This is a genomic window from Chryseobacterium luquanense, assembly GCF_026460945.1.
Classification (GTDB): Bacteria; Bacteroidota; Bacteroidia; order Flavobacteriales; family Weeksellaceae; genus Chryseobacterium; species Chryseobacterium luquanense.
In genome coordinates this window covers 173014-229438 of sequence record NZ_JAOVZV010000010.1, presented here as the reverse complement: position 1 = coordinate 229438, position 56425 = coordinate 173014, and the positions used below count along the sequence as shown (strand labels likewise).

Sequence of the window (56425 nt, the reverse complement as noted above, 5' to 3'; positions counted from 1 at the left end):
GGTTCAGCAAATATTTTTAACCAAAACTTGGGCGATTGGGACCTATCTTCAGTAATCAATGGGTTACAAATGCTGAGTGGAACAAACTTAAATTGCAACAATTGGGATAAAACACTTTTTGGCTGGGCTAACAACCCAAATTCACCGTCAAATTTCACCTTGGGAAATGTTGCTACGGCAACTTATTCCCATCCTCTAGCTGTTACAGCAAGAAATAAACTCATTACTATTAAAGGATGGACATTTAGTGGTGATATTTATGATCCAACCTGTGAATCTGTTTTATCTACATCCGAAACCATTCTTAAAAGTAAAATTTCAATCTACCCCAATCCTGCGACAGATTTTATTTATTTAAAAAATCTTGAGCAATCTGCAGATTATATCATTCTCGACTTCAGTGGAAAAATTGTTTTGCAAGGAAGTTTAAAAAACAAAGAAATCAATATTAAAAACCTAAGCAGAGGCAATTATATTTTACAAGTAAAAGCTAAAGATTGGATAGAAAATTTCAAATTCATCAAGAAATAAAAACAAAAGCCTCACGAATTGTGAGGCTTTGCTATTTGTAAAAGATGATAAGTCGATTATTTAATGAAATAAAATTCACCACTAACAATTCACCACCAACTTTTTTTTAGTTATCGTATTGATTAGGATGTTTCGCTTTAATATCATCCACGGTTCCTAAAACCTTATCTTTTAAAGTATCCTGATAAATCTGAAGTTTCTCTGCAATTTCTTCGTTTCCGCTTCCTAAAATTTTTGCAGCTAAAATTCCTGCATTCAAAGCACCGTTTAGAGCAACAGTCGCAACGGGAATTCCACCCGGCATTTGTAAAATTGACAAAACAGAATCCCATCCGTCAATAGAATTACTCGACAAAATAGGAACTCCGATTACAGGTAAAGTTGTACAACTTGCAACCATTCCCGGAAGATGCGCTGCTCCACCCGCTCCTGCAACAATTACTTTCAAACCTCTTTCTTTGGCAGTTTTTGCGTAATCAAACATTCTTTCAGGCGTTCTGTGAGCAGAAACCACCGTCAACTCATACGGAATATCCAAAGATTTCAAAAAGTTTGCTGCCAATTCCATAATCGGTAAGTCGCTCTGACTTCCCATGATAATTCCTACCATTTCTTTCAATTTATTAGATTTCAAAGATAATAATTTTAAAAGTGAATTGTAAATCGTCAATTTGCTGCGCTGCAAATTTTTGAATTTAATTTAATATCATAGAATTTACGTTGGAGTTGCGAAGCAAAGTTGACTATTCACATCAGAAAATCTTATCTTTACAATTCCATTTCTCTATACTTTGAAAAATTACAAACTTACTTTAGCCATTTTTACCGTTGCCATTGTTTGGGGAACTACATTTTTAGCCATTCGTGTTGCCGTGGAAACAATTCCGGCTTGGTTTGTGGCGGGAATCCGTCAGTTTTTGGCAGCAATGATTATGCTGATCATACTTTTGTACAGAAACGAATTCAAATGGATTGGCTGGAAAAACCTGGGTTATCAACTTATATTTTCTTCATTAATGCTGATTGTCGCAAATGGAATGACAACTGTTGCCGAAGAAGAGGTAACAAGCAGTTTAACTTCCTTAATTAGTGCCTGTTCCCCTATCGTCGTTTTCCTTGGAAGTGTTGCAATCGGATTACAAAAATTCAGTATAAGAGCTTTTTTAGGAGTTTTATTGTGTTTCAGCGGAATTCTTTTTATTTTTTGGGACGGTTTAGCTGATATGGCAAATCCTGATTATCGAATGGGAATTATTTTTCTGTTCATTGCAATCGCAGGTTGGGCTTCAGGAACGATTTTCACAAAAAAGATGAATATTCAAAGTAAAAACATTTCTTTAAATCTTTTCTATCAATTTATTTTTGCAGGTATTGTACAGCTTTGTTTTGCATTACTGTTTTCTGAATCTTATAACTTTGAAAACTGGAGCGTAAAAAGTATTTCAGCGATGCTTTATCTGGCTGTATTTGGTTCTGTAGCAGCTTTCTTTGCATTTCATTATGCTTTAACGAGAGTTTCTCCGGTTCAGGTTTCTATTTTAGCTTACATTAATACGATCATTTCGATATTTTTGAGTTGGTTAATTTTAGGTGAAAAAATATCAGCAAAATTTATCATTGCCGCAGTATTGATTATTGCAGGAGTTTTTATTATTAATTATAACCCTGAACTTTTTAAAAGGAAAAAGATTGAGGAAGAAGCTATTTAATAATTATATACTAAATTACAACTATCATGAAAAAAACACTCATCATCTCCATATCAGCTATCGTTTTAATAATTATATCGTTTACGATTTATTGGAATCTTCCTATAGAAATCACAAGAAAAGCCGACATCAAATCCGGCAATAAAATCGTTGAAAACATCGAAAACTACAGAAAAAACAGTTACAAACTTCCTGAAGTAAATGATTGGCAGACATTGGAAAAATTGGGATTACAAAAAGATCATCCCGAAAAACCAGTTTACACAAAAGATGAAAGCGGAAATTATGAATTGGTTTATAATGACGGCTTAGGTGGTCCTTATTTATTATGGAATTCAACGGAGAAAAAATGGACGATTGATTTGCCGAAAATTGTTTCTAAATAAAAAAAGACTGCCCAAAAGCAGTCTTCCTCATATATTTTAAAAGCATTAAGCAATCACTCTCACCATCGCTTTTACCTGAATCAACTTCTCCATCAGCTCTTCTCTAGAATCTGCTAAAACATTGATATGTCCCATTTTTCTTCCGGGTTTCGTTTCTGTTTTTCCATAAAGATGAATATACGTTTCTGGTAATTTCAAAACCTCTTCCATTCCTTCATAAATTACTTTTCCTGAAAAACCTTCTGCACCTACCAAATTCAGCATTCCGCTGTAAATAATAGCATCAGTATCTGCCAAAGGAAGATTTTTCACCACACGATACATTTGTTCAAACTGTGAATTGGCGTTTCCTTCCTGGCTTTGATGACCGGAATTATGTAATCTTGGAGCTGTTTCGTTTACCCAAACTTTTCCTTCTTTATCTAAGAACAGCTCAATTGCAAACAATCCCGGGGAGTTTACTGCCGCAAGAAATTTATCTGTAATAGAATAAATCTGATTTTCAATATCTTCACTCAAATGAACCGGACAAATATTGAAATCAAGTAAATTTAATTTCGGGTCTGCAACCATTTCCGTTACAGGGAAAGTCTGTGTTTCTCCGTTTTCATTTTTAGCAACAATTACAGAAAGTTCTTTATCGATATCAACCAATTTTTCCAAAACTGAATCTTGAATCCAAAGGTTTTTCATGTCTTCGTTGGTACGAATCACCTGAACTCCTTTTCCGTCATAACCGCCTGTATTCATTTTCTGAACGAAAGGGAGCGGCATTTTTATTTCGTCTGAACTTCCATCCATAATTTCAAATTCAGGACTTGGAATATTATTTTCTTCATAAAATTTCTTCTGAAGAATTTTTTGTTGAATAATTTTAATAATCTGAGAATTCGGAACTACTTTCACGCCTTGATTTTCAAGTTCAGCCAAAGCATCTGCATTAACATGCTCAATTTCAATCGTCACAACATCTTTTCCCTGACCAAAATTTAAGACGGTTTCAAAATCATTAAAACTTCCTTGTGTAAAATATGAAATATTATGACAAGGCGCATCTGAAGCCGGATCTAAAGTGTAAAATTCATCATCGTATTTCAAGGCTTCCTGAATCAGCATTCGTCCCAACTGACCGCCTCCTAAAATTCCTATTTTCATTCTATTAGTAGATTTATTTTTAAAATTTATTTAATCTTATCAAGCATAAGATAGCCAAGGAAAGTATAATTTTCCTGGTTTTCCTGTTCTGATTTTTTTATTTTTAGCGAATATTTTCCCTTCATTGATTCCGGTAAAATCTCAGTAACACTGAAAATATCATCAATATCAACACCATATTTTTCATCAATATGACTTCCCGCTCCTTTAAAACCCATCGTCTGATAAAACTCTGTAGCTTTTGATTTTTTTACAACTTCACCCAAAGTTTTTCCAACCATTAAATGCTGTTCATGAAATTCTTTAAAATGTTCAGCTTTGTAACCTCCAAGATTTACAAAAAATAACTTTTCTTCGCTATCGGAAGGTTGCTTTGATTCAACAGAAATTTCATATCCGTCTGCAAATTTCACTTCCTGATACGCATCAATATGAATTTTACCTTTTGCTTCCGGCCAGAAATCTTTTAATGCAGGAACAAGATCTTTTAGGTTTTCTGCAATTCCGAAAAACACATCGTGCTGTTCAATATTTCTGCCTTTCGGAGTCGCTCCGAGAATAATGTAAAACAGTTTTAAAGAAGTTTCCATGGTGCAAAAATACGGCAAAAAATAATCTTGAGTTAATGTTTGCCCGAAAACCGCAATAGTTTTATATTTGTAGCATGTCGGAGATTATTATTCTTTTTCTTGGCGCTATCTCGGCCGGACTTCTAGGTTCACTTACCGGTTTGGGAGGAGGAGTTATCATTATCCCTTTATTGACGCTTGGTTTCGGCGTTCCTATGCATTATGCAATTGGTGCGTCGCTAATTTCGGTAATCGGAACTTCTTCCGGAGCAGCCGTAGCTTTCGTGAAAGAAGGATTTACCAACATGAGAATAGGAATGTTCTTAGAAATTGCAACGACTTCTGGCGCAATTGCCGGAGCATTGGTTTCAGGAATGCTCAATCCGAACACGATTGGAATTATCTTCGCAAGTATTCTTTTGCTGACTGTCATTTTAAATTTAAAAGGAAAACCTGATCATCAGGAAGTTTTAATTAAAGGAAGTTTAGAAGATAAATTAAAACTTTACGGAACTTTCCCAGACAAAGGCGTCGTGAAAAGCTATGCTGCAAGAAATACAGTTCCAGGATTTTTTATGATGATGTTTGCGGGCGCAATGTCCGGACTTTTGGGAATCGGTTCAGGTGCATTGAAAGTTTTGGCAATGGACAACATGATGCGACTGCCTTTTAAAGTTTCTACAACGACCAGTAATTTTATGATTGGGGTAACTGCGGTTGCAAGTTCCTTGATTTATTTTCAAAGAGGTGAAATTATTCCTGTAATTGTAGCACCTGTTTTAGTAGGTGTTGTTGTGGGAAGTTTTATCGGTTCTAAAACTTTAATGGTTTCAAAAACCAAGAAACTCAAGACATTTTTCGCAATCGTGATTACGATTCTTTCAATTTATATGATGTATAACGGTATTAGCAGCAACTTCAAATGAGAAAAAATTTCACAGATGTTGATCTGAACCGTTCGGTAGGAAATCTTCTTCGCTTAGGCGTTATTTTATCGGTTATCACTTCATTGATTGGTTTTGTAAAACTTTTCTTGGAAGGTTTTGAAATGCCAAAAAAATACAGACTTCTTGACATGGGAACCTCTTCTGAAAAAGTTTGGAGTCATTTTTGGGAAACGCTTTGCAAAGGAGAAGGAATGGCAATCATCCAACTCGGAATTCTGATGTTGATTTTCACACCTTTGATGAGAATTATCTTTGCTTTGATCGGTTATCTGAAAGAGAAAGATTACGTTTATGTGATTATTTCTTCGATCGTTTTAGCAATTATGGCGGTGAGTTTCTTTACGGGTTATGCTCATTGATTATAATTGATAATCAATGATTGATAAATGATTTAAGCTTCATAAAACTCCAACGGCAATTGATCAGGATCTTGTGTAAAGAAAAACTCTTTTCCGGTAAACTCATCGATACGGATTTCTTCACAGTTTAAACCTTTTTCAATTAATTCAATTCTTTTTTCATTAACGTTTTCTACAGAGAAAGCCAAATGTCTTAAACCACAAGATTCAGGTCTTGAAGGTCGTTTTGGTGGATTTGGAAATGAAAATAATTCAATTACATAATGTTCTCCGATTGCTAAATCTAATTTGTAAGACCGTCGTTCTTCACGATAGACTTCACGGATAATATTTAGTTCTAAAATTTCGGTGTAAAACTTTTTCGAAACTTTGTAATCTGAACAGATAATGGCTATATGATGGATTTTCATTGTAAGGATTATTCTTTTATGCAATTTTCTTTTCTTCTTGTATCAATCAAGTACTGAATTTTCCAAAGATTGTTTTGTTTAACCAATTGAAAACTATTCGCTCCACAATGTGAAAATTTACCTTTAAAATAAAATTCATACGGAGTAAAAACACTGGCAAGATTTCCGTCAATCTGAATGGAAACAAAATTTATTCTTTCGTCTAAATCATTTTTAGAAGAGTTTGATACAGATGTGAGAAAATTTTTCAGATCATCGGTTTTAACGGTTCCATCTTTTGAAATAGTTTGTAGAATTGCATTTTCTGAAAATGCAGAGTTCAACATTTTAGCATCCGCATTTTTCATTCCTGTAAAAAGATTATTAATAGTTTCTTTTACCTGATTTTCTTCTAAATTCTGACCAAAGCATAGACAATTCAGAAATAAAATGAGAACTAAAAACACTTTTTTCATTTGTTGAGGTATTGAAGTTTAAAATTAATGAATTTCAAGCTTGAATTTTATATTAATAATTTAATTTAAAAAATATTTTCATCTAAATAAAGACAAAATATCTTAATTTTATCTCTTTATTGAACGTATATGCCGATCATTTACTATATTTTAATTTCTTTATTATTCATTTTCACCGCTTTACCTAAAATCCCAAGTCAACACTGGATTTTCAGAGTTCCGGATTTTGGTAAAATTCAGGTAACTTACATCAGTTTATTCACATTTATTTTCGGATTTTTTATAAAAGATTCTGTTGATTACTTTTGGTATTTTCAAGGTTTTTTACTGGCACTATTTGTTTATCACGGAATTATTTTGATTAAATACACGCCACTTTATCCGGTAAAAAAACATAAAAGAAATTCTCATTCTTCGAAAAAAATTCATTTTATTTCGGCAAATGTTTATCAGTTTAATAAAGAGTTTGACCGGTTTATTGATTTAATTAACCGAAATAAGCCAGAAATGTTTTTAACGATGGAAAGCGACAGTCATTGGGAAAAAGCATTGCAGGTTTTAGAAAAGGATTATCCGTATCATCATAAAGTGACTCTCGAAAACACTTATGGAATGCATTTTTATTCAAAAATAAAAATCGAAGATTCAAAAACTCATTATTTCGTAGCCGATGACATTCCATCGATTGAAGCGCACATGAAGACCGATGACGGTTTTGAGTTTGTATTTTTCGGAGTTCATCCACCACCTCCAAGTCCGACTGAAGAAGAGACTTCAAAAGAGCGGGACGGAGACTTATTAAGTACGGGAAAAAGAGTAATTGAAATTGAAAAACCGGTGATTGTTGTTGGAGATTTCAATAACGTCGCATGGTCGAAATCTTCTATTTTATTCAGAAAAACAAGTGAATTGATTGATCCTAGAATCGGTCGTGCTTTTGTGTCAACATTTCATGCAAAATATAGATTATTCAGGTTTCCGATCGATTTGATGTTTCACAGTGAAGATGTTTTTATTGAGGAATTAAAAACGCTTGAAAACTTTGGTTCAGACCATCTTCCGGTTTATTGTGAGTTTTTTATCGATCACAAAAATGACGAACAGGAAGAACGTATTGAAACAGCCGATTCTGAAGAAAAACAGGAAGCCGAGGAAATGATTCAAGAAGGAAAAAAAGAAGATGGGGAACGTGACGCTGTTGTGACTGAAAGCTAATAAAAAACTTAAAAATTGCTTTTTACTACGATGTAAATTTATTTACTTAGATCGACCTTTTTTTGTAATTTAACTTTATTGTATTCCACCCATCATTTCTCTGAACAAACCTTTAATATGATCAATTTCATTCTGATACATTGTCTGTTTTCTACACCCAAAGTACAAGGTATTTTCTAGTTTCTTTTCGCCTTCCCAAATCAGTTTTACATCACCGTTTTCAATTTCATTTTTGCATAAAAAATCAGGAACCACAGCTAATCCGGTTCCGCCTTTAAGACAACGGATGATTGAATTGAGGTTAGGAACAATATAATTGGGTCTGAAATTCGGCTTATGCCCAAAATTCAACAGCCAAAATTGAAAAAGATGTTCCATATCTCCGGTTGTTCCGTACCATTTTTCCTGTTTCAGCCAACTTTCGATTTCCTTAAAATCTTTGGTTTTTAAAACTTCTTTAAAACCGTCTGTATCAACATTTTTTCCGCCTACTAAAATAATTTGTTCAGAAGAAAATGCTTCGTGCAGAATGTTGGGAGAAGTTCCTTTTTTTGGAGTAATGATTAAATCTAAAATTCCTTTATCTAGTTGATCGAGCATTTCAGGATATTCGCCAAAATCGATAATTAAATTAAAATCTAACGTTGAAACATATTGCTCTAAAGTGGTTTGAAATGTTTCAAAACACATTCCCACACTGATTGTCGGGGTGGTTTTTTCAGTAGATTTTTGAAAGTTTTTTTCTACATCTTCCAGTTTAGATAAAGCCTCAGAAACTGCATTAAATAAAACTTTCCCTCTTTCCGTCGGGATCATTTTACGCCCCGTTCTGTCAAATAATTTATAACCAACATAAGCTTCTAACGAACCTAAATGCAAACTCACACCAGGTTGCGAAATAAACAGAGAATCTGCAGCTCCGGTTAAAGTCCCGGTTTTATAAATCGCTTTAAAAGTTCGGTACCATTCTAAATTAACCATAATTTTTAATTATAAAATGAATTATAAATTGTCGATTTCGCTTCGCAAGTTAGGACTAAGTTTTTAAAAATAGACAATTTTAGTATCATAATTATAATACAAAACTATAATTTATATTATTTTTATTATAAAAAGCTCAGCCATAACTTTGCATCATAAAATTTAAACATTTACTAAAAATGAAAAAAGTATTAGTCATTAATGGTGGACAAAATTTCGGACATTCAGGAGGAAAATATAATCAGACGATTGCAGAAAACACGTTAGAAGCCTTAAAAGAATTTGAAAATGTTGAAGTAAAAATTTCGAATATCAGCGAAGGGTATGATAAAAATGAAGAAGTAGAGAAATTTGTTTGGGCAGATTTTATTATCTATCACACCCCAATCTGGTGGTTTCAATTACCGAATGGTTTCAAAAAATACATTGATGAAGTTTTCACAGCAGGCCATGCAAAAGGAATTTACATGAGTGACGGAAGATCTTCTGATAACCCAAAAATTAACTACGGAACTGGTGGAATGCTGGGCGGAAGAAAATACATGCTCACCACAAGCTGGAATGCGCCCGAAACAGCATTCACACTTCCTGGAGAATTTTTCAGTGAAACAAGTGTTGATAAAGGACCGTTATTCGGTTTTCACAGAATGAATGCTTTCGTTTCTTTAGAAAAAATGGATAGTTTCCACTTTCATGATGTAGAAAAGAATGCAAACATTGAGCGTGACATGAAATTATACAGAGAACACGTTAAAACCGTTTTCGAGAAAGAATTAAAACCACAATTAGTCTAATGAAAATCTATCTCACAGCAATCATTAAGGCAAAAGAAGAATACAGAACCGAAGTTTTAGAAGTCCTTCAGAATATGGTAACAGAAACCAGAAAAGAAGAAGCCAACGAGCTGTACGCACTTCATCAGGGAATTGAAGATAAAAATCATTTCATTTTCTATGAAATATGGAAAAGTGAAGAAGGTTTGAAACAACATAACGAGCAACCGTATATAAAAGCTTTTGGAAATTTGGTTGATGAAAAGTTGCAGCAAAAACCGCAGATTTATTTAACTGAAATTATTTAAACATGAAAAAATTATCATTATTAATTCTTTCCGTTTTTACAATAGGATTTGTTAATTCTCAAACCAAAAAATCAAAGAATATGAAAAATAAAATTCTTTTCGTGGTAACAAGTCACGACAAAAAAGGTGATACAGGAGAAAATACAGGATACTATCTTGGCGAAGTTTCACATCCATGGGAAGTCCTTCACAAAGCCGGTTATGAAATTGATTTTGTAAGTCCAAAAGGAGGAACTCCGCCTGTCGACGGATTTGATTTGAAAGATCCTGTCAACAAAGAATTTTGGGAAAACAAAGAATACAAAACAAAAATAGATCATTCCTTAAAACCATCAGAGGTAAAACCTGAAGATTATTCTACAATTTTTTACGCAGGCGGTCATGGTGCGATGTGGGATTTTGCAGACAATACAGAATTGGCAAAAATTGCTTCTATCATCTATGAAAATGGAGGAATTGTCGCAGGAGTTTGTCATGGACCTGCTGGTTTGGTCAATATCAAACTGAATAACGGAAAATATCTGGTTGAAGGAAAGAAGATCAATGCTTTCACGAATGAAGAAGAATTTGAGGTGAAATTAACTGATGTAGTTCCTTTTCTTTTAGAAGATAAATTGAAAGAAAGAGGTGCGAAATTTGAGAAATCCGGACTTTGGCAGAATCATGTTGTGACAGACCAAAGAGTGATAACAGGACAAAATCCGCAATCTGCAAAAAGCGTCGGCGAAGCAATTTTGAGTGAATTAAAAAAATAACTTCACACTTTTTTAATTCAAATTGGTGTAAATATTTCATTACATCAATTAAAAATCAAGACATGAAACTACTTCCAACTTTACTATTCACAATATTTCTGATGTGTAATTTTTCAGCACAGAAAAAAGAAATTTGCAGATACACAAAAACTCCCACAGGTTATCTGATGGTACTTCGTGAAAATGATGATGTTCTGGCTCAGATTGAGAATCTTGCAAAGACCGAGAATATTCCGTCAGCGAGCTTTACAGGAATTGGTTTTGCGAGAGAAGTAACTTTTGGATTTTATGATTTTCAAGCTAAAAAATTTAATCCCAAAACTTTTAAAAAAGTAGAGATGGGAAGTCTCACCGGATCTATTGCATGGAATGAAAAAGGTCCGTCAATCCACGTTCACGGAGTTGCAACTGATGAGAAATTTGATGCGTACGGTGGTCATCTTCTCTCGCTTCACGTCGGAACGGGATCGATGGAAATCTATGTCAACGTAAATGATAAAAAATTAGAAAGAAAAATAGAACAACCTTTGAATGCTAACGTGCTTCAACTGAATTGTCAACAATAATAATTTAAACAAAAATAGCTTCTCAAATTCTGGGAAGCTATTTTTGTTAAAGGCAAAATTGAATTACTTTGCTATTGGTAAATGCGTACTGATTGCAATTCTGTTCCACATATTAATCGAAACGGCTGCCATGATAATATCGGCAATCTGAGTTTCATTAAAAAGTGCTTTCGCTTTTTGGTACGTTTCTTCAGAAAGTCCTTTTTGGCTGATTAATGTTACCTCTTCTGCAACCATCAAAATCACCTGTTCTTCTTCTGTGAACAATTCTTTTGCATCTCTCCATGCATTCAAAAGAAAAATTCTTTGCGGAGTTTCTCCGTATTTTAAAGCATCTTTGGTGTGCATATCTAGACAGAATGCACATGCATTAATCTGAGAAGCTCTGATTTTAATTAATTCTTTCTGAATCGGAGTTAAAAAACTGTTTTGAAGGGCGGCCTCCATTCCAATTCCTGCTTTGTAAGCGGCAGCGTGCGTCGTTGCCATGTTGAATCTTACGCTCATACTATTGATGATTTTTAGTTAATGTATCTATTGAAAAAAAATATTCTTTCTGTGTTACCAATAAAAAAGCCGCGGCACTTCCCACCCAAACCGAAAAATCCAGAGGAGCTTTTACTCCCAATGCAATCGTCATTGATAAGGCGAAAATCAGCAATAAAAACCCTGTTCCGTATGCTGCAATCTTGGTTTTGAAACCGAAAATCAACATCAATGGGAAAAATAATTCCAAAAAAGTAGCGGCATAAGCTGAAAATGTGCTTAGAATTTCAGGAAGGAAAAAGGTTAACTGTTTTGTATATTTTTCAAAATTCTCCCAGTTTCCCCAGGCGGAATTTTCTTCCCAAAAACCAAATCGGTCTGCGACTGCAGATAGCATCGTCACTGCGATTGCGAATCTCAAAAACAATTGTGGAAATAAAACTTTTCGGTCTGTCATGCTGTTGGCTTTTTATTACATGACAAAGTTGCGACATAGAAACCGCAAAAATCTTAAACTGGTTTAAGAACGTAATTTTGCTCTGATTTCACTTAAATATTCTGGAGTAAAACCTAAAAATGAAGCCAATAAATATTGCGGAATCCTCTGTATAAACCAAGGATAAAGCGTACTGAAATGAATGTAATATTCTTCTTTATTCATTTCATAAAGATAACGGATTCGCTTTTCAGCCGCAGAATAAGCACGTTGATAAATCAATCTGAAATAACGTTCCATGATGGGATGTTTTTCAAGCAAAAGTTCCTGAGACTGAAAATCAATCATCATAACCGTCGCTTTTTCAACTGCCTGAATATTAAACTTAGATTTTTCTCTTTGTTCAAATGCAAAATTGTCTGCCAACCACCAGTTTTCTATGGCAAATTCGGTAGTCTGTTCTACTCCTTTTTCATTGATAAAAAACTTTCTTAAGCATCCTTTTAAAACAAAATATTTAAATTTACAAAAATCACCTTCCTGCATTAAATTCTCTTTTTTCCTCACCTCCAAAACCTGAAAGAAAGAAAATATTGAAGTAAATTCTTCTTCACTTACAGTAATAAATTTATCTAAATGCGCCTTAAAAGTTTCCATTTTTGAAATTGAATACTCAAACTTAACTTTATTTTTTTAGTTTTACAATGATAAAAATCGAATCATGGAAATTGTTGCTAAAATTCTCATTGCCGTTGTAGCTTTAGAACATCTTTATATCCTGTGGATGGAAATGTTCGCGTGGGAAACCAAAGGTAAAGAAGTTTTCAAAGCAGCTTTGCCACCTGAAATGTTCAAACCGACAAAAGGTTTGGCAGCCAATCAGGGATTGTACAATGGTTTTCTTGCAGCGGGATTGATCTGGTCATTCTTGATTGAAAATCCTAAATGGCAAACGAATATTGCTTTATTTTTTCTGACTTGTGTTGCAATCGCCGGAATTTACGGTGCCATTTCTGCGACGAAAAAAATATTTTTTGTCCAAGCGTTGCCTGCTATTTTGGCAATTGTTGCTGTTTTGTTAAAATAAAATTTCCCGTTTTTCAAGTCAACATAAAGTTTGTCATTCCGTAGGAATCTAAGCAAAGTCTTTTTGCTATGTTGAGATTCCTACGGAATGACAAACCTCGTATTAAAGACTAGAAAACCCCAACAATTTCTCCTTCATTTTTTCGGCCTTAAACTCTCCTTCATGATAATAAACCAATTTTTGATTTTCATCTAAAATAATCCACAACGGATAAACAGGCTGGTTTTTATTTTTAAATAAAGCCAAAGCCAACTCATGAATTCCAGAATTTCCGTTAGGTAAATAATTAAATTCTTTACCCTGAAAATTGATTTTTCCTTTTGTCTTTTCAGCTTCAAAGTTGATAAAATGAAAATTTTCGTTGATCATTTCAACTAATTCTTGATCCTTGTTTAATTTAAATGATTCGATTTTACAGACTGAGCACCAATCTGTATACAAATGAATAATGATTGGTTTTTTATTTTCTTTCTGTAGTTTTTCAAAATCTGAAAAAGTGTCTGTTTTTATCTGCGAATGATAAAAACCAGACACTAAAAATAACATTAAAAAAAACATTAAACTTTTCATTTCAAATTATATTTCACACCCAAAAAACCTCTGATTCTCTGCATCGGAGCATAACCATACGTTGTATCGAACGTATAATGATTCGGATTATTAATCGGGTCATTTACATTATTATCAAACGGATCAAACGGTCGCATCAACGGATCTTTCGGAGTAAAATTGAATAAATTTTTCACCCCGCAATACACTTCAAAACCTGAATCAAAACTCTTTGAAATCTGAATATTCGCCAAAGAATATAACGGGGAATATTCCGGTCGGTAATCATTCGGTAAAACCGGCAATCGCATCGGCCCGTAAAACTGCCCGGTAAAATCGATGGCAAGATTATCCTTAAATTTATAGGTTAAACTGTAAGTCCCACTCCATTTCGGGGCATGAAGTTGTCGGGACTTTCCGGTTTCTCCATCAAATTTTTGATAAACATCTAAATAAGTAACTCCCAAATTTACACTCAACGGAAAACTGAAACTGAAATCAACATTCATCGAAGCACCTCTCGAAATTCCGTAACCATTTAAGTTATCATAAATAATTTTCTGAGGATCGGTATCAAAATCACCAACAATTTTATTGCTGAAATAGGTGTAAAATGCAGAGGCATCCACATTAATTAATTTATCTCCTACAGGAATTTTCCAGACATAATTTAAATTTCCATTGATGGATTTTTCCGGTTTTAAATTCGACTGAATCACCACTTCACGTGAACCTGTCAACGCTGCATGATCTTCAGTAAATAAATTCACCACCCTGAAACCTGTTCCAAAATTGAATCTGAAAGTATGATAAGGGTTAGGAGAAAATTTCCATGCAAAACGAGGAGAATGCACAGAATGATGGACTTTATCATAATCAAAACGGTAACCCAGCAACACGGTATTTTTTTCATTAATCTCCCACTGATCCTGAATAAACGCTCCAAAAATCGGTGATTTCATCGGCTGATTGGTGACTTTATCCGAAGCCAACGTTCCGGGAGTATTGTCATCATAGAATGTTTTTTTGAAAGTCAAACCTAAAATCAAATCATGATTTCCAAGCTTTTTATCCCAATACGTTTGTGCAAAAGCCACTTTCTGCAACGCTTCGTAAGGCGTATTTCCGTAAAATGAATTCTGGTCGTGATAATTGTAAGAAAACTGTGTGAAAATCTGCTCTTTCACCGGCAACTGATACATCCCGAACGCTTCTACTCTATTTGTATAAATACTTTCTCCATAGACTTCGTCGCTTCCACGATGCGATTTATTCCACTGCATTTCACCACCAAAACGATCTTCATATAAATATCTTAAGGCAAAACTTGCCATTCGGTTTTCTTTTCGTTTAAAATTCCATTTATTAAAAACTGAAATTCTGTTTTGAAGCGCAGCATCGGTGAAATTATCTTTATTCTGATCTATTTTTTCATTAAAACTAAAATAATTTAAACTTAATAAAGAAGCCGCATTTTTACCGGCATTAAATTTTGTAGAAAGATCTAAATTATTTTCTGCCCAGCTTGTCGTCATCAGATTAACGCTTAATTTTGGTGCAGTCAATACATTTTTTGTGATAATATTAATCACTCCGCCCATCGCTTCAGAACCATACAATGACGAAGCTGGCCCTTTTACCACTTCTATTCTTTCAATGATGCTGTTTGGGATTCCGCTTAAACCATAAACGGTGGAAAGTGAGCTGACAATCGGCATTCCGTCAATCAAAATCATTGTGTAAGGACCTTCTAAACCATTGATGTGAATATCTCCCGTGTTACAAACCGAACAATTCAACTGTGGCTGAACTCCGTTGACCATCGCAATCGCTTCAAAAACACTTGGCGTAGGATTTTTCTGAAAAAATTTCTGACTGTAAATTTCCACCGCAACCGGACTTTTAGATTTGCTTACAGGTTTTATCGTTCCCGTGATCACCACATCGTCAATTAATTTCACTCTTTCCTTTTTTACAGGAATTTTTATTGAGTCAGATTTTTTATTTAAATCTAAACTGTCCGTTTCCTGAGAGAAACAGAAACCCGAAAAAAATATGGCAGAAAATAATATTCGCTTCATGAAATTAAAATTGTTAGACAAAACTAACATTTATTTTTAGAACAGCAAAACTTAAATAAAAATTTGTTTTTAATTTGAATTCATTAAAAAATATTAAATTTGAGAGTCAACATATAAAGTACAATGAGATATCATCATTCGGGAAATATTCCCCAAAAAAGACATACGATTTTTAAATCACCGGAAGATAGGTTCTATTATGAGCAACTATTTGGTACAGAAGGATTTCACGGCATTTCTTCTTTACTATATCATGTTCATCGACCGACGCAGATTAAATCAATTGGCGAAGCAAAAGACGTGACGCCCAAGATTGCGGTTGACAAAAACGTGACGCCGAGAATGTTTAAAGGGATGAATGTGACGCCTGAAGATGACTTTTTGGACAGCCGAAAGTTTCTTTTGGTAAACAATGATCTTAAAATGGGATTGGCAAAACCGAGAAAATCAATGGATTATTTCTATAAAAATGCCGAATGTGACGAACTTCTTTTTGTGCACGAAGGAAGCGGAACTTTAAAAACATTTGTAGGAAATCTTGAATTTTCTGTTGGCGATTATCTTATTATTCCGAGAGGTACAATTTATCAGGTAGAATTACAATCTGAAAACACCGTATTTTTTGTGGTGGAAAGTCATTCTCCAATTTACACTCCGAAGCGTTACAGAAATGAATTCGGGCAGCTTTTGGAACATTCTCCGTTCTGCGAAAGAGATATTATCGCACCCACTTTTGTCGAACCAAAAGATGAAAAGGGAGAGTTTTTAATTAAAGTAAAGAAAGAAAATCAGATCACCGATTTCATCTACGCAACACATCCGTTTGATGTTGTAGGCTGGGACGGTTATTTTTATCCTTATAAATTTAATATCAAAAACTTCGAACCGATTACCGGAAGAATTCACCAACCGCCACCAATTCACCAAACTTTTGAAGCACACAATTTTGTAGTTTGTTCGTTCTGCGCAAGAATGTATGATTATCATCCGTTGGCAATTCCTGCTCCGTACAATCACTCAAATATTGATTCTGATGAAGTCTTATTTTACACAGAAGGCGATTTTATGAGTAGAAATCATATTGACTTAATGGATTTCACCCTTCACCCAGGAGGAATTGTTCACGGACCACATCCTGGAGCGATGGAAAGAAGTATCGGTAAAAAATTCACTGAGGAATATGCGGTAATGGTCGACCCGTTCCGTCCTTTGAAAATCACTGAAGAAGCAATGAAAGTGGAAGATACGTCTTATAAAACTTCTTGGCTGGATAGTGAGGATCATAGTTTGGAGGACAGGTCACAGGAATAATTTTGCTTTTAGCAACTAGCTTCTGGCTTTTAGCTTTAAATTTTTTATAAAAGATATTGAGGATTGAATGTGAGAATTCAATCCTTTTCTTTTTTACATATTTGGTAAAACATGACAAATATCTCCAGTAAACAATTTAAACACTTAGACTAAATCTAAACAATAAGAGTTATCTTTAGAATATAAAAGTAAACTAAAAAAAAGTTCAATATGTATAACTACATCAGTGCAGAAGAAGCTATTTATACCATTAAAAGCGGGAACCGTGTGTTTTTTCATGGAAGCGCATGTACTCCGAACCATTTGATTGACGAATTAGCAAGACAATCTCACCGTCTGGATAATGTTGAGATGGTTTCGATTACTCAGCAAGGAAATGTGGAAATTGCAAAGCCTGAATACAAGGATAAATTTTTTGTCAATTCTCTCTTTGTTTCAACGCCGGTGCGTGATGCTGTGAATTCTGAACGTGGAGATTTTGTTCCGGTTTTTTTAAGTGAAATTCCTATTTTATTTAGGAAAAATATTTTGCCGCTGGATGTTGCTTTAATTACAGTTTCGCCTCCTGACAAACATGGTTTCTGTACATTGGGAACTTCAGTTGACGTTGCAAGAGCCGCTGTTGATACTGCTAAAATTATTGTAGCCGTTGTCAATCCTTTAATGCCGAGAACTCATGGCGACGGAATGCTTCATATCAGCAAAATTCATAAATTAGTCTGGAATGAAGAAGAACTTCCAACGGTAGATTACGGTGCAAAAGTAGGTCCGGATGAAATGCTGGTCGGGAAAAATGTAGCAGAATTAATTGATGATAAATCTACTTTGCAGATGGGTATCGGAACGATTCCTGATGCGGTTTTAAAGTGTTTAGGAAATCATAAAGACTTAGGCGTTCACACCGAAATGCTGAGTGACGGAGTAATTGATTTGATTCAAAATGATGTCATCAACAATAAATATAAAGGCTACAACGATAATAAAACAATCACGAGTTTCTGCTTCGGAACAAGAAAATTATACGATTATGTAGATGATAATACCGTTTTCTCTTTTGATGACGTAAGCAACGTTAACTTCCCGATCAACATTATGAGAAACAAAAAAATGGTCGCAATCAATTCAGCCATTGAAATTGATTTAACCGGACAGGTCTGCGCAGATTCTATCGGAACCATGCAGTACAGCGGTATTGGTGGACAGATGGACTTTATGAGAGGAGCCGCCTTAAGCGAAGACGGAAAACCCATTATTGCCATTACTTCAAGAACGAAAAGAGGCGTTTCCAGAATTGTCCCTTTCCTGAAACAAGGAGCGGGAGTTGTCACAACGAGAGGTCATATTCATTGGGTAGTTACGGAATACGGGAGTGTTTATTTATATGGGAAAAATCTTAGACAGCGAGCTCAGGAACTCATCAGCATTGCGCATCCTGATGATAGAGAGATGTTGGAGAGAGCAGCTTTTGAAAGGTTTAAGCATTAATTTTAAATAAATTTCACGCAGATTTTGCTGATTGATCAGATTTTAAATTTGTAAAATCTATATTAAAAATATTTTTAAAGCCATATATTTTGTATGGCTTTTCTGTTTGTAAAACAATCGCTAATTTTTTAGTAAAACTTTAACTAGCAGCCGTTTGTTTTCTATTTTAACAATATCACGAAATTTTGTAATTTGCAACTTAAATAAAAGTAAAAAATAGAAAATATGTCAACATTAACATTTGCCGAAAAAATTGCTCAGGCAGAGAACTTTTTGCCGATTAACGGTACAGATTATATCGAGTTTTATGTGGGTAACGCAAAGCAGGCGGCTCATTATTATAAGACAGCGTTCGGTTTTCAGTCGGTTGCCTATGCAGGTCCTGAAACAGGTGTGAGAGATCGTGCATCATACGTTCTTCAGCAGGGAAAAATCAGATTGATTCTGACTACAGGTTTAAAATCTGATTCTCCTGTAAGCGAGCATGTAAAAAAACACGGTGATGGTGTTAAAATTTTGGCACTTTGGGTAGATGATGCTTATTCAGCTTTCGAAGAAACAACTAAAAGAGGTGGAAAACCATATTTAGAGCCTACTACTTTAACAGACGAGTACGGTGAAGTGAGAATGTCCGGAATTTATACTTACGGAGAAACGGTTCACATGTTTATCGAAAGAAAAAATTATACAGGACCTTTCATGCCTGGCTATAAAAAATGGGAAAGCGATTATAAGCCTGAAGAAGCAGGATTATTGTATGTTGACCACTGTGTTGGAAACGTAGACTGGGACAGAATGATTCCAACTGTTGAATGGTACGAAAAAGTAATGGGCTTTGTAAATATCCTTTCTTTTGACGACAAGCAAATCAACACAGAATATTCTGCTTTGATGTCTAAAGTAATGTCAAACGGAAACGGTTTTGCAAAATTCCCAATCAACGAGCCTGCAGAAGGTAAAAAGAAATCTCAGGTTGAAGAATATCTTGATTTCTATGAAGGTGAAGGTGTTCAGCACATTGCAGTTGCTACAAAAGACATTATTCACACCGTTACAGAATTGAAAAAAAGAGGCGTAGAATTCCTTTCTGCTCCGCCGGAAGCTTATTACGAATTGGTTCCCGAAAGAGTGGGCCATATCGATGAAGATCTTAAAAAACTTCAGAGTTTAGGAATTCTAATTGACCATGACGAAGAAGGTTATTTACTTCAAATCTTTACAAAACCGGTAGAAGACCGTCCTACTTTATTTTTCGAAATCATTGAAAGACATGGTGCACAAAGTTTCGGAGCTGGTAATTTCAAAGCTTTATTTGAAGCTCTAGAAAGAGAACAGGAAAAAAGAGGAAATCTTTAATTTAAAATAAATTACGAGATAAAATTTGAATCTTTAAACCATTGGTAGAATTCATTAGTTAAAATTTTTCAAGAAAATATCTGAAAATTGATTGAGCGAAGTGCTTATTTTTAGATTTATATAAACCTTGAAAAACACCTAAACTAAAATATCTTAATGTCTAAAAATTAATTCATTTTATTTATCTAAAAATTAACAATATAGTTTTTGTCAGGACAAAAATCCTGACAAAACTTTTTATACACACAGGATTATGATTAAATTTTTCAGCGGGTTATTACTTATCGGAACCGTTTTTTTTGCCAACGCTCAATACGGAACATTGAATGCTATTCTTACCAAATTGGAAGAAAGAAAAGGTATCAATCAAAATTTGAGCAATGTAAATATTGATGATAAAAAATTTATTGTCTTAAAAGATTTTCAGGATCACACTGAAAGAAATTTTATCGTTATAAAAGGTAAAAAAGCAACTTATGTTGAAATCTTCGACGATAAAGCGACGGGCGAAAGTACTTCTAACGTATTTTCAGGAGACATTGTGAGAAGCAGAAAAAACATTATTTCGCTAAGAGCCGATATGCTTGAAAATAAAAAAGTTCCGATTCCTGTAACAAAAACACTTTTGCTGACAAGACTTGATGATATTTTATACCTCATCGATATCAACAGCAAAGACCGCTGGATTGATGAAGCATCTTTTTCAAAATTGAAATCTTCATCAAAAAAATAGCTTTGTTTAAGCAGAAGTATCACTGAAATTTTCACAGATAAACACTAATAATTTGTGAAAATTTGCGAGTTCAGTTGTAAAATTCGTGTCAAAAAAAATCAAATTAAAAATAAAAATTATGAAATCATTTGTAGAATATAATTCAAATTCAGACTTTTCCATTCATAATATTCCGTTTGGAGTAGCGGTTTTCAATAAAGAATTTATCGCTTGCTGTACAAGAATCGGGGATCAGATCATTGATTTGGCAACATTATATGATTTGGGATTTTTTGAAGGAATAAAAGGTCTTGAAGACAATGTTTTTGAAGCATACACTTTGAACGAATTTATAGAACTTGAAAAACCGGTTACGAATGCAGTTCGTTTAAAACTTCAGGAATTACTTTTGGAAGGATCTATCTTGTCTAAAGATGAAAAAACCATTGAAGAAGCGTTCTACGATCTGGATCAAGTGAAAATGATGATGCCTGTTCACATTCCGAATTACACCGACTTTTACAGCAGCATCGAGCACGCAACCAATGTTGGAAAAATGTTCAGAGATCCTGCAAATGCCTTACTTCCTAACTGGAAACATTTACCCGTAGGTTACCACGGCAGAGCCTCATCAATCGTAGTTTCGGGAACTGAGATTAACCGTCCAAAAGGTCAGACTAAACCTGCTGATGCAGATAAGCCAGTTTTCGGTCCATCAAAGCAATTGGATTTCGAACTGGAAATGGCTTTCATTCTGAATAAGAACACAGAAATGGGCGAAAGTATTTCTACCAAAGACGCTGAAGATGCGATTTTTGGGATGGTGATTTTCAACGATTGGTCGGCTAGAGATATTCAAGCTTGGGAATACGTTCCACTTGGACCATTTTTGGCAAAAAATTTCGGCTCATCAGTTTCTCCTTGGGTGGTAACTCTTGAGGCTTTAGAACCTTTTAAAACCGCTTCTCCTACACAAGATCCCGAAGTTTTAGATTATCTGAAATTTGAAGGCGATAAAAATTATGATATCAATCTTGAAGTGTATTTGCAACCTGAAAACGGTGAAGAAAACCTTATTTCTGAAAGCAATTACAAACATATGTACTGGAACATGACCCAACAATTGGCGCATCATACAGTAAATGGTTGTAACGTTGAAGCCGGAGATATGTATGCAAGTGGAACAATTTCAGGAAGTGACCCAAAATCTTTTGGTTCTATGCTTGAATTAACATGGAGAGGGCAAAACCCAATCACTTTAAGCAACGGACAGGAAAGAAAATTCATCGATGATAATGATACGGTAACGATGAAAGCCTGGGCTGAAAAAGATGGGGTGAGAGTAGGTTTCGGGGAAGTTTCTGGGAAAATTATTCCTGCTAAATAATGACTTAACCACAAAAGGCACAAAAGTTTTTTTAAAAGTTTAAATTTAAAGCTTTTTAAAGTTCAAATAAGTTGTACGTAAATTATTAAAGAATTGTGATGATAACGCAATCATACTTAACAGATTTGACCTATAAAATTAATGGAGCCTGTATTGAAGTTCACAAGATTTTAGGTGCTGGTTTGCTTGAAAATGTTTATCATAAATGTTTGGAGGAAGAATTCAGATTAAGAAACATTAATTTTAAATCTGAATTAAAAGTTCCTGTTATTTATAAAGGACAAGAAATTAGTTGTGACTTTTTTTGTGATTTTTTAATTGAAGAACAAATTATTCTAGAAATAAAATCTGTAACGGCAATCAATGAAATTCATCGTGCTCAAATCTTAAACTATATCAATTTAATGCAAAAACCCAAAGGCATTTTGGTCAATTTTAATGTGAAAAATTTATATCATCAAGGGCAGGAAACTTTTGTAAACAAACATTATGAGATGCTGTTATGATTACTGAAAATTTGGTATAGATGATTATTCACACCACCTTTTTTGAACTTTAATAATTTAAAAATTATAACTCATAAAAGCTTTTGTGACTTTTGTGGTAAAATATAAAACATGAAAACAGTAATCCCATCAGAAATAACTCCCGTACAACTGCAAACAATAATGCAAACAGCAGTTTCACCACGACCAATTGCATTGGCTTCAACGGTTGATAAAGACGGAAACAGCAATTTATCGCCGTTCAGTTTTTTCAATATGTTTAGTACGGTTCCTCCAATCTTGATTTTTTCGCCTTCTAGAAGAGTTCGGGACAATACGACGAAGCATACGTTGGAAAATGTTTTAGAAACTTCTGAAGTAGTAATCGGGACGGTGAATTTTCCAATCGTACAGCAGATTTCATTAGCTTCAACAGAATATGGAGACGGAGTCAACGAATTCATAAAAGCTGGTTTAACGATGAAAGATGCTGATTTGGTTAAGCCTAAATTAATTTCAGAATGCCCTGTCAATTTCGAATGTAAAGTTTGGGAAGTGAAATCCTTAGGGAATCAGGGAGGTGCAGGAAATTTGGTTATCTGCGAGGTTCAGAAAATTCATATCAGAGAAGAATATTTGGATGAACAGGGAAATTTAAATCAAGCAAAATTGGATATGGTTTCCCGTTTAGGTGGAAATTATTATTCAAGAAGCAATGAAAACAGTCTCTTTGAAGTTCCGAAACCTTTGGTGACAAAAGGAATTGGCTTTGACCAACTTCCAGATGCTGTAAAACTCAGTAAAGTCTTTACTGGAAATGATCTGGGAATGTTGGCGAATGTTGAAATTTTGCCTTCTGAAGATTGTCATGATGATGAAAATATCCATTTGGAAGCTCAGAAATTTTTGCTTGAAAGTAAAATTGATGAGGCTTGGAAACTGCTGATTAGATAAACCTAATTATATTAAGAAAGGAGTGATATTTTCACTCCTTTTATTATTCATTGACTATTTTTTCGGTAATAAATTCAATAGATTTCTTTATCACTTCATTCAAATCTTTTGGTAATTCTTTCCCTTCCCAAGGCTCTTTTGCTCCGAAAGTATGATTAGCGTTTTCTACAAAATACAATTCAGTATTCGGATTTAAAAGATGTAAATGTTCGGCATTTTTTACGCTTACAGACTCATCATTTGTCCCGTGAATTATCAAAACATGAGCTTTTGCCATTTCCATCGAGCGCTCTACATCAAAACGGTGATAATTGGTTTCAAAATCTTCAAAAAACTGATAGTAGTGCGGCATCTGCTGCTTCGTCCTTCCATTTTCCACAAAATAAACCCCTTCATTTTTCCAGTTTTCGAAAGCTTCATTTTTCGGAAATCTTTCTAATGAATCAACACTTGCCAAAGTAACCAAACCATTAATTCTGATGTCTTCACAGGTTTTAATAATCGAAATTCCCCCACCTCTACTATGCCCAACCAAAATTATTTTCTGATCATCAACTTTTTCATTTTTAGAAAAATAATCAATTACCACTTTTAAATCTGAAAGTTCTTTTGAGTAATTATTAGTTCCAAAAGATTCTAAATCTGCAAATTCATCTGGGTTTTCAACTGTTGTTCCGTTGTGCGAAAAATTAAATTTAACAAAGAAAAAACCTGCTTCGGCAAACTTTTCAGCCATTAAATTCCAAGCTCCCCAATCCTTGTAACCTTTGTAACCATGAACAAAAATGACTAACGGAAGTTTGTTTTCTGTTTCCAGGTAAAATGCATCGGCAAGAAAATCTTTCGTTTCAGAATTTGAAAGGATGATATTTTGATCTTTAATAATATTCATACTATGCTCCTATTTAATTACCAGTTTACAGTTCGATTTCTTCCCCAGGTTCCTACAGATGTACCTTTACTATAAGTTATATTCAGGCAGAGAACCAAGATAAAACCTATTAATAAACTAACGAGTAAAATTCTTTTTTTGTTTTTCATTTTAAAACTTCATTACATCCTTAACCACTCCATTTTTCTGAGTGTGCTGCAATAACTCAGCTTCAATAAATGATTTAATCTGCTCTTCAGAACCATTATTCGGGAACAACAAATGTACATTAGCTCCTGCATCCAAAGTAAAGAACAAAGGCAATTTGGTTTCTCTTCTGAAATCCCAAATCTTATTAATGACTTCCAAAGTTCCGGTTTTCATTAGAATAAAGGCTGGTTCGCTCATCATCATCATAGCGTGAAGCGTTAAAGCTTCGTGTTCTACCAACTTGATGAATTCTTCCATGTTTCCCGATTTAAGAATTTCTTTCATCGGAACAAAATTTTCTCTTGCCTCCTGAAATCTTCTTTCTGCATAAGGATTCGTATTCATCAAACCGTGACCAACTGTTGAAGAAACGCTTTTCACACCTTCATGAATCAGCAAAACCCAGTCATTAAAATCTTTAAAAACAGGATGAATTTCATCATCAGAATATTTTACGGCGAATAAATCTGAACTTCCTTCAACCTCATCAGATTTCCCCCAAACAACCAATCCGTTGTATAAGCTTCTACATGCACTTCCGCTTCCTAATCTCGCTAAAAACGAAGCCTTTCTTAATGATTCATCTTCTGAAGTCTTTCCTGAAAATTCTTTATCCAATGTCATCAGACATTTTGCAATCGCTCCAAATCCTGAAGCTGAACTTGCAATTCCTGAACTGTGAGGAAACGTATTTTCCGTTCTGATAATGTATTTACCTTTTAAAATCCAAGGTAAATATTTTTCGATATTTTTAAAATATTTTTCGATTTTTTCAGCAAATTTCACTTCTTCATTTCCTGACAGAAAAGTCTGAACAGAAAACGGTTCATTTGCCAAAAATTCCATTTCTGTATTGGTTTTACAGTGATTTAAAGTAAAACTGACACTAGGATTTGCAGGAATCTGATCTTTATATTTTCCCCAATATTTAATCAAAGCAATATTAGACGGACAGCTTTCTGAAACTGTCTTAGTTTGTACCGTAAAATTTTCTTTTCCTAAAAATTCGTCTGTTGTCATCGTTTAATTTCTAAACTTTTATTTTTTTAACCTAAATATTAACCTCAAATTAATACATCTTTTCAATAATATCCGAATACTTTTTTAGCACGATATTTCTCTTAATTTTCAAAGTAGGCGTGATTTCTCCGCTGCTGATTTCAAATTCTGCAGGCATTAAAGTAAACTTTTTCACTTTTTCAAAATCAGAAAGATGTTTTTGAAGTTCGTTAATTTTTTCTTTGTAGAAGTCAATAATCTCTTTCTTCTGAACTATATCTTCCCAATTGGTAAATGGAATATTTTTCTTTTTTAAATAATCGTTCAGAAATTCAAAATTCGGAACAATTAAAGCCGAAACAAACTGCTTTCCTTCAGCAATTAAAACAATCTGTTGGATGAAATTATTGTTTGTCAGAAGATTTTCTATCATCTGTGGTGCAATATATTTTCCGTTGGAAGTTTTCATTAAATCTTTGATTCTGTCGGTAATAAAAAGATTTCCTTTGTCATCAAATTTCCCCGCATCTCCGGTTTTAAACCAGCCATCCTGTGTAAAAACTTTTTCGGTTTCTTCAGGTCGCTTGTAATATCCTTTCATAATTCCGTTTCCTTTTGCCTGAATTTCGTCGTGCTCGCCAATTCGGATTTCTACTCCAGGTAAAGGCTTTCCACAACTTCCGTGTTCAAAATTTGTGGGTGGAAAAGCTGTTAAAGTTGCAGTCGTTTCTGTCAAACCGTAGCCAACTGTAACGTGAATGTCAATTGATTCGAAAAAATGTGTTACTTCCGGCGATAAAGATGCTCCACCACAAGGAATAAACCACAATCTTCCGCCTAATTTTTCTTTAATTTTGCTGAAAACCAATAAATCGGCAACCTTTTCTTTACATTTTAAACCCAAAGGAATCGTCTGGTCTTTTCTTTTAAATTCTGCGGTTTGATTTCCTATTTCTAAAGCCCAATTGAAGATTTTCTTTTTTAATGATGAACCTTCGTCTGCTTTTTCTAAAACTCCTGCATAAACTTTCTGCAAGAACCTTGGAACAACGCACATCATCGATGGTTTTACTTCTACCAAAGCTTTAGCAATATCTTTAGGATCTTCCAGGAAATAAACTCTTGCTCCACCATATAAACACAGCAAAGTCCAGCTTCTTTCGAAAACGTGGGTTAACGGTAAAAATGCCAGTGAAATCTCATCTTCAAAATTTTTAAACTTAAAAAATTCAAAGTGAGCATCGCAAAGTTTTACAAAATTTCCGTGCGGAAGTATGACTCCTTTTGGATTTCCGGTTGTTCCTGATGTGTAAATAATCGTTGCTGTATCGTCTTCATTTTTTTCTGAAAATTCAAATTTCGGTGACGATTTTGCAATAAAATCTTCCAAATAAAAACTGCTGAATTCTTTTTTAATCCAAACTGCTTTTTTAGAAATGATAATTGTTTTTAAACCTGTGCTTTCTTTTTTTAAGATTTCCAGACAAGAATCATATTGAGCCTGACTTCCTACCAAAACCGATTTTGCACCAGAATCATTCAAAATAAATTCTGCCTGTTCGGTATTATTTGTTGAATAAATCGGAACGGTAATCGCTCCAATCGACAATACAGCCAAATCAAAAATCATCCATTCTGCAGAATTATCGGCATAAATAGCGACTTTATCATTTAATTCAATTCCTAAATCTTTCAGTGCATTAGCTGTTTTAAAAATAACTTCACTGAACTTTTGCCAGCTTAGTTCTTTCCAACCGCCATCTTTTTTCTTAAAGCCAATTGCTGATTTTAAAGGGTGCTTTTCTACATTTTTTTTGATGATTGCCTCTGCAAGATTCATTACTTTTTATTCAGCTTTTTATCGTTAATATAATTATTGAGATGAAAGTCGATGCTTTCTGAAACGGGAGTAAATTTAAAATCTAATTTCTCTTTAATTTTTTGATTTGAAATCACATGTAAAGAAGAAACAGATTCAATATTCGATTTTGTCGCCATTTTGAGTTGAGGAATTATCCAACCAAAAAAAACATTGGCTATTCTTCCTATTTGCAGCGTAGATTTTGAAAGAATTTTGGCTTCTTTTAAACCTAATTTAGTTCTGATTTGTTTACCTAGATCAGCATATTTTTTGTTTTCGGAAACGATGATAAATCTTTCTCCAAACGCATTTTTTTCCATTAATTTAATAGAAATTCTGGCAACATCTCTCACATCGACATAACTTGTTCCGCCAGAAAATGTTAAACTATTTTTTTCAAAAGTCGGGAAAATATCGCCGCTACTTTTACCCCAGTTTCCTGTCCCAATAATCATTCCGGGATTGATAATAATTGTATTTAAACCTTCCGCTGAAGCTCTCCAAACTTCCATTTCAGAAAGATGCTTTGAAATAGAATAGGCAGAATGTTCGTCTTTTGGATTAAAATCTGAACTTTCATCAAGCTCGCCTTTGTCATTAAATAAATCTAAAACCGCAATTGAACTTACGTGAAGAAATTTTTCAACCGTAGAGTTTTCACAGGCAAAAAGAAGATTTTCTGTCGCCTTGATATTGGTGTGATTCATTTCTTTTTCATCTTTCGGATGAAAACTAACTTTTGCAGCACAGTGGTATACTTCTGTAACGTCTTTCAAAGCCAACTCAACAGCATGAATATCATCAAAATCTACATCAATCCATTCAATTTTATCGAAAAAATCATTGGGATTTTCTGTGAAATATTGATAAGAATGTTTTACTTCATTGATGTTGCTCGAAGGTCTTTTTGCAGCACGCACTTTTTTACCTTTTTTTAAAAGTTCGAGAACGATAATTCTGCCTAAAATTCCTGTTGCACCTGTTACGAAGACCATAGATTGAGATTGATTTTAATGGTTTTGCAAATTTGCATAAATATAACAGAAAAAGATGGATTTATTTTATCACAAAAGATATTTTTACCTAAATTTAAGCTGAAAATTAGATGACATTAAAGAACATATGAGACCTAAGCTATAATCCTAGAAATTCTTTTACAATAATTGCAAAATCAACCGGATTATCTGCCTGAACCCAATGTGCCGCATTTTTGATTTTCACAAATTGGGCTTTTGGAAATTGCTGTTTGATAGCAAACTCATCCTGTGGTAAAATATAATTTGATTTCTCACCTGAAATGAATAATGTTTCGCCTTCAAAAACTCCGAACTTAATAGCATTTGAGACAAACTGATTGTATTTTTCTGACAATGTTTTAAGATTAAATCTCCAGTTCAGTTTTTTGGAATCCCCATTTTCTTCCCAATACAAATTTTTAGCTAAAAACTGTATTATCGATTTTTCAGGAATGTATTGATTTAAAATTGTTTCTATTTCACCTCGTGATTTTACCTCATCAAAGTTTACCGTTTCCAAAGCTTTGATAATTCCTTGATGATGCGGCGGATATGCTTTGGGACCGATATCGACAACAGTTAGTTTATCAACTTTTTCAGGATAATTAATAGCGAACTGCATTACGGCTTTTCCACCTAAAGAATGTCCTAAAACATGAGCTTTTTCGATTCCGTAATGATTCATGTAATTGGCAATATCATTAGCTAAATCATCGTGAGACATATTTTCTGAATGAAAACTTCTTCCGTGATTTCGTAAATCAATTAAATGAACGGGTAAAAATTCTCCCAATTCTTTTCCAAAGCTTCCCCAGTTATCGAGCATTCCAAACAAGCCGTGAAATACTAAAAGCGGTGTAGACGATAAATTTTCGCCAAATATTTTTGAATGTAAGATTTCCATTTTTATTAAGATTTTAGAGGTTAGAAATTAGACGTTAGTAAAACAAAAATTAACTTCTAATTTCTAACCTCTAGTTTCTAACTCTACCATTTTGCCAGTCTCTTCAAATAAGCCTGAACTGTATTTTCCATTCCCATATACAATGCTTCAGAAACTAATGCATGGCCAATTGAAACTTCTAAAAGATTTGGGATATTGTCTGCAAAATATTTTAAATTCTCTAAGCTTAAATCATGGCCGGCATTAATACCTAATCCAAATTTTTCAGCTTCAAAAGCCGTTTCAACATAAGGTTTGATGGCTTCTTCTTTATTTTTAGAATAGTTTGATGCGTAAGCTTCAGTGTACAGTTCAATTCTATCGGCTCCTGTTTCCGCAGCAAATTTTACCATATCAGGATTTGGATCTAAGAAAATTGAAGTTCTGATTCCTGCATTTTTAAATTCCGTAATGACAGATTTCAGAAAATCCATATTTTTTTCACAATCCCAACCCGCATTTGAAGTTATTGCATCATCTGCATCGGGAACCAAAGTTACCTGTTCAGGTTTTACTTCTAAAACCATATCGATAAAATCTCGGTGTGGATTTCCTTCGATATTGAATTCGGTATGAACCAAAGGTTTCAAATCATACACATCTTTTCTTGTAATGTGTCTTTCGTCGGGTCTTGGATGAATGGTGATTCCGTGAGCACCAAATTCCTGAATTTTTATTGCAGCTTCAGTCACACTTGGAGTTTCTGCTCCTCTAGCATTTCTGATGGTTGCAATTTTATTAATGTTTACACTTAGTTTTGTCATTTAGAGAACAATTTTTGAAAAACGGTCTTAAAAGATATTGCATTGAGAGGAAATTCTGCTAAAACATGAATCATGCTCAATACGAAAAGAAACAACAAGCCCGTTTGATAATTTATAAGGTACAAAGCTATTGATAAAATCCAAATCCCTGCAACTAAAACCATCTTTTTTGGCTCCAAAGACCGACTCCATCCTATGACAGAAGTCTTGGAAAACCAATTCAGATAATGATAGGTGTAAGCAAAAGCTATAAAAATCTGTACTTTTATGATTAGTGCTGCAGTTTCGATCTTACCAATAAAAAAAACCAACCACTGACTAATAGGTTTAAATCCTGTAAGATTAAATAAATTTTGTGCACTTGATCTCTCCAAAGCTAAATTTTCTACAGGAAAAAAATAAATTAAAAATGGCACAGCCAAAAGACTTATAATACTCAGCAAACCCAATCTATTGGGACTTGAAAGATATCCCATGATCATAAACATTGCTGTAAATACGTAAACATGAATAATTGTAGGCAGAAATAAACCAAAAAGAATGATGACACCGGGTTTGAAAAAGTAAAGAATAACACAAACCAATAAAGTTGCGATCATTAAACTTTTAATCAACATTGATTTAGTTTTAAAAATAAAGTAAATACTTATAAGAAGAAACGCAAACAATAAAAACCCTACAAAAAAACCATTATTTATACTGTACAAATTGAAAATACTGATATAATTTAAAAATAAAAAAAGCGACAGTGCGACAAATAATAAGACAAAGATTTTCACTGTTTTTTTAGGAACAAAGAAATCTTTATTTTTTAACCAATGTAATTCTGTTAAATAATGTAATGGTCCCAAAACAGCATAAGAAAACAAGAAAGTATCGAATGGAAGTACACAAGATATTACTGCAGCCAACAAAAGCATGATGAAATTTAGCTGTTCCGCATTTTGATAAGATGCAATATTTTTCATCCTGGCAAATGTACTTTTTAATACAGATTTAGACTTTTAAACCGATCTGCATAATCTGAAGATCAAATTCCTTTGAAGCGACCAATAAATGGTCAAAAATATCGGCTTGAATCTGTTCAAAACGTACCCATTTAGAATCATTTGCAAAACAATAGATTTCCATAGGAAGTCCTTGCGTTGTAATTTCCAACTGACGAACCATGATTGGGCTTTCTTTATCGATTTCTGGATCATTTTCAAGATATTTTTGAGCGTAATACCTGAAAACTCCGATATTAGTCAACTGCCTTCCGTTGATGATTTTATCTCGATGCTCGATTGAAGCTTTTTCCTGATTGATCTCTGATTTTTTTTGATTTAAATAATCTGAAATAAGATTAATTTCTTTTAGTTTTTCAATCTCTTCATCATTTAAAAATTTAAAGGATGTAATATTAAAAACTATTGATTTTTTTATTCTTCGTGTATTCGATTCCGACATTACCTGAAGATTTTTAATTTCAGTAGTCAGTAAATCGTATGTGGGAATAGAGGAAATTGTTTTGTCGAAATTTGAAATTTTTGTGGTCAGCAAGCTTATATCTAAAATATTTCCTTCAATATTATATTTTGGAATTCCGATCCAATCACCAACTTTTAAGCTTTTGGAAGTAGCAACGTGAATTCCGGTTACAAAACCTAAAATTGTATCTCTGAACACCAAAACCAAAACTGCTGTAATTGCTCCTAAACTCCCGACAATCGTTGTTCCTTTAATCCCAAAAATCACACAGATGCTTACTATAGTAAAAATGAAAATACCGAGAATTTTTACCGTTTCAGAAATCGCATTAATTGCCATCACTTTGTAGTAATCCTGTTTTATCGTAAAATAGCTTCTAAAACCAGTTAAAGAACGATACAACATTCCTGCAAGAATCAATACTAAACCTAAATTAACCGATCGGTGAATGAAAATAGTAGTATTCTTTAAAGCTCCCACAAAAATAGATTCATGCAAAGATCCTATTGTCGCCAATGCTACAAAATGAGCAAGAGAATTGGTAATTCTAGAATTGTAAATAGATTTTATAACAGGAAACTTTTCTTCGTTACGAAAAAACTTAAAAGTATAATTGATTATAATCTTGAAAATAAAATCAAGCAACAGGAAAATCCCAAGCAATAACGCCATTTTCACGATGATATGAAAAACCCAATCAAGACCAGTTGGAGAGATTTTGCTCACATAAATATAAAGCTGTTCACTAGTTTCCTGAAAAAAACTTTTGGTATCTTTTATTTCGTCTTTCATTAAAACAAATTTAATAAATTAAAATTCACTACAACCCTAATAAAATAAGAAATTTCAACAGTTTTAATTTATATTAATTAGCAAATATTTAAAATTAATTTAAAAACACAATCAAATCAACAATAAATTCATTAATTTAGTATTCTTAATTTAAAACCAAATTCTATGAAAAATCTCAACTTATTCTTTATTCTCATTCTGCTTTTATCACTTGGATCTTGTAGATCAGATTCTGAAAGTCCGGCAGAAATTACTGTTGACAACACTATAAAAACCGGTAAAATCTCCGGAAGAGTAATGTCGCAAAACGGAAACAAATCTATCGGAGGTGCATCTGTTTTCACATTTGATGAAAAATACAAAATCTATTACACAACTTCTGATTCTAATGGAAATTTCACATTAGAAGCTCCTGTTGGAAATCATACAATCCATATTCAAACCGGAAATGGTAGTAACTTCCGTACTGAAATTTCAGCAACTGTAAAAGACAACGAAACTTTAAGCTTAAACGCAAGTCAAACCAAACTAAATCAGGTTGCTAAAATTGCTTACATAAAAGGAAACTATGATAAAATTGAGGACATTATTCAGAATTTAGGATATAATGCCACAGAAATTACGAATGCTGATCTTGCCAACATTACCACAATTGCTCAATACGACATTATTTTCCTTAATTGCGGATCAAGAAATTACAACTCAAATCAATCACTTTACCCTGCGATTGACGCTAATTTGGCTGTTTTCGTTGCTAATGGCGGAAGTATTTATGCATCAGATTGGGATGTGGCATATTTAGTTGGTGGAACTGACAACACAACCAGCTGTTCTCTTCCTGGTGGATTTGTTCCTGATACAAAATTATGCTCGACAAACACAGGAAGCTCTGGAATTATTCCGGCAACTGTAAATAGTGCAGGATTATCTACGGCTTTAGGATTTAATACACTTAATATTGATTTTGATCTAGGTTCATGGCAAAAAATCACCAATTATGATCCGACGTATTGGGAAGTTTTAGTGAAAGAAACTTCATCAAACAATGCATTGATGATCAGAACCAATCATTTTACAGCAACAGGTATTCCCGCGACACCAATCGGAAATGCTCCGAATACAACATTTACAACAGTTTGCATTACCCTTCCGGGAAATATTCAAATCAGTCTTTCTGTTCCTACCGCTGCAGTTCCTTATTTGGTAGCTTTAGGCGCAACGGTGGGACCATGTTCAGGATCTACAAACAGTGGATATATTTATTACACAAGTTTCCATAATCACGCTACAGGAAACATTGGAAATGCAGGAGTAATTCTACAGTATGTAATTTTAAATCTTTAAAAATCGGCTTAAAAATTGATAAACAAAAGTGACTTTAAAAGTCACTTTTTTATTTAATAAATATGGATCATTCAATAATTTCACTTTTAAGTATCATTTTACTTATTCTGGGAATCTTAGGAACTTTTTTACCAGTGTTACCTGGATTGGTTTTAAGTCTTAGCGGGCTTTTAATTTATAAATATGGCACAGATGCTAATCTTTCAGTACTTTATATTTGGGCATTTGTAATTTTAACACTTGCTTCTGTGGTGTTAAGCTATGTAATTCCAGCAAAAACCAACAAAAAATATGGTGGAACAAATTGGGGAAGCATAGGTTCGGTTATCGGAACAATTGTGGGACTATTTTTACCAATTCCATTAGGTTTTCTTGTAGGAATGTTTGCCGGAGTTTTTATAGGGGAACTTTTGCACGACAGCAAAGACATGAATAAAGCTCTAAAATCAACCAAAGGAGCGTTTATAGGATTCATTTACGGAACAGGATTCAGCTTAGTTGTTGGAATTGCGATGCTAATGGTTGTCGTTTTAGATATTTTTAAGATAATTTAATTGTAAAAATGTATAAACATATCATATTGAGTTTAAGCTTAATCAGCCTGATAAATTGTAAAGCTCAGAAAGAACTGAAAAATCAGGAAACAACTCAAAATTCTACTGAAGTAAAAACCGAAATCCCTATGAAAGATGAAGGAAATATTATTTATTTCAGTGAAGGAGAAAATAAATTTTTGAAAGAATTTCAAATGAATGTTACTTTTAAAAGTATGGCAGAAGACAGCCGTTGTCCGCAAGGAACTCAATGCATTTGGGCAGGAGTTGCCGTTGCCAATGTAGAGTTGATGAGCACCACGAGTCGACCAATGACTTTACAATTTTCAACCACAGAAGTTAATGGAAAAGATTATCATACGACACAATCTTTTAACGGATATAAAATTTCTTTAGTAAAAGTTACCCCTCACCCGACTGCAGAAAATGGAGCAAAATCACTTTCGGGAAAATACAAAATCGGAATTTCGATCACGAAAGAAATAGATCATACGAATTCTACCATGAAATAAGCTTCTTCCCTTTTGAAGCAAGATATTCATTAATTTTTGAGAAAGGTTTGCTACCATAAAAACCTCTGTACACAGAAAAAGGTGATGGATGCGCAGATTTAATGATAAAATGTTTAGCTGGATTGATTAATTCGGCTTTTTTCTGTGCAAAAGCTCCCCACAAAACGAAAACTACATTTTCTTTTTTATCTGAAATTTCTTTGATAATAAAATCAGTAAATTTTTCCCAACCTAAATCTTTGTGAGAATTTGGAGAATGAGCACGAACTGTTAAAGTTGCATTCAATAATAAAACGCCTTGTTTTGCCCAATCATCCAATTCTTTTGAAGTTCGCTCAACTCCAATATCATCTTTTAATTCAGTGAAAATATTTTTAAGCGAAGGTGGAGCTGTAACCTGTTCAGAAACTGAAAAACATAAACCATTTGCCTGAAAATCACTATGATAAGGATCTTGACCAATAATCACGACTTCAACATCATCAAAAGCCGTTAATTCCAATGCTCTGAAAATCTGTTTTTTTGGAGGAAAAACTTTCGTTGTTGCATATTCCTGTTTTACTTTTTCCCAAAGATTGGTAAAGTATGGGGTGCTTTTTATTGGGGCTAAAATTTCGGTCCAGGTCATTTAATTTATTGGTTTTAATTCTAGATACTGGTCTTTTCCTAATGTAATATAAAATAATGCCAAGAAAGGATTTGTTCCGCTAAGATTATATCTTAAAATTCCATCCTCATTAATACACAGATTAATCAAATTTGAAGTACACCAATCAATTTTTGCTTTTAAAGCATGATTTCCGGGAGAAATTTCAAATTCATTTGATTCACCATCTTTTATCTCACCTATTCTTTTGTTGTCAAGAAGAATTTCTATTGAACGCAATTTATTTGAAAATTCTGATGATCGATTAATAATTATTTTTGCCATATTTTGTTACCGTAATTCTAATATATTGTAATGGTTTTTTCATCGTCAAAAGCATAAATAAAATATTATTTCTTCAAACTAAACACCAAATTATCCGGAAAGCCTTCATCTTTTCTATCTTCCAAAATAAAATTATGTTTTAAAAGAAGACCTTTTGAGTTTTCATTAAACTTATTGGTTATAGCCACAATTTCCAGCAAATTTAGATCATTAAAACCAAACTTTAAAACTGCCTGTAAAGTTTCAGACATAATTCCTTTTCTGTGATATTCCGGTAGCAATTCATAACCAACTTCTGCTTTTTTTCTGTCTTCCGAAAACTTCCAGAGACAAATTGTTCCGATAAGATTTGTTTGGTTTTTAAGTGAAATTCCCCAGTAAACAGTTTCATTATTTTCAATCCTTTTTTTGATGGTTAAAATGAAATCAAGCGCATCGTAATTTGATTTTGGAGGAATTCTTTTTACAAATTGATTAACCACTTTATTGCTTCGAATTTTTAAAATATCATCAACATGGCTTTCATTAATTTCTTTTAAAATCAAACGTTCGGTTTCTATTCTCATATTTCAAATGTAGTAAAAACGTATTTGAAGTTAAATTAAATTTTAAAAATGAACCATTAGATGATTTAAGCATAGATCTAAAAGCGCAGTGTTTAATGATCTTGACTCCTTGAAAGAATCTTAATGGTTTAAAATTTAAAAATACATTTTCAAATTTCTAAATTAACTCATTTTCAAATTAATTATCTTTGCACTGTGTATATAAATAAAGAAGATTTAGACGAATTAGAGTTTCCGCAATTGCTCGCGGAAATTTCTCCTTTTGCGTACTCTCCGAAAACAAGAGATAAAATTCTTCAACTTCGTCCAATGGAAATTGACGAGGCAGAACTTTCCCTAAAAAAAACTTCCGAATATTTGTCGAGTTTTGAAAGTTCAAATGCTATTCCGTTTGATGAATATGAGGATATTGAAAGTGAGCTAAAACTGATGATGATCGAAAATTATCGATTGGAAAACGTTGCTTTCATTAAAATAAAAACGCTTACGGAACAAATCGGGAAACTGCAGAAGTTTTTCCCAACCATGCCCGAAACTTTCCCTACATTGATAAAGGATGTTTCTGTGCTTGAATTTAAAAAGGAAATCATTGATAAAGTTGATAAAGTTTTCAACCGTTTTGGTGAAGTAAAAAGTGAGGCTTCTCCAGCTTTAAAAACATTGAGAGCTGAAATTCAATTGGCTAAAAAAGCAATTCAGGAGAATTTCAACAGAGTTTTATTCAATTACGGACAAAGCGATTTTTTGGATGATATCCGGGAAAGTATTATTGAAGATCAAAGAGTTTTAGCTGTAAAATCGGCGTATAAAAAAAGAGTTCCGGGGAGAGTTTTAGGACTTTCAAAAACAGGTTCTATTACTTACATTCAGCCAGATTCTGTTGTCAAACATTATTTTAAACTGAAAGAAGACCAAGAAGAAGAAAAAAAGGAAATAGACAAAATTCTGAGAAAACTGACTGCAGAATTGGCAGAATTTCAACCTCAGCTTTGGAGATATCAAATGTATATTTTCGACCTTGATTTAACGAGAGCCAAAGCAAAATTTGGAGAATTAATCAACGGAGTTTTACCTAAAATCAACCGTCACAGAACGCTGAAATTAAGAGAAGCTTTTCATCCTTTGTTGTTTTTAAGAAATAAAGCAGAGAATAAAACTATTTTCTCGCAAACTTTAAGCTTAAAAGATCACAACAGAATTATCTGTATTTCGGGACCGAATGCTGGTGGAAAATCAATTACTTTAAAGACTGTAGGATTGCTTCAGCTGATGATTCAGAGTGGAATTTTAGTTCCTACCCATCCAAAATCTGAAATGTTTTTCTTTGAGAAAATCATGACCGATATTGGTGATAATCAATCTATTGAAAATCATCTTTCAACGTACTCATCGAGATTAAAGAAAATGGGCGGAATCATTCGTGAAGCCGACGCCAATACACTTTTATTGATTGACGAATTCGGAACTGGTTCTGATCCTGAATTAGGTGGCGCTTTAGCCGAAAGTTTCCTAGAGTTTTTCTATGATAAGAAAAGTTTTGCCATTATTACAACGCATTATACTAACATTAAATTGGTGGTGGAAGAACTTCCGAATGCGCAGAATGCAGCAATGCTTTTCAACGAAGAAACACTTGAACCGATGTACAAACTGGAAATCGGACAAGCCGGAAGCTCATTTACCTTTGAAGTTGCTGAGAAAAATAAAATTCCAAGATTTATCATTCATTCTGCTAAGAAAAAAGTAGAACATGATATTGTGAATTTAGATAAAACGATTGTAAAGCTTCAACAGGAAAAATATGAAGTTGAAAAACTGAAAACTGATCTTGCCGAAAGAAAAGAATCTGTAGAAGACAAACGTGACAATCTTCAAAAATTGAATGATCAGCTTCAGCAAAAACTCTTCAATTTCCAGAAATTATATGAAGAAGAACATCGAAAACTTCAGTTTGGAGGCAAGATTGAATCTTTTATCGACAGTTATGTAAAAGGGAAATCGAGGAAAGATGTAGTGAAAGATTTTGTGAAGATTCTGGAGCAGGAAAAATTTAGAAAAACTGGAGCAGATAAAGATGAAACCAAACGTCTTCAGGTTGTGAAAAGAAAAATAACACAACAATTGAAGAAAGAAGATGTCATTGAAAAAATCAGCGAAACCAACGAAAAAATTGAAGAAAAACGTAAATCTGACCGAGAACTTTGGATGAAAATCGGACAACGTGTGAGAATTACGGGAAGTACGAGTGTGGGAACAATTGAGAAGATTTCAAGAAATAAAGTGACTGTAAATTACGGCACCTTTAAAACATTGATTGATGCAGATGAATTGGAGAGAATTTAATGCTTAAAAATGACCGTAGAAACGCATATTACTTTTAAAGATTTCCTGAATTTCAATTTAAAAAATTCATTACCAAGATTGATTATTTTTTCTTTAATCATTCTGGCAGTTTTGGGACTGAATTTATACAATACAGAGATCGATACGAAAGAAATTTTCAGGTCTGCAATGATTTGGTTTGCAGTTCTGTTTGTTTTTATTGTTGTTCGCTCATATTTCAGATTAAAAAATACATTTTATTCGAATAAGAAAATTCAGGAAAAGATTGTTTATACCTTCACTGAAGAAAAAATTCAGACAAAAGGCGAAACATTTGACGGAGATTTTACCTGGAAAACCGTTTACAAAGTAAAAGAAAACAAAGACTGGTTTTTGATTTATCAAAGTAAACTAACGATGAATATGGTTGCGAAAAAGTATTTTACAAAGGAACAGATTGTGGAACTTCGAAGCATGATTAAAAATAATAATGTGAAAGCTAAACTTAGAACCACCTAAAATCAATAAAAAATATAAAAGGGAGTGTCTTAATTGATGCTCTCTTTCTTTTTATTGCTATTTTTGAAAAATGCTTATCAGTTTAAAAGTATTATGGGTTTTTTACAGGAAACTTTTGATCCCGGGAATTTTGTTTTCTGTCTTGCTTTCTTTTTCTCTTGGGTTCACGATACAGAATATCAGTTTGTGCTTTCTTCTGTTATTTCCTTTGCTGCATTATTTTATTTATGAATTGAGATTTAAAAATGAATATTTATTCTATGCAAACTTTGGGTTTTCGAGAATCCAACTTTGGAGCATCACAATTTCTTTTGGGATCATCTTAAAATTCGTGAGTGCATTTTTATGAGTAAACTTCACATTGACAGCATTACAAAATCTTTTGGTGAAAAAGATATTTTGAAAGACATTTATCTGCACTTGGAAACTGGTGAAATTTCAGGACTTTTAGGTAAAAATGGTTGCGGAAAATCTACTTTATTTCAGATTATTTTTGGAACAATTAAAGGTGACACACAATTTATTAAATTTAATAATGAAATTCTAAGAAATCAATCTGACAGAAGAAACAAAATTGCCTATTTGCCACAAAACACGTTTCCACCGAAAAATGTCAAGATTAAAAATCTCATCAAGCTGTTCTGCAGCAAGGAAAATGTTGATGCAATTTCAGAATTAAATCTAATTCAGCCATTTTTAAATGAAACCCCAAAAACACTTTCAGGAGGAGAATTAAGAATTATAGAAACATTACTTATTATTTATTCAAAAGCAGAATTTATTTTGTTGGATGAACCTTTTCACAGTTTGTCCCCAAAAATAATTGCTGAATTAAAAACAATCATTAAACAACAAACTGAAAATAAAGGTTTTATCATTTCAGATCATCAATATCATGATGTATTGGATATTTCTGATGATATTTTTCTTCTTTCAGACGGTTATTTAAGACCTATTGAAGATTTAAAAGAATTGAAACGGTTTAATTATCTCCCGAAAAATATTTAATTTATATCTTTGAACTATAAATATTTTATAATGACTTTCATAAACAAAGCAATCTATTTATCGATATTCAGTATTTTTTCTTTTGCGCTAATCAATGCACAGAATAAAGTTCCTTTTGGCGTTGTAAAAGCAGAAGACGGTTATGCGATGGTGCGTGTACACAAAGAAGATTACCGTAAAATTGTTGATAAAATCAGAATGAAAAAAGGTGATGTTTTTGTTTATGTAAAGCCGGCTCCGGGAGAAACCGAATGGATCTGGATTAAATATCCTGAAAAAGAAGAGCTTCCAAAACCATTTGTGAGATACGATAGTCTTAATAAAGAAGGAATGGTAAATAAAGGCCGTATTGCATTTATCGATCAGCTTCCCAAATTCACTCCGGTATTATCTAAAAACGGAAGATCAATTACTTTTACCGACAATAATAATCCTAAAATTCCTGCTAATCAAAGAACAAAAGTGGTGATTGATATTTATCCTTCCAACGCAAAATTCAAAAAGCAGGAAAAAGATGCCGAAGGAAACATCGTTAAAATTGACAAGCAAAAACCTTGGGGAATCAGCAAAGAACTTCCTGAAGACTTAACCGAAATAAAATCTGTTCGCGTGCAGCAACCTGGAAGAGGCTCTGTTTTTGTGAGAGAAGGAATTAAAAATATGTTCCAGCCTACAAAAGATTTTGAAAACATGGGTGTAACTTCAATGGATGATGATCATATTTTCCTTTATATGATTAATGGATCAGGTGAAAACAGATACATCACTTTCTGGACTATTAAGGAAGGTAAAGCAATCAGCCAGATCGTTTTCAGTAATCCTGAATAATTCTTAGAAAATATCCTTTATTATTAGTACTTTTGCAACCGAAAAGAATTAAGCTTTTAGGAAAACCTTCTGCTTTTTACTTTTCAGGAAATTGGGTTTTGCTTAACGCAGATTAAAAGGGAATCGTGTGAAAATCACGTACTGTCGCGCAACTGTAAGTAACCAAAGTCTTTATAAAAAACCACTGTTTCGTGTAAAAAACGAGATGGGAAGGAATAAAGATGTTACAAGTCAGGAGACCTGCCTATTTCTTTAGACAAAAACTTTCGCGATTTGAAGTTTATTGATCTTATAGTTTTTCGGGAATTTTATATTCCTGAATTATTCTGTGGATTCCAGTAATATTTCATTTTCGCTTTAATTTAATAATGAAATATGACTACAGAAGAAAGAATTCAATCATCGGAAACCCGAATTTTCAAAGCCGTTTTCCCCAATACAACCAATCATTACGACACTCTTTTCGGAGGAACCGCCATGCAACTGATGGATGAAGTTGCATTTATTACCGCTACAAGATTTGCCAGAAAACGCGTAGTAACCGTAAGCAGCGATAAAATTGACTTTAAAAAGCCAATTCCTGCAGGAACAATTGTAGAATTAATCGGGAAAGTTTCGCACGTTGGAAATACAAGTATGAAAGTAAGCGTAGAAATCTATACCGAGCAAATGTATTCTTATGAAAGAGAAAAAGCGATTGTAGGAGATTTTACTTTTGTTGCAATTGATGAATTTAAGAAACCAATTCAAATTCTATAAATGAAAAGTTTCGGCAACCTTCGGTTGCCGAAACTCAATCTCAAATTATTTTTTTCTGCGGTTTCGGCGGGCTTTGCCCGCCGAAACTTTTATTTTTTAATAATTTTCTTTGTTGTAGAAAGTCCTTCTTTGTAATTAATTTTAAGTATATAAACTCCAGAAGAGAGTTCTCTTATATCAATCTTATCATTATTTAATGAAAGGTTATTTAAAACTTTTCTACCATTCAGATCCAATATATCAACAGAATCAATGGTTAGTTTAGTTTTAATCGTCACAAAGTCGGATGCAGGATTTGGAGTTATTGAAGCATCTCCCACAGTCCTTGCATCAGCAACTCCTAAATTTTGAGCAATCAAAGTAAGAATAGCTTTGTATTTCTTTCCTTGAACTTCAGTTGTTGCTGTTGAATTTGGACCCGTATAATTTGTCGGTGGATTTAGCGGATCAGGATTAACAGTATCACTTCTGTTAATTAACGTAACATCATTAGTATAATCAACTGTTTGGTAGAAAGGATAAGAATTACCATTATCACCCGATTTATTTTCATCAACAGTAATCACCAAATTTTGAGTTCCATTATAAGCAAATGGAGTCGTCAAAGTAATGGTAACTTCATTCCCTGTATAAGAAAGAGTTCCCGTCGTTAAAACTTTTTGTTGTTGCGAAACAGGAATCCATCCTGCTCCTGTTGTGCTTACTACATTTTGGAAATTAGTTGCATTTGTATGCCCAATCCAAACATCAACCTGCGCTGTATTGCTTAATGAAGTGATCGGGTTTTGAACATAAAATTTTAGCTGTTGAATATTCATTGCAGGGCCAATTTCACTTGCCAAATAAATCTGCTGAGACAAACTATATCCGTAATAAATGGATATAGGAGTAGACAAACCAACATTCGAGTCCGTTCTGGTTCCCGAACCAATTGTTACTTGTGAATAAAACAAGTTTACCGCTAAAACGGCAATAGAAAGTAGAGTTTTTTTCATAAAATTTAATTAAAATAATTATTAAACAAATATATCAATTTAAAAATGATTAAAATTCAAATAATAGCACGAAAAATTACAATACAACTACCAAATTACCTATAACAACATATTTTTAATAAATCCATTACAATTTATCTCAAAACCTTTTCCGATTCTAAACTTAAATTCAGTAACGCTTGAAAAGCTTCTCCCATTTCATCAGAAGCTCGGCTGATTGCGTTTTCCAACATATTTCTGATTTGCAGTTCGGTCACTTTAGCTTCAGTCCAGCTTTTTCCGGAAGTATGAGAGTTTAAAATAAATGGCATAATTCGATCAATCGCACAGGCAAAAATAGCATCGGGAGTTTGTTCTTCTTCAAATTCTAACCAAAGATTAAAAAACTCGGAGCGAAGGGGTTCATCCAAAATTCCGAAAATATTTTGAGCGGAAAGTTTTTCTCTTTCAAATTTTCCGACCATTGCAGCTTCGTCAAAAAGGAAAGTGTCTCCCGCCTCAATTTCCACCAAATCGTGGATAGAAAGCATTCTGATTACTCTCAACAAATCGATATCGGTTCTGTTTTTTGCGTAAGGAAAAAGAATTTGTGCTAAAATAATTATCTGCCAAGAATGTTCGGCTGTATTTTCTCTTCTGGAATCATCTGCATTGTAGTTTCTTCTCTGTACGTTTTTCAGTGCGTCAACTGCCACAATAAAATCGATTTCTTTCTGTATTTTCATTATTTTTCTTTAGAATATAGTTCTTTTGGATAAGTTGTTGTTTTTGAAAACCATTTGTAATCTATAAATTCTCTTTTTACGGTAACAACTTTTTTGGGATCTCTTGTGTCTTCTTCAAACTCCAGAACTTTAACTAAACCTTTGTTCGGGAAAAATTGATATTCTGAACTAAGATTCCAGCAGCACCCATTTTCTTGATAAGTAATAATTCTTTGACGTGCCGAATCGGTTTTAAACATTCCTGATTTAGAATGAATCAAATCATTAAAGTCATTATTTAAAACAAATTGTTTCGCAGAATCATTGATGTAAACTTCATAGAAAGGATTTTTATTGTTGCTATTCCCGTTTCTCACCGCAACATCATCAATTCCGTCAAAATTAAAATCATCAAAAATAATTGAGTTTTTCAATGAATCGAGAATAGGTTTTCTGATTTCATCAAAATCTAAATAAAAATTCGATGAAGATAAAGTCTGATATTTCTTCATCGTACTTTTATCATAAAGATCTATTGTTGCTTTTCCATTGCATTTATTCTCTCCGCAACTTTCGATATTTGCAATCACATTGTATGTTTTGGAAACATTCTGCAGCTCAAAATAATTTTGAGCATTACAAAACATCCCAAAACATACTAACATTAATGGTAGTTTTCCAGAATTCATTTCGAGTTAATTTAGGTTTTAGTTGATAACAAATATAGAAATTTAGATGCAAAAATTCATCTTATTTCTAATATTTAATCCAGCGATAAAATTTAGAACAAAAATTATACAACTGATTATCAATTGTTTAAATTAATTTTAAAAATAATTTCACTACTTTGTATTGCATATTACCATTTTAATTACATATCTTTGTAATGTAAAATCGGAATAGGTTCAACTAGCTAGGAACCGAAAGCTGAAAATATATAACTAATTAACAAAACCCATTAAAGATGAATACCGAAAATACCAAAGCGCAAATGCGAAAAGGGATTCTGGAATTCTGTATTTTAAGCCTCATCAACAATAGAGAAATGTATGTTTCTGACCTGATTGATGAACTGAAAAAAGGAAAACTGGATGTAGTGGAAGGAACCCTCTACCCTCTTTTAACCAGACTGAAAAACGGAGAATTTCTCTCCTACAGATGGGAAGAATCTACAGGAGGACCGCCCAGAAAATATTATCAGATTACAGAAAAAGGCAAAACGTTTTTATCTGAATTACAAAACACCTGGAAAGAATTAACCGATTCTGTAACCCAAATTACTCAAAAACACTAAAAACAAAAGCTATGAACAAGACACTCTCAATAGGACTCGCAGGTTTTTCTTTTACAATAGAAGAACACGCATATATAAAGCTCAGCGACTATCTTAATGCTCTGAGAAACTCTATGGATGCTTCTGAAGCAGATGAGGTAATTCATGATATCGAGATCAGAATTGTTGAAATCTTCAGAGATACTTTAGGAAAACGTGAAGTAATTAATGATACCGATGTAGAAAGAGTAATGGCACAAATCGGTTCTCCGGAGAAAATCGAGGAGCAGGAAGAAGCTTATTATTCTGAAAAAAATACAAAAACAAGTTTTTCAGGAACGAGATACAGTGACAAAAGACAATTGTTCCGTGATTCTGAAAGACAAAAAATCGCCGGAGTTTGTGCAGGTTTAGCAGCTTATTTCGGAATAGATATTACAGGAATGAGACTGATCTGGGTTGGAGCATTTATTATCTTATGTTTTGGCGCACCAGTAATGTTATTTATACCTCTTCTTTATATAATTCTTTGGGCAATTTTACCGATCGCTACTACAGCTTCAGATTTTTTGAAAATGAAAGGTAAACCTCTGAATTTTGATAATTTAAAGGAAGAATCTGGCAAAATTGTACAGTTTGCTAATGAAACAACAACAAGAGCAGGAGAAATTTTCATTGAAAACAAACCTTACATTGACAATGCAGGAAGCGGAGTTTGGAACGTTTTAAAATATATCATCGGTGGATTCTTCGCATTCATGGCAGTAGGAAGTATTATAGGAGTATTTGTAGTATTCGGACTTTTCGGAATAGATTCAAACTTTCCGGGAGCAAACGAAATGAAGTTTTACTTTGATGATGATGGCTTGTATAATGTTTTGGCAGCAATCATTATCGTAGGATCTTTAATTCCGGCTATCCTTTTTAGCTTGTTGAGTATTAAAATTTTCTCACCAAAAACTAAATTGAGAAATATCGGTTGGGTTTTAGGAGCCTTATTCTTAACAGTAATCGGATTAGGAACATTCTTCGGATTGAGTATGGCAAAAAGAGAAATGTTTTTCAAAGGTCATAAAGAAGATGTAGAAGAAATTGCCATCAACACAACTTCAGACAGTCTTTATGTAGATGTAAAACAAATCACGATTCCTCAGAACTTTACGGGATATGATGATGATATTTATTCTGACAAAAAATTGGTGTACGACAGGGATCATATCTATGTAGAAGTAACGAGAAAAGAAAATATTAAAACTCCTTATTTAATCATTAAAAAAGATGCAAAAGGTTATAATATTCCTCTTAACGTAAGTGTTCCGGTAGAGATTGTAGGTAATAAAATCTTACTTCCAAACTACATCAAATATCCTTATGATCACAGAAATAGAAATTATCACGTTGATTATGAATTGGTAATTCCTAAAACTTCAGTTGTAATTTCATTAAAAGACGACATCAATATAGACGGCGACGCAGATGGAAACGGAATCAATGATAACGAAGAAGATAACGATGACAGCGATGGAAATGATAATACTTTGGAAATTGAAAAGAATAAAATATCAATCAACGGTTCTACAATAGAATACAGCGATAATGATAAAGACAGCGTGATTATCAACGGAAAGAAATATCAAAAAGATGAAGCTAAAAAGATAATGGATACCATGAAGATGAATATTGATAAAATGAAAGATGTTGACATTAAAATAAAAGACGGAAAAAAAGAATATTCTATTAAAACCAAATAATTAAACTTTAGAGAGTGCAGAAGGTGTGAGTGAATGACAACCGTTTGAAATTCACACTCTTCTTCTCTCAAAAATTTATAAAAAATTTCAATAGAAAGTGTTTTATATCACAAAATCTTTGTATATTCGTGTATTCAAATTCCACAAAAAACAAACACAAAAAAATTAAACCATGGTACAAGTAGTTTTAGAAATTGCAGTAAAAATCGCAGATTTAATCAGCAGTTTATTTTAAGAGCGACAATATTTCAATATATTTGTAGAGTATAACCAAAGTTTGGTTATACTTTTTTGTTTTAAATATAATATATATGAAAAAGCTGATAGGCAGTCTGATACTGAAAATTCTGGGTTGGAAAGTCGTTCTTCAAGGCGACGTTAAAAATCTCGACAGATGTATTCTTGTTGTAGCACCACATACTCACAATATGGAATATCTTTTGGGAAATTTAGCCTATTGGAAATTAGGAAAAAAACTTAAAATCATTATTAAAGACGCTCATACAAAAGCTTGGTATGGCGCAATCGTAAGAAGTTTAGGCGGAATCGGAATCGACAGAAGCCAGAAAAACGACTTAATTAATTTTGTGGCTAATGAATTTAAAAAAGAAGATTTCAGCTTGGTAATTACTCCGGAAGGAACGAGAAGCTGGGTTCCGAAATGGAGAAAAGGTTTTTATCACATGGCTTTGGCGGCAAAAGTTCCTATTGTTTTGGCTGCCGGAGATTTTAAGAGAAATATTGTTTATTTAGGCTACCAAATTCCTTACGAACGATTAGAAACCGCAAGTTTCGCAGAAGTGATGCAGGAAATTCAGGATTATTATATTAAAAACGACATCGGACCAAAAATCCCTGCCAACTGGAATCCCAATTTGATGGGAGCAGATGCGGAAGAAGTTAGAAGTTAGAAGTTAGAAGTTAGAAGTTAGAAGTTAGAGCAAAATTATTCATTACCAATTATTCATTACACATAAAAAAAATTATGTACACTAAAGATAAAACCAAAGCAGAAATATTAGAATTCATCAACAATTGGGGTGAGGAAACTTTTGCTAAAACGATTGGTATCAGGTTCATTGATATTGATTTGGAGAATGAAACTCTTACTGCAACAATGCCGGTTACGCCAAATATTCATCAGCCTTTCGGAATTATGCATGGTGGAGCAAGTTGTGTTTTGGCCGAAACAATGGGTTCTAGCCTGTCTAATATTTTCATTGATGGCAGTAAGTATTTTGGAGTAGGAACTAACATTAATTCCAATCATTTACGAAGTAAAAAAGACGGAATGGTAACCGCAATCGCAAGATTCATCAGAAAAGGAAAAACAATGCACGTTTCTGAAATTGAAATTCGTGATGAAAAAGGTCAGCTCATCAATCACACTACAATGACCAATAATATTATCAACCGATAAGAAATTCATTTTAAACAAATTAGAGACTCAAGATTTTGAGTCTTTTTTCATATTCCGCTGCAACCTTTTTATTTTTTTTCATCTTATATAAAGAAACCCTTAAATTTATACATCATGAAAAAACATTTACTTCTTTTATTATGTTCCATCTTATTTATTTCGATTTCGTGTCGTAATGAAGATGAAGAACAAGTTGAAAGCAAAGCCCAAATTAACTTTCAGTTGATTGGAAAAGGAAATCTTATGGGGTCATCATACGCTCCACCACAAAATACAGTGATCACAAATTCTACGCAATGGACAAATTTCCTGAATCAAATTGATGGTCCGAATAATCATCCTTCTTCAGGTTTTACAGAAACTAATATTGATTTTAACCAGTTTATGATTATTCTCGTCGTTGATGCAGTTTATCCAAATGGTGGACATTCTGTTGACATAATGACAATTGATGAAAATGCGCAAAATATTGAAGTTGATGTAGAGAAATTACTTCAGGGAGATGTAACCGCAGTGATTACTCAACCTTATCATATCGTGAAAATCCCTAAGATTATTAAACCTGTTGTATTTTATTAAAATCTACTGCAACCTTTTTATATTTTTTCATCTTTAAAGAAAAGAATAACCATGAGAAATTTAATTTTACCGTTCATTTTACTGTTGACATTTGTATTTTCTTGTAGGGAGAATGATGTTGATGAAGGACTTGAACAAAAAAATGCTTCATATGATGTTTACATATCAGGTAAGGATAATGGAGATTTTTGTTATTGGAAAAATAATGTAAAGCACTTATTAAATTATAATCTAACTACAAATGAAACACCAACAAAAATATTTGTAGACAATAATAATGTCTATGTAAAAGGCAGATATGGATTCTGGAAAAATGGAAATTATACTACTTATAAACAAGAATTAGGAATACCTAGTACATCTGTAATTGATATTTTTGATATATATATTAAGAATGGCAACATCTTTTTTGTCGGATATACTTGGGCAAGCGTTTCTTCAACAACCTTAGCAGAATTCTGTTATTGGAAAAACGGAATAAAGAATTTATTATTTACAGATATATTGGCATATAATGATCAATGTACAATAACAGAATTTAATTCTGATGTTTACGTAGGAGCTATTAAAAAAGAAAATGGAATACGTAAAAGTGGTTATTTTAAAAATACAACATTTAATCCTTTGTTTGATTCTTCTACTGTAAGTTATCAAAACACAAATGTTATTTCCAATGATAATAATGTTTTTTTTTCGTGTCAGCAATTTTATAAAAATCTTCAAACAAACATCCAAGTAACTCTACCTTTATTGCCAAATGGATTTTACGGAGGAAAACCTGCGTTAGACGAAAATGATTGTTACACTAATGCAGGTAATGATTATTATTATAAAAACGGAAATATAATTCATACTCCAAATCTATCAAACCCATTGATAAAAGATTTAAAAGTAATGGATCAAAATATTTATATGATAAGACAGGATCCTAATGACATTGAGTTTAAAGTATATATTAATAATGTAGAAACTCAAAGTATTCAAAATTTAAATTTTGATTCAAGTTTTAATAACATTACAGTTGTAAAACTTTAAAATGCAAACAAAACTAAACTGGCAAAAAATCTATCTCGACTATTCCCCAAAACTTTTGGGGATTTGTCGCAGATATATCGCAGACATTCAGACTGCGGAAGATATTGTGCAGGACAGTTTTATTGCGGCAATCCAGAAGAACCATCAGTTGAAAGATGAACAGGCAATTTTTGGTTGGCTTAAAAAAATTGTAGTTAACAATGCACTGCAATACATCCGAAAAACCAGTAAAGACACTTTCATCACTACCGAACCATCAGAAATCCCAGATACACTGACCGAAATGACCACATCTGCAATGGACGAGAAAAAACACATTTTAGCATACGATTTTACAAGAGAAGAGCTGTTGAAATCTATCGACAGTTTGCCTTCTCATCATAAGTCGGTTTTCAATTTATACTATATCGAAAACTATTCTCATGCGGAAATTTCGGGTATTTTGGAGATTCCTGTGAATACTTCAAAATCACATTTGATGAGGGCGAAAAAATCAGTTCAAAACTATTTATTGACTCATTTTTTAAACAGTGAAACTCCGAAAAACAAAACAGCACAGATTTTAATTTTCTTAGGATTTGATAATTTATTATGGGCACAAACCCTCCAGTCGAAATTTTCAAATTTTGAAATTTCTACAACACAGAATTTTGAAATTCCTTCAGATATAAATAGTAATACGATTACATTTTCTTCAAACCAAAATCATTGGAAAGAGAAAGCAATTATTGGATTGACGTTTTTCATTATTATTGTCGGATCAGTTTTGTTTTTTAATCCTAAAAATCATGTTTTCACCAAAGACAATTTGAATATTATCTCATCTGAATCCAATAAAAATATGGTTCTAATTTCAGGAAATCAAGTCAATAATCATGACAAAATAATTTTAGGAAAAAATTTAGAAATCGAAGAAATATCTCAAAATCCAAACATTGAAATCAAAGAAAATTTAAAAACAGAAAAACCGTCCGTTACAACAAAAAACTCAGTATCTTCAAGAAATAAGACTAATAAAGATTCTTCTGAAACAGCTTCTCACAAAGTAATTATTGTAAAGAAAATCATTCAGAGAGACACTGTTTTTATAGAAAGATAAAAGTCAACTAACTATGCTTTTAAAAAAAATCGTTTTCCTTTTTTCTGTCATCTTTACAATTTCAATTTTTGCTCAGCGTAAAAAAACGGACACCGTTTACATTTATGAAAAAGTGATTGTTTATGATACCATTTATCTTGAAAAAGCAGTTAAATTAAAACCTGCAAATCTGATGTTTTCTTCTCACGAAATTCTGACAAAAGAAATAAATAGCGTTCAACAAAATATAGACAAAGAAGAGCTTCAAGAGCAATTAAAGAAAATTTCAAACAATAAACTTCAGTTCGGAATTCAGGCAGGAATTGGTTTTAAAAAAGCAAGTTGGGCAGAAAACATTTCAGAAAAAAATCTACAGTTCGGCCAAGACTTAGGAATCTGGATTTCTAAAAGTATCATCAATCCTAATTTTTCTTTAATGCTTTCTGCAAATACTTCCCATTGGAATTCTACATTTGATTTGAATGCCAATAAAGAAGAAACTTACCTCGACGGCTTTTACTTTTCTGAAGACAATCAACCTTTGCTTTTTCAAAGATTTAACAATAAACACTTTGAATATATTTTAGAGTTAAAAGCCATTTATGAATGGAGAAATTTCCGTCCGTTCATTGGGGTTTTAGCTAATAAAAATAACTACAAAATACAGTTTTTAGTTCCGGAAAACAATATTTTAAATAAACTGGATGATTTTAAAAGCAATCAAATCAATTTTGGATTTTCTTTTGGTCTGCAATATCGGGTTTTAAAGCGTTTTTTAATTGATGCAGAATATCAACATTATAAAATCAACAATCTTTCATTAAAAAACTCTTCATTTGATTTTGACATTTTTAAGACTAATAATACCTTTGTTGAAAGGAAAATCAGTTTAGGAATTTCGTTTTTTATTTCTAAGTAATGGCTTTCTTAAAGCTCAAACATTATGATTTATTTCAAATTTCCATTTGACGAGAGACTCTATTCTACAGACGAAAATTCAAATATCAATTCTATCAATTTTCATTCTTTTAATAACATTGAGAAGATTGAAATTAAGGGTAAAGTCATCGATAAAAATCAGTCGGAATTTGATCATTTAAAAATCAGTTCAGAAATTCTACCTGAAGATAAAACTCAGTTTGAAGCTGAAAATAAAGAAGAATATCTTCAAAAACTGGAAGATGTTATTGAAATTATTAAAGAAAACGATCTTCCCAAATTGGTTCTTTCAAGGAGAAAAATAGTTAAAGATTTTAATGAAATTGATTTAAAAAGCAGCTTTCTCAATCTTTGCAAAAACTATCCAAATGCTTTTAAATATTTGTTTTTTCATGGAGAAACTTCGTGGTTGGGTGCTTTTTCTGAAGTTTTAGGAAAATTCAACAAGTCGACTCATGAGTTTGAAACAATGAGTTTAGCCGGAACAATTCCTGTTTCTGAAGAATGGACAGAAAAGGAAATTGAAGAACAAAAACCGGTTTCATCTTACATCAGAAATATTTTACAGAAATTCAGTGATTCAAATTCTATTCAGGAATCGGAAACTTGTGACCATATTTCAGGAAATATCAAACATTTACGAACAGATTTTAAATTAAAAATAAATCCAGAAAATTTAGATTCCATCATTCAGGAACTTCATCCAACTCCTGCAGTTTGCGGAATTCCTAAAGATTTTTGCAAGGAAATTATTGAAAAAGTTGAAAAATTTCCGAGAGAATTATATGCGGGTTATATCAAGATCGAAACGGATGATTACATTCAGTATTTTGTGAATCTTCGTTGTGCAAGATTATATAAAGACTCTGTTCATCTCTTTGTAGGAGGCGGAATTACAGCTCAAAGCAATCCAGAAAAAGAATGGAATGAGACTGAGCTGAAATCTGAAGCGGTTTTGAAAAATTTAGTTCTAAATCATTAATAAAAAATTGGTGTACATCAAACCTTCAATTCATCAAGATAAGCTTCTTAAATCATCAAGGTAAGTTGACAAAGTTATCTTGATGATTTGAATAAATCATCAGCACCATTTTTAAATATATATTTACACCAAAAAAAAACTCTTTCGCAATAAAAGAGTTTTTATATTTTATATAGGAAAGAATTACTTCTTTGCTCCAATTTTGCTCCAAGTGTTGAGGATGAAAAGTAAACCTACTCCTAAAAGTCCACAAGCGATTGAGATTAAAAATTTCACATTATCTTCAGACGTAATATCTGAATTCCAGTCGATTGCATACGTATTGATTGCGATAATTACTAAAAATACGATTAAAAATACTTTATAAAACTTCTGCATGATTTAAAAATTTATATAATTCTGCACCAACTGCGCAAAATTTGCGGTAAATAATTTAATTGAAATTGCCAGTAGAATAATCCCGAAAACTTTCTGAAGAATTGCCAATGACGCCTCCCCCATCTTCTTCTCAATCCACTTCGCAGATTTCAGCACCAAATATACGAAAATTGTATTGAGAATGATGCCACAAATAATGTTAATATCATGAAACTCTGCTCTTAAAGACAGAGTCGTAGTTAAAGTTCCCGCTCCTGCAACCAAGGGAAATGCAATCGGAACAATGGATGCAGATTTTGCTTCGGTTGTTTTGTTGATCTCAATTCCTAAAATCATCTCGAGAGCAATAATAAAAATAACAAAAGCTCCGGCAATTGCAAATGAATTAACATCAACACCAATAAATTTCAAGATTTTATTCCCTACAAAAAGAAATACAATCATAATAAATCCTGCTGTAATTGATGCTCTACCCGCTTCGATTTGTCCGAATTTTTGCTGTAAGCTTACTACAATCGGAACCGAACCAATAATATCGATCACAGCGAAAAGTACCATAAAACTGGTAATTACCTCCTTTAAAGAGAAACTATTGAAAACCTCCATACCTTACGATTATTAATTTCGCAAAATTATGAATAAAAAATGATTATTTACTAATTACAGAGTATAATTTAACGATATCCGTCAATAAGTCATTTAAAGAGTCTTCTGAGGTAATTGGAGAGTATTTCTCCATTTGAACTTTATGTAGTAATTCCTGATAATTTTCAGCAACAAAACTTCCATTATGCCTTTCCAGGAATTGTTTAAAATCTTCTTTGGAGCTTTGAAAATACTGCTTTCTTACTTCTAAATCCATTTCTTCAAAGGTTTGAAAAAACTTTGGATAATCTCCTGAAGTCTTAATATTTTCAAGATAGGCAAAATAATCTGTGATGTCTGTTTTTAAACTTTCTCTGATTTCTCTTTCGGTTTCCGCTACAGAACCTAAAGGTTTTGGAGTTGGTTTTTCTTTAATTATATTTCGATTTTTTTGCCAATATTTAAACACCATATAAGCAACAAACAACCCAAATAATATTGCAATATTGATAAAAAGTACATTCCAGTTGAACTTACTTTTTTCTTTTACTTTAAAAGAAGTAGTTTTCAAAACCGGACTATCAACAGTTTCAAGCAAAGTATTGGTATAATCGTTAACTTTTTCAACCGTAGATCTTGCTTCTAAAACCTCATCATGTGAAAATGCTGTTAAGTCTAATTTTTCTTGTCCGAGATTTACATATTCCTTTTCTGCAGGATTGAAAAAAGCAAAAGGTTCAGTTTTTACAATTAGATCTCCGGCTTTCTTGGGAATCAGAATATATTTAGCTAAAATCTCACCTTTCATTCCTGAAATTCCTGCACTTACATGAGAAGTAATTCTTGGTGCAAAAATATCGTAATCAGGCGATTCTTCAATTTTAGGAAGACTCATATCAGCAAGATTTCCTTCACCGGAAACTTTTACTGTTACATTTACCGGCTTTTTCGCCTCTACTTTATCTTTTGATGAATGAAAAACATCCACCTTGAAATTTCCAACCGCATTTTTGAAAGATTCGGGAGAACCTTCAGGAAGTTTTTTTACGTTGAGCTTTACTTTGTTGGATGCAATTTTATTTTTAACAGAAAAACTATTCACAGAAGCTGAAACTGCAGGAACTTCTACATAACCAGCTTCATTTGGAAACACCATAAACACCGCCAAAACCTGAGATGCCATATTTGCATATCCGGAAGGATCAATTTCTGATCTTTTGAAATTAACGGGATGTACATTGATATTTTCCTGCTCAGGAAGTCTGATGTTTTTTACTTTCCTAAGATTATCTATGCTTCTAGAATAAACCCTCAAAACCGCTATTGTTGGTTGATCCTGATAAACTTCACGATCTTCAATTTCCATATTGAGATAGACATCATTGGAAACATTTGCTATCGTTTTTTTCTCAATATCTTTAATAAAAATATCGAAAGGTTCCGTTTTGTAAATTTTGTTATTTATCGTAACCAATACAGAACCTACTTTTATCTTACCTTTTTGTTTAGGCTCAAGTGCAATTCTGGTAACATACTGGTCTACTGCCACATTCGTTTCAGGATCTCTTACAGCTTGGCTGAAAGATCCATTTCCAATCATATTAAACTTTGATAAATCAGGAAGTTGTAGTTTACTCTGCTGAATTAAATCTCCGTTTAATTCCAGAACAATTGTAAGATTTACGATTTCTTTACCGTTGTAATCGGTTTTATCCGATTTCATAGTAAATTGTACCTGTCCGTAAGAAATTACAGATACAAGAGTAAGCAAAACGTAAATAATTTTTTGTGTCATCACCAATCTTTCTCGTTGCTTTGCGGCTTTGAATAAGATCCTTTTATAATTCTTTTAGCAGTTTTCTTTTCTCTGCCTTCAATACTATCCAATATAGCTTTTTCTAATTCTTTTGGAAGTTTTCCACCTCCGCCTTTTCCTTTAGACTTATCGTCTTGACCTTTATCTTGCTGAGGACCATTTCCCTGATTCTTTTTTTCATTTTTAGAATCACCTTTCTCACCTTTATTTTGGTCTTCACCGCCTCCGTTTTTACCGGATTGGTCATTTTGCTGGCTTTTATTTCTCTCCTTTTCCAATTGTTTCAACTTGGCAATTTCATAGTTTTTTCTAGTTGCCTCGTTGTAAGGATCTTGTTTGAGAGATTGTTTATAATAATCTGCCGCCTTCTCATGCTGATTCATCTGCATCATTGTATTTCCCAGATTATGAAGCGCCGCAGCTTTATCTGGTAAAGTCTGAGAAAGTTTTTCTGCTTTTGCATACTCTTCTTTCGCATCCTGATACATTTTTCTTTTATACAAAGCGTTTCCTAAATTATAGTGAGCCGTAAAATCATTAGAATTAGATTTTATAGCTTCCATAAACTTTGAAGAAGCGCCATCATAATCATTAGCATTAAATTTTTTGTTGCCTTCGTAGACCAAAGTCTTGTAGCTTTCCTGCCCAAATAGTGTACCTGAGAACAAAAAAATAAATATCAACGCTAAAAATACAATTTTAGTATTCATCTCTTGCAAAATTATCCCTTTATATGTTAATAAACAGCGTCTTATTTGTTAAAGTTGGGTTAAAGTCTGTAATGTTTAGAAATTTAGCAATCACAATATTTTAAACATTAAAATCTCTTCTAGGATTAAAAAGAAAAATTAGCATAAAAAAGAATATAGAAATTGCCAAAAAGTATTGATAATAATGATTGGCATTCTGAGAATCTACTTTCGTATTTGTATCTGAAACTTTCCTGTTTATATCTTCAGCAATTCTTTTCGGGGCATCATTCATATTATTTCCGTCGATGTAAGTTCCACCGGTAGATTCTGCCATTTTTTTCAAGGCTTCAGTTTGTCTTTTAGAAACCACCGTTTCGCCGTTCTGATCAAAATGATATCCCATCAACTGCCCAACTTTATAAATAGGAATCGGTGCACCTTCGTCAGAACCAACTCCTACAGTCGTAATTGCTATACCTTC

The 56425-nt window shown here is 33.0% G+C and carries 65 protein-coding genes and 1 riboswitch (2 of these 66 running past the window's edge); of the genes, 35 read left to right on the top strand and 30 right to left on the bottom strand.

All coding sequences use genetic code 11. The features are described 5' to 3' along the window. Positions 1–531 carry the 3' end of a BspA family leucine-rich repeat surface protein gene (locus OEA66_RS11295; protein ID WP_267281467.1) on the top strand. The gene continues 852 nt to the left of window position 1, outside the view, so only the last 531 of its 1383 coding nucleotides appear in the window; its start codon lies off the left edge, out of view; its stop codon occupies positions 529–531. 106 nt (positions 532–637) lie between these two features. Here OEA66_RS11295 and purE read toward each other — a convergent pair whose 3' ends face one another. Next, positions 638–1141 carry a 5-(carboxyamino)imidazole ribonucleotide mutase gene (gene purE / locus OEA66_RS11290; protein ID WP_267281551.1) on the bottom strand — a complete coding sequence of 168 codons (504 nt, stop codon included), beginning with the start codon at positions 1139–1141 and terminating at the stop codon, positions 638–640. Between the two features lie 181 nt (positions 1142–1322). Here purE and OEA66_RS11285 point away from each other — a divergent pair, with 181 nt between their 5' ends. Further along, positions 1323–2240: a DMT family transporter gene (locus tag OEA66_RS11285; protein ID WP_267281466.1), complete on the top strand. Its 918-nt coding sequence runs from the start codon at positions 1323–1325 to the stop codon at positions 2238–2240. 26 nt (positions 2241–2266) lie between these two features. Further along, positions 2267–2626 (top strand): hypothetical protein, encoded by a 360-nt coding sequence (locus OEA66_RS11280; RefSeq protein WP_267281465.1) that lies wholly within the window; start codon positions 2267–2269, stop codon positions 2624–2626. 45 nt (positions 2627–2671) lie between these two features. Here OEA66_RS11280 and OEA66_RS11275 read toward each other — a convergent pair whose 3' ends face one another. Continuing rightward, entirely contained in the window at positions 2672–3781 is a 1110-nt protein-coding gene (locus OEA66_RS11275) for a 5-(carboxyamino)imidazole ribonucleotide synthase (protein WP_267281464.1), read from the bottom strand. 26 nt (positions 3782–3807) lie between these two features. Continuing rightward, a complete protein-coding gene (locus tag OEA66_RS11270; RefSeq protein ID WP_267281463.1) occupies positions 3808–4371 on the bottom strand; it encodes a DUF1543 domain-containing protein in 564 nt (187 codons plus the stop codon). A 74-nt stretch (positions 4372–4445) separates the two neighbouring features. Between OEA66_RS11270 and OEA66_RS11265 the strand changes: the two genes are divergently transcribed. Next, positions 4446–5276 (top strand): sulfite exporter TauE/SafE family protein, encoded by an 831-nt coding sequence (locus tag OEA66_RS11265; RefSeq protein WP_267281462.1) that lies wholly within the window; start codon positions 4446–4448, stop codon positions 5274–5276. Next, positions 5273–5656 (top strand): DUF1634 domain-containing protein, encoded by a 384-nt coding sequence (locus tag OEA66_RS11260; RefSeq protein ID WP_267266672.1) that lies wholly within the window; start codon positions 5273–5275, stop codon positions 5654–5656. Before OEA66_RS11265 ends, OEA66_RS11260 begins: the two co-directional genes overlap by 4 nt. Positions 5657–5688: 32 nt before the next feature. Here OEA66_RS11260 and gloA2 read toward each other — a convergent pair whose 3' ends face one another. After that, positions 5689–6066, bottom strand: a complete 378-nt coding sequence (gloA2, locus tag OEA66_RS11255; protein ID WP_267281461.1) for an SMU1112c/YaeR family gloxylase I-like metalloprotein — start codon at positions 6064–6066, stop codon at positions 5689–5691. Positions 6067–6074: 8 nt separating this feature from the next. Beyond that, entirely contained in the window at positions 6075–6521 is a 447-nt protein-coding gene (locus OEA66_RS11250; RefSeq protein ID WP_267281460.1) for a nuclear transport factor 2 family protein, read from the bottom strand. 129 nt (positions 6522–6650) lie between these two features. Between OEA66_RS11250 and OEA66_RS11245 the strand changes: the two genes are divergently transcribed. Continuing rightward, entirely contained in the window at positions 6651–7736 is a 1086-nt protein-coding gene (locus tag OEA66_RS11245; RefSeq protein WP_267281459.1) for an endonuclease/exonuclease/phosphatase family protein, read from the top strand. A gap of 75 nt (positions 7737–7811) precedes the next feature. Here the strand turns inward: OEA66_RS11245 and OEA66_RS11240 are convergent, their stop codons facing one another. After that, positions 7812–8717, bottom strand: coding sequence for a LysR family transcriptional regulator (locus OEA66_RS11240; RefSeq protein WP_267281458.1), 906 nt, complete (start codon positions 8715–8717; stop codon positions 7812–7814). A gap of 179 nt (positions 8718–8896) precedes the next feature. Between OEA66_RS11240 and OEA66_RS11235 the strand changes: the two genes are divergently transcribed. The 4 genes from OEA66_RS11235 to OEA66_RS11220 all read left to right on the top strand — a co-directional run bounded on the left by OEA66_RS11235 (position 8897) and on the right by OEA66_RS11220 (position 11119). After that, positions 8897–9511 (top strand): NAD(P)H-dependent oxidoreductase, encoded by a 615-nt coding sequence (locus OEA66_RS11235; RefSeq protein WP_267281457.1) that lies wholly within the window; start codon positions 8897–8899, stop codon positions 9509–9511. Continuing rightward, positions 9511–9798 (top strand): putative quinol monooxygenase, encoded by a 288-nt coding sequence (locus OEA66_RS11230; RefSeq protein WP_267281456.1) that lies wholly within the window; start codon positions 9511–9513, stop codon positions 9796–9798. Before OEA66_RS11235 ends, OEA66_RS11230 begins: the two co-directional genes overlap by 1 nt. An 80-nt stretch (positions 9799–9878) precedes the next feature. Beyond that, a complete protein-coding gene (locus tag OEA66_RS11225; RefSeq protein WP_267281455.1) occupies positions 9879–10553 on the top strand; it encodes a type 1 glutamine amidotransferase domain-containing protein in 675 nt (224 codons plus the stop codon). Between the two features lie 62 nt (positions 10554–10615). Further along, positions 10616–11119 carry a PPC domain-containing DNA-binding protein gene (locus tag OEA66_RS11220; RefSeq protein ID WP_267281454.1) on the top strand — a complete coding sequence of 168 codons (504 nt, stop codon included), beginning with the start codon at positions 10616–10618 and terminating at the stop codon, positions 11117–11119. A gap of 63 nt (positions 11120–11182) precedes the next feature. On the opposite strand, the gene OEA66_RS11215 is transcribed toward OEA66_RS11220, so the two are convergent. From OEA66_RS11215 to OEA66_RS11205, 3 genes are all read right to left on the bottom strand, one after another. Beyond that, positions 11183–11626: a carboxymuconolactone decarboxylase family protein gene (locus OEA66_RS11215; protein WP_267281453.1), complete on the bottom strand. Its 444-nt coding sequence runs from the start codon at positions 11624–11626 to the stop codon at positions 11183–11185. A 1-nt stretch (position 11627) separates the two neighbouring features. After that, on the bottom strand, positions 11628–12062 hold the full coding sequence (locus tag OEA66_RS11210; RefSeq protein WP_267281452.1) for a DoxX family membrane protein: 435 nt from the start codon (positions 12060–12062) through the stop codon (positions 11628–11630). Positions 12063–12125: 63 nt separating this feature from the next. Then, positions 12126–12698: a Crp/Fnr family transcriptional regulator gene (locus OEA66_RS11205; RefSeq protein ID WP_267281451.1), complete on the bottom strand. Its 573-nt coding sequence runs from the start codon at positions 12696–12698 to the stop codon at positions 12126–12128. A 64-nt stretch (positions 12699–12762) separates the two neighbouring features. On the opposite strand from OEA66_RS11205, the gene OEA66_RS11200 reads away from it, so the two are divergent. Then, the gene (locus OEA66_RS11200) at positions 12763–13128 is read left to right on the top strand and encodes a DUF1304 domain-containing protein (protein ID WP_267281450.1); all 366 of its coding nucleotides are present in this window, start codon (positions 12763–12765) and stop codon (positions 13126–13128) included. A 102-nt stretch (positions 13129–13230) separates the two neighbouring features. Here the strand turns inward: OEA66_RS11200 and OEA66_RS11195 are convergent, their stop codons facing one another. Both OEA66_RS11195 and OEA66_RS11190 read right to left on the bottom strand, forming a co-directional pair. Next, the gene (locus OEA66_RS11195) at positions 13231–13674 is read right to left on the bottom strand and encodes a thioredoxin fold domain-containing protein (protein ID WP_267281449.1); all 444 of its coding nucleotides are present in this window, start codon (positions 13672–13674) and stop codon (positions 13231–13233) included. A 20-nt stretch (positions 13675–13694) separates the two neighbouring features. After that, positions 13695–15758, bottom strand: coding sequence for a TonB-dependent receptor plug domain-containing protein (locus OEA66_RS11190; RefSeq protein ID WP_267281448.1), 2064 nt, complete (start codon positions 15756–15758; stop codon positions 13695–13697). A gap of 123 nt (positions 15759–15881) precedes the next feature. Between OEA66_RS11190 and OEA66_RS11185 the strand changes: the two genes are divergently transcribed. The 7 genes from OEA66_RS11185 to OEA66_RS11155 all read left to right on the top strand — a co-directional run bounded on the left by OEA66_RS11185 (position 15882) and on the right by OEA66_RS11155 (position 23448). Next, the gene (locus OEA66_RS11185; RefSeq protein WP_267281447.1) at positions 15882–17069 is read left to right on the top strand and encodes a homogentisate 1,2-dioxygenase; all 1188 of its coding nucleotides are present in this window, start codon (positions 15882–15884) and stop codon (positions 17067–17069) included. 210 nt (positions 17070–17279) lie between these two features. Continuing rightward, the gene (locus OEA66_RS11180) at positions 17280–18554 is read left to right on the top strand and encodes an acetyl-CoA hydrolase/transferase family protein (RefSeq protein WP_267281446.1); all 1275 of its coding nucleotides are present in this window, start codon (positions 17280–17282) and stop codon (positions 18552–18554) included. A 225-nt stretch (positions 18555–18779) separates the two neighbouring features. Continuing rightward, complete coding sequence (gene hppD, locus OEA66_RS11175; RefSeq protein WP_267281445.1) at positions 18780–19910, top strand: 4-hydroxyphenylpyruvate dioxygenase; 1131 nt, start codon at positions 18780–18782, stop codon at positions 19908–19910. A 253-nt stretch (positions 19911–20163) separates the two neighbouring features. Next, positions 20164–20643: a hypothetical protein gene (locus OEA66_RS11170; protein ID WP_267281444.1), complete on the top strand. Its 480-nt coding sequence runs from the start codon at positions 20164–20166 to the stop codon at positions 20641–20643. A gap of 118 nt (positions 20644–20761) precedes the next feature. Continuing rightward, a complete protein-coding gene (fahA, locus tag OEA66_RS11165) occupies positions 20762–22009 on the top strand; it encodes a fumarylacetoacetase (RefSeq protein ID WP_267281443.1) in 1248 nt (415 codons plus the stop codon). 98 nt (positions 22010–22107) lie between these two features. Beyond that, positions 22108–22515, top strand: a complete 408-nt coding sequence (locus tag OEA66_RS11160) for a GxxExxY protein (protein ID WP_267281442.1) — start codon at positions 22108–22110, stop codon at positions 22513–22515. A 111-nt stretch (positions 22516–22626) separates the two neighbouring features. After that, positions 22627–23448 (top strand): flavin reductase family protein, encoded by an 822-nt coding sequence (locus OEA66_RS11155; RefSeq protein ID WP_267281441.1) that lies wholly within the window; start codon positions 22627–22629, stop codon positions 23446–23448. Positions 23449–23491: 43 nt separating this feature from the next. Here the strand turns inward: OEA66_RS11155 and OEA66_RS11150 are convergent, their stop codons facing one another. From OEA66_RS11150 to OEA66_RS11115, 8 genes are all read right to left on the bottom strand, one after another. Further along, positions 23492–24340, bottom strand: coding sequence for an alpha/beta hydrolase family protein (locus tag OEA66_RS11150; RefSeq protein ID WP_267281440.1), 849 nt, complete (start codon positions 24338–24340; stop codon positions 23492–23494). 150 nt (positions 24341–24490) lie between these two features. Then, a complete protein-coding gene (locus OEA66_RS11145; RefSeq protein WP_267281439.1) occupies positions 24491–25549 on the bottom strand; it encodes a diphosphomevalonate decarboxylase in 1059 nt (352 codons plus the stop codon). A 49-nt stretch (positions 25550–25598) separates the two neighbouring features. Further along, positions 25599–27368, bottom strand: coding sequence for an AMP-dependent synthetase/ligase (locus OEA66_RS11140; protein ID WP_267281438.1), 1770 nt, complete (start codon positions 27366–27368; stop codon positions 25599–25601). Then, positions 27368–28384: an NAD-dependent epimerase/dehydratase family protein gene (locus OEA66_RS11135; protein ID WP_267281437.1), complete on the bottom strand. Its 1017-nt coding sequence runs from the start codon at positions 28382–28384 to the stop codon at positions 27368–27370. Before OEA66_RS11135 ends, OEA66_RS11140 begins: the two co-directional genes overlap by 1 nt. A gap of 139 nt (positions 28385–28523) precedes the next feature. After that, on the bottom strand, positions 28524–29309 hold the full coding sequence (locus tag OEA66_RS11130; RefSeq protein WP_267281436.1) for an alpha/beta fold hydrolase: 786 nt from the start codon (positions 29307–29309) through the stop codon (positions 28524–28526). 83 nt (positions 29310–29392) lie between these two features. Then, entirely contained in the window at positions 29393–30112 is a 720-nt protein-coding gene (locus tag OEA66_RS11125; RefSeq protein ID WP_267281435.1) for a pyridoxine 5'-phosphate synthase, read from the bottom strand. Next, complete coding sequence (locus OEA66_RS11120) at positions 30109–31080, bottom strand: hypothetical protein (protein WP_267281434.1); 972 nt, start codon at positions 31078–31080, stop codon at positions 30109–30111. Before OEA66_RS11120 ends, OEA66_RS11125 begins: the two co-directional genes overlap by 4 nt. 28 nt (positions 31081–31108) lie before the next feature. Then, on the bottom strand, positions 31109–32374 hold the full coding sequence (locus OEA66_RS11115; RefSeq protein ID WP_267281433.1) for a mechanosensitive ion channel family protein: 1266 nt from the start codon (positions 32372–32374) through the stop codon (positions 31109–31111). Between the two features lie 165 nt (positions 32375–32539). Between OEA66_RS11115 and OEA66_RS11110 the strand changes: the two genes are divergently transcribed. The 3 genes from OEA66_RS11110 (at position 32540) to OEA66_RS11100 (ending at position 34784) form a co-directional block, all read left to right on the top strand. Beyond that, positions 32540–33718 carry a carboxypeptidase regulatory-like domain-containing protein gene (locus OEA66_RS11110; RefSeq protein WP_267281432.1) on the top strand — a complete coding sequence of 393 codons (1179 nt, stop codon included), beginning with the start codon at positions 32540–32542 and terminating at the stop codon, positions 33716–33718. A 62-nt stretch (positions 33719–33780) separates the two neighbouring features. After that, the gene (locus tag OEA66_RS11105; RefSeq protein WP_267281431.1) at positions 33781–34272 is read left to right on the top strand and encodes a DUF456 domain-containing protein; all 492 of its coding nucleotides are present in this window, start codon (positions 33781–33783) and stop codon (positions 34270–34272) included. Between the two features lie 8 nt (positions 34273–34280). After that, positions 34281–34784 (top strand): hypothetical protein, encoded by a 504-nt coding sequence (locus OEA66_RS11100; RefSeq protein WP_267281430.1) that lies wholly within the window; start codon positions 34281–34283, stop codon positions 34782–34784. Here the strand turns inward: OEA66_RS11100 and OEA66_RS11095 are convergent. The 3 genes from OEA66_RS11095 to OEA66_RS11085 form a co-directional block, all read right to left on the bottom strand. Beyond that, positions 34771–35412 carry a uracil-DNA glycosylase gene (locus OEA66_RS11095; protein ID WP_267281429.1) on the bottom strand — a complete coding sequence of 214 codons (642 nt, stop codon included), beginning with the start codon at positions 35410–35412 and terminating at the stop codon, positions 34771–34773. The genes OEA66_RS11100 and OEA66_RS11095 overlap by 14 nt on opposite strands. Continuing rightward, positions 35413–35715: a hypothetical protein gene (locus OEA66_RS11090; protein ID WP_267281428.1), complete on the bottom strand. Its 303-nt coding sequence runs from the start codon at positions 35713–35715 to the stop codon at positions 35413–35415. A gap of 65 nt (positions 35716–35780) precedes the next feature. After that, positions 35781–36281 (bottom strand): GNAT family N-acetyltransferase, encoded by a 501-nt coding sequence (locus OEA66_RS11085; protein WP_267281427.1) that lies wholly within the window; start codon positions 36279–36281, stop codon positions 35781–35783. Between the two features lie 195 nt (positions 36282–36476). On the opposite strand from OEA66_RS11085, the gene OEA66_RS11080 reads away from it, so the two are divergent. From OEA66_RS11080 to OEA66_RS11060, 5 genes are all read left to right on the top strand, one after another. Continuing rightward, a complete protein-coding gene (locus tag OEA66_RS11080; protein ID WP_267281426.1) occupies positions 36477–38624 on the top strand; it encodes an endonuclease MutS2 in 2148 nt (715 codons plus the stop codon). A gap of 9 nt (positions 38625–38633) precedes the next feature. Beyond that, complete coding sequence (locus tag OEA66_RS11075) at positions 38634–39122, top strand: YcxB family protein (protein WP_267281425.1); 489 nt, start codon at positions 38634–38636, stop codon at positions 39120–39122. A gap of 345 nt (positions 39123–39467) precedes the next feature. Then, positions 39468–40130: an ATP-binding cassette domain-containing protein gene (locus OEA66_RS11070; RefSeq protein ID WP_267281424.1), complete on the top strand. Its 663-nt coding sequence runs from the start codon at positions 39468–39470 to the stop codon at positions 40128–40130. Positions 40131–40160: 30 nt separating this feature from the next. Beyond that, complete coding sequence (locus tag OEA66_RS11065; RefSeq protein ID WP_267281423.1) at positions 40161–40958, top strand: hypothetical protein; 798 nt, start codon at positions 40161–40163, stop codon at positions 40956–40958. Positions 40959–41034: 76 nt separating this feature from the next. Further along, a riboswitch (cobalamin riboswitch) is annotated at positions 41035–41220 on the top strand. 113 nt (positions 41221–41333) lie between these two features. Beyond that, positions 41334–41717 (top strand): acyl-CoA thioesterase, encoded by a 384-nt coding sequence (locus OEA66_RS11060; RefSeq protein ID WP_267266710.1) that lies wholly within the window; start codon positions 41334–41336, stop codon positions 41715–41717. A gap of 89 nt (positions 41718–41806) precedes the next feature. Here OEA66_RS11060 and OEA66_RS11055 read toward each other — a convergent pair whose 3' ends face one another. The 3 genes from OEA66_RS11055 to OEA66_RS11045 all read right to left on the bottom strand — a co-directional run bounded on the left by OEA66_RS11055 (position 41807) and on the right by OEA66_RS11045 (position 44105). After that, positions 41807–42712 (bottom strand): T9SS type A sorting domain-containing protein, encoded by a 906-nt coding sequence (locus OEA66_RS11055; RefSeq protein WP_267281422.1) that lies wholly within the window; start codon positions 42710–42712, stop codon positions 41807–41809. Between the two features lie 134 nt (positions 42713–42846). Beyond that, the gene (locus OEA66_RS11050) at positions 42847–43437 is read right to left on the bottom strand and encodes an HD domain-containing protein (RefSeq protein ID WP_267281421.1); all 591 of its coding nucleotides are present in this window, start codon (positions 43435–43437) and stop codon (positions 42847–42849) included. Beyond that, entirely contained in the window at positions 43437–44105 is a 669-nt protein-coding gene (locus OEA66_RS11045; RefSeq protein WP_267281420.1) for an XAC2610-related protein, read from the bottom strand. The genes OEA66_RS11050 and OEA66_RS11045 overlap by 1 nt, the downstream gene beginning before the upstream one ends. Positions 44106–44380: 275 nt before the next feature. On the opposite strand from OEA66_RS11045, the gene OEA66_RS11040 reads away from it, so the two are divergent. From OEA66_RS11040 to OEA66_RS11000, 9 genes are all read left to right on the top strand, one after another. Then, the gene (locus tag OEA66_RS11040) at positions 44381–44710 is read left to right on the top strand and encodes a PadR family transcriptional regulator (RefSeq protein WP_267266714.1); all 330 of its coding nucleotides are present in this window, start codon (positions 44381–44383) and stop codon (positions 44708–44710) included. Positions 44711–44721: 11 nt separating this feature from the next. Further along, positions 44722–46440 carry a PspC domain-containing protein gene (locus OEA66_RS11035; RefSeq protein ID WP_267281419.1) on the top strand — a complete coding sequence of 573 codons (1719 nt, stop codon included), beginning with the start codon at positions 44722–44724 and terminating at the stop codon, positions 46438–46440. A gap of 311 nt (positions 46441–46751) precedes the next feature. Further along, positions 46752–47351 carry a 1-acyl-sn-glycerol-3-phosphate acyltransferase gene (locus tag OEA66_RS11030; protein WP_267281418.1) on the top strand — a complete coding sequence of 200 codons (600 nt, stop codon included), beginning with the start codon at positions 46752–46754 and terminating at the stop codon, positions 47349–47351. A 74-nt stretch (positions 47352–47425) separates the two neighbouring features. Beyond that, a complete protein-coding gene (locus tag OEA66_RS11025) occupies positions 47426–47860 on the top strand; it encodes a PaaI family thioesterase (protein ID WP_267281417.1) in 435 nt (144 codons plus the stop codon). A gap of 114 nt (positions 47861–47974) precedes the next feature. Beyond that, positions 47975–48439, top strand: coding sequence for a hypothetical protein (locus OEA66_RS11020; RefSeq protein ID WP_267281416.1), 465 nt, complete (start codon positions 47975–47977; stop codon positions 48437–48439). 51 nt (positions 48440–48490) lie between these two features. After that, positions 48491–49474, top strand: a complete 984-nt coding sequence (locus OEA66_RS11015; protein WP_267281415.1) for a hypothetical protein — start codon at positions 48491–48493, stop codon at positions 49472–49474. Position 49475: 1 nt separating this feature from the next. Next, positions 49476–50573, top strand: coding sequence for an RNA polymerase sigma factor (locus tag OEA66_RS11010; RefSeq protein ID WP_267281414.1), 1098 nt, complete (start codon positions 49476–49478; stop codon positions 50571–50573). A 13-nt stretch (positions 50574–50586) separates the two neighbouring features. Beyond that, positions 50587–51471: an outer membrane beta-barrel protein gene (locus OEA66_RS11005; RefSeq protein ID WP_267281413.1), complete on the top strand. Its 885-nt coding sequence runs from the start codon at positions 50587–50589 to the stop codon at positions 51469–51471. Positions 51472–51495: 24 nt separating this feature from the next. Then, complete coding sequence (locus OEA66_RS11000; protein WP_267281412.1) at positions 51496–52473, top strand: chorismate-binding protein; 978 nt, start codon at positions 51496–51498, stop codon at positions 52471–52473. 183 nt (positions 52474–52656) lie between these two features. Here OEA66_RS11000 and OEA66_RS10995 read toward each other — a convergent pair whose 3' ends face one another. The 5 genes from OEA66_RS10995 to OEA66_RS10975 all read right to left on the bottom strand — a co-directional run. Continuing rightward, positions 52657–52851: a hypothetical protein gene (locus tag OEA66_RS10995; protein WP_267281411.1), complete on the bottom strand. Its 195-nt coding sequence runs from the start codon at positions 52849–52851 to the stop codon at positions 52657–52659. 3 nt (positions 52852–52854) lie between these two features. Next, positions 52855–53457 (bottom strand): MarC family protein, encoded by a 603-nt coding sequence (locus OEA66_RS10990; RefSeq protein WP_267281410.1) that lies wholly within the window; start codon positions 53455–53457, stop codon positions 52855–52857. 43 nt (positions 53458–53500) lie between these two features. After that, a complete protein-coding gene (locus OEA66_RS10985; RefSeq protein WP_267281409.1) occupies positions 53501–55231 on the bottom strand; it encodes a BatD family protein in 1731 nt (576 codons plus the stop codon). Continuing rightward, positions 55231–55962, bottom strand: coding sequence for a tetratricopeptide repeat protein (locus OEA66_RS10980; protein ID WP_267281408.1), 732 nt, complete (start codon positions 55960–55962; stop codon positions 55231–55233). The genes OEA66_RS10985 and OEA66_RS10980 overlap by 1 nt, the downstream gene beginning before the upstream one ends. A 100-nt stretch (positions 55963–56062) precedes the next feature. Beyond that, positions 56063–56425: the 3' portion of a vWA domain-containing protein gene (locus OEA66_RS10975; protein ID WP_267281407.1), read on the bottom strand. It continues 645 nt past the right edge of the window; 363 of the gene's 1008 nt are visible here — the last part of the coding sequence; its start codon lies beyond the right edge, outside the window; it ends in the stop codon at positions 56063–56065.

Bases quoted from the DNA above. Each gene is read 5' to 3' on its own strand.
- OEA66_RS11100 (WP_267281430.1), top strand. From the start codon at position 34,281: ATGTATAAACATATCATATTGAGTTTAAGCTTAATCAGCCTGATAAAT.
- OEA66_RS11245 (WP_267281459.1), top strand. From the start codon at position 6,651: ATGCCGATCATTTACTATATTTTAATTTCTTTATTATTCATTTTCACC.
- OEA66_RS11150 (WP_267281440.1), bottom strand. From the start codon at position 24,340: ATGAATATTATTAAAGATCAAAATATCATCCTTTCAAATTCTGAAACG.
- OEA66_RS10990 (WP_267281410.1), bottom strand. From the start codon at position 53,457: ATGGAGGTTTTCAATAGTTTCTCTTTAAAGGAGGTAATTACCAGTTTT.
- OEA66_RS11070 (WP_267281424.1), top strand. From the start codon at position 39,468: ATGAGTAAACTTCACATTGACAGCATTACAAAATCTTTTGGTGAAAAA.
- OEA66_RS11210 (WP_267281452.1), bottom strand. From the start codon at position 12,062: ATGACAGACCGAAAAGTTTTATTTCCACAATTGTTTTTGAGATTCGCA.
- OEA66_RS11085 (WP_267281427.1), bottom strand. From the start codon at position 36,281: ATGAGAATAGAAACCGAACGTTTGATTTTAAAAGAAATTAATGAAAGC.
- OEA66_RS11120 (WP_267281434.1), bottom strand. From the start codon at position 31,080: ATGAAAAATATTGCATCTTATCAAAATGCGGAACAGCTAAATTTCATC.
- OEA66_RS11045 (WP_267281420.1), bottom strand. From the start codon at position 44,105: ATGAATTCTGGAAAACTACCATTAATGTTAGTATGTTTTGGGATGTTT.
- OEA66_RS11280 (WP_267281465.1), top strand. From the start codon at position 2,267: ATGAAAAAAACACTCATCATCTCCATATCAGCTATCGTTTTAATAATT.
- OEA66_RS11105 (WP_267281431.1), top strand. From the start codon at position 33,781: ATGGATCATTCAATAATTTCACTTTTAAGTATCATTTTACTTATTCTG.
- OEA66_RS11040 (WP_267266714.1), top strand. From the start codon at position 44,381: ATGAATACCGAAAATACCAAAGCGCAAATGCGAAAAGGGATTCTGGAA.
- OEA66_RS11220 (WP_267281454.1), top strand. From the start codon at position 10,616: ATGAAACTACTTCCAACTTTACTATTCACAATATTTCTGATGTGTAAT.
- purE (WP_267281551.1), bottom strand. From the start codon at position 1,141: ATGGTAGGAATTATCATGGGAAGTCAGAGCGACTTACCGATTATGGAA.
- OEA66_RS11205 (WP_267281451.1), bottom strand. From the start codon at position 12,698: ATGGAAACTTTTAAGGCGCATTTAGATAAATTTATTACTGTAAGTGAA.
- OEA66_RS11170 (WP_267281444.1), top strand. From the start codon at position 20,164: ATGATTAAATTTTTCAGCGGGTTATTACTTATCGGAACCGTTTTTTTT.
- OEA66_RS11020 (WP_267281416.1), top strand. From the start codon at position 47,975: ATGAAAAAACATTTACTTCTTTTATTATGTTCCATCTTATTTATTTCG.
- OEA66_RS11260 (WP_267266672.1), top strand. From the start codon at position 5,273: ATGAGAAAAAATTTCACAGATGTTGATCTGAACCGTTCGGTAGGAAAT.
- OEA66_RS11130 (WP_267281436.1), bottom strand. From the start codon at position 29,309: ATGGAAATCTTACATTCAAAAATATTTGGCGAAAATTTATCGTCTACA.
- OEA66_RS11035 (WP_267281419.1), top strand. From the start codon at position 44,722: ATGAACAAGACACTCTCAATAGGACTCGCAGGTTTTTCTTTTACAATA.
- OEA66_RS11125 (WP_267281435.1), bottom strand. From the start codon at position 30,112: ATGACAAAACTAAGTGTAAACATTAATAAAATTGCAACCATCAGAAAT.
- OEA66_RS11270 (WP_267281463.1), bottom strand. From the start codon at position 4,371: ATGGAAACTTCTTTAAAACTGTTTTACATTATTCTCGGAGCGACTCCG.
- OEA66_RS11155 (WP_267281441.1), top strand. From the start codon at position 22,627: ATGAAAACAGTAATCCCATCAGAAATAACTCCCGTACAACTGCAAACA.
- OEA66_RS11075 (WP_267281425.1), top strand. From the start codon at position 38,634: ATGACCGTAGAAACGCATATTACTTTTAAAGATTTCCTGAATTTCAAT.
- OEA66_RS11240 (WP_267281458.1), bottom strand. From the start codon at position 8,717: ATGGTTAATTTAGAATGGTACCGAACTTTTAAAGCGATTTATAAAACC.
- OEA66_RS11115 (WP_267281433.1), bottom strand. From the start codon at position 32,374: ATGAAAGACGAAATAAAAGATACCAAAAGTTTTTTTCAGGAAACTAGT.
- hppD (WP_267281445.1), top strand. From the start codon at position 18,780: ATGTCAACATTAACATTTGCCGAAAAAATTGCTCAGGCAGAGAACTTT.
- OEA66_RS11190 (WP_267281448.1), bottom strand. From the start codon at position 15,758: ATGAAGCGAATATTATTTTCTGCCATATTTTTTTCGGGTTTCTGTTTC.
- OEA66_RS11135 (WP_267281437.1), bottom strand. From the start codon at position 28,384: ATGGTCTTCGTAACAGGTGCAACAGGAATTTTAGGCAGAATTATCGTT.
- OEA66_RS11180 (WP_267281446.1), top strand. From the start codon at position 17,280: ATGTATAACTACATCAGTGCAGAAGAAGCTATTTATACCATTAAAAGC.
- OEA66_RS11010 (WP_267281414.1), top strand. From the start codon at position 49,476: ATGCAAACAAAACTAAACTGGCAAAAAATCTATCTCGACTATTCCCCA.
- OEA66_RS11235 (WP_267281457.1), top strand. From the start codon at position 8,897: ATGAAAAAAGTATTAGTCATTAATGGTGGACAAAATTTCGGACATTCA.
- OEA66_RS11195 (WP_267281449.1), bottom strand. From the start codon at position 13,674: ATGTTATTTTTAGTGTCTGGTTTTTATCATTCGCAGATAAAAACAGAC.
- OEA66_RS11025 (WP_267281417.1), top strand. From the start codon at position 47,426: ATGTACACTAAAGATAAAACCAAAGCAGAAATATTAGAATTCATCAAC.
- OEA66_RS10980 (WP_267281408.1), bottom strand. From the start codon at position 55,962: ATGAATACTAAAATTGTATTTTTAGCGTTGATATTTATTTTTTTGTTC.
- OEA66_RS11145 (WP_267281439.1), bottom strand. From the start codon at position 25,549: ATGACAACAGACGAATTTTTAGGAAAAGAAAATTTTACGGTACAAACT.
- OEA66_RS11265 (WP_267281462.1), top strand. From the start codon at position 4,446: ATGTCGGAGATTATTATTCTTTTTCTTGGCGCTATCTCGGCCGGACTT.
- OEA66_RS11055 (WP_267281422.1), bottom strand. From the start codon at position 42,712: ATGAAAAAAACTCTACTTTCTATTGCCGTTTTAGCGGTAAACTTGTTT.
- OEA66_RS11030 (WP_267281418.1), top strand. From the start codon at position 46,752: ATGAAAAAGCTGATAGGCAGTCTGATACTGAAAATTCTGGGTTGGAAA.
- OEA66_RS11160 (WP_267281442.1), top strand. From the start codon at position 22,108: ATGATAACGCAATCATACTTAACAGATTTGACCTATAAAATTAATGGA.
- OEA66_RS10985 (WP_267281409.1), bottom strand. From the start codon at position 55,231: ATGACACAAAAAATTATTTACGTTTTGCTTACTCTTGTATCTGTAATT.
- OEA66_RS11215 (WP_267281453.1), bottom strand. From the start codon at position 11,626: ATGAGCGTAAGATTCAACATGGCAACGACGCACGCTGCCGCTTACAAA.
- OEA66_RS11140 (WP_267281438.1), bottom strand. From the start codon at position 27,368: ATGAATCTTGCAGAGGCAATCATCAAAAAAAATGTAGAAAAGCACCCT.
- OEA66_RS11000 (WP_267281412.1), top strand. From the start codon at position 51,496: ATGATTTATTTCAAATTTCCATTTGACGAGAGACTCTATTCTACAGAC.
- OEA66_RS11065 (WP_267281423.1), top strand. From the start codon at position 40,161: ATGACTTTCATAAACAAAGCAATCTATTTATCGATATTCAGTATTTTT.
- gloA2 (WP_267281461.1), bottom strand. From the start codon at position 6,066: ATGAAAATCCATCATATAGCCATTATCTGTTCAGATTACAAAGTTTCG.
- OEA66_RS11230 (WP_267281456.1), top strand. From the start codon at position 9,511: ATGAAAATCTATCTCACAGCAATCATTAAGGCAAAAGAAGAATACAGA.
- fahA (WP_267281443.1), top strand. From the start codon at position 20,762: ATGAAATCATTTGTAGAATATAATTCAAATTCAGACTTTTCCATTCAT.
- OEA66_RS11110 (WP_267281432.1), top strand. From the start codon at position 32,540: ATGAAAAATCTCAACTTATTCTTTATTCTCATTCTGCTTTTATCACTT.
- OEA66_RS11185 (WP_267281447.1), top strand. From the start codon at position 15,882: ATGAGATATCATCATTCGGGAAATATTCCCCAAAAAAGACATACGATT.
- OEA66_RS11200 (WP_267281450.1), top strand. From the start codon at position 12,763: ATGGAAATTGTTGCTAAAATTCTCATTGCCGTTGTAGCTTTAGAACAT.
- OEA66_RS11095 (WP_267281429.1), bottom strand. From the start codon at position 35,412: ATGACCTGGACCGAAATTTTAGCCCCAATAAAAAGCACCCCATACTTT.
- OEA66_RS11005 (WP_267281413.1), top strand. From the start codon at position 50,587: ATGCTTTTAAAAAAAATCGTTTTCCTTTTTTCTGTCATCTTTACAATT.
- OEA66_RS11225 (WP_267281455.1), top strand. From the start codon at position 9,879: ATGAAAAATAAAATTCTTTTCGTGGTAACAAGTCACGACAAAAAAGGT.
- OEA66_RS11090 (WP_267281428.1), bottom strand. From the start codon at position 35,715: ATGGCAAAAATAATTATTAATCGATCATCAGAATTTTCAAATAAATTG.
- OEA66_RS11060 (WP_267266710.1), top strand. From the start codon at position 41,334: ATGACTACAGAAGAAAGAATTCAATCATCGGAAACCCGAATTTTCAAA.
- OEA66_RS11250 (WP_267281460.1), bottom strand. From the start codon at position 6,521: ATGAAAAAAGTGTTTTTAGTTCTCATTTTATTTCTGAATTGTCTATGC.
- OEA66_RS11015 (WP_267281415.1), top strand. From the start codon at position 48,491: ATGAGAAATTTAATTTTACCGTTCATTTTACTGTTGACATTTGTATTT.
- OEA66_RS11275 (WP_267281464.1), bottom strand. From the start codon at position 3,781: ATGAAAATAGGAATTTTAGGAGGCGGTCAGTTGGGACGAATGCTGATT.
- OEA66_RS10995 (WP_267281411.1), bottom strand. From the start codon at position 52,851: ATGCAGAAGTTTTATAAAGTATTTTTAATCGTATTTTTAGTAATTATC.
- OEA66_RS11050 (WP_267281421.1), bottom strand. From the start codon at position 43,437: ATGAAAATACAGAAAGAAATCGATTTTATTGTGGCAGTTGACGCACTG.